Raw genomic sequence first — 43,730 nt, 5'->3', positions numbered from 1 at the left:
AGATTGAAAACGTGAGCCACAAAGCCTGTCTTCAATCTTTTCTTATTTTTATTCAATCTTATTTAATCACTTCAAAAACGGAAGCGGTCAGATTTTCAACATAGAAAGGTCTCTTATGGCGGCTATTTCCGACCAATAAACGTAGATGATCCGCATTCTCAAGGTAATAGGGCAGGCCACTCGCATTAAAAATGATTTCATAATGTTTTTCATCTTTAATCTCAAAAATGACGATACCACTGCCGGCAAAGGCTTCTCTTACAAAGACATGTTTGTAAATCTCTTCATAGGTCAGATAAGAAAATTCCTTCTGACTTGTCTTTAAGTGAATAATCTGCTTGATATAGTCAATACTCTCCTGATGTTTGCTGATCAATTCCCAATTCACTTGGTTGACAGCATCGGGAGCATTGTAGCTATTCATTGCTCTGTCACGGTCGCTAGGAAGGACTTGGCCCTCTTCGCCTGTTCCTACTAATTTTGTGCGGGAAAATTCTTGGCCCAATTCCATAAATGCCATACCCTGCATAAGCAAGTTCATAGCTGTTGCCAGCTCAATTCTTTTGGTCCGAGTGACCTCATTATCATCTGGGTGCAAGTCAACCAGCAAGTCATGCAGGTTGAAATTATCATGAGCCTCCACATAATTAAGAACTTGGCTCGGTGTCAAATAGGAACCCAACTCACTACTACCCAAAATGGCTTTGGCTATGATATCCTCAGTCGCTTGTCCGCTCACATAACCAGCTTTCAGACCACCGTAGACTTCAGCACCCTTTATCGCATCGCGCTGGGTATCATTGAAAAAGCCAATTCGCGGCAGTTGATAAGCATTGTCTTTCTTAGCCTTGTCCTCTGGCATCAGGCCTGTTCCCATATCCCAACCTTCACCATAAAGCAAAATCCGTGGATCAATTTTGTCCATTTCTTCTCGGATGATATTCATGGTGGTGACATCATGGATTCCCATCAGATCAAAACGGAAGCCATCCACATTGAATTCTTCTACCCAGTAGCGAAGGGAATCAATCATGAATTTGCGGAACATTTCATGCTCACTGGCCGTCTCACTGCCAACACCTGTACCATTCTGGAAAGAACCGTTGGGATTCATCCGGTAGTAATAATCGGGAACTGTTGACTGAAAGGCTGAGTCAAAGGTCGAATAAATATGATTGTAAACCACATCCAAGGTCACAGAAATCCCTGCATCGTGGTAAGCCTGAATCATGGTTTTCAAATCTCGGATAGCCTGACCTGGATCATCCGGATTAGAAGAAAAACTGGTTTCTGGTGCATTGTAGTTCTGTGGATCATAGCCCCAGTTATAAGTAACTTGGCCATTTTCATCATAGTCCTTATGTCGGTCAGAAACCGGCTGGAGCTGCACGACATTGATACCTAGATTGCGAATGTAATCAAAAGTAGTCTGATCTCCCTGACTATTTCTAGTGCCACGTTGACAAGCACCTAAAAAAGTCCCTCGCAAATGCTCTGCGACACCTGAACTAGGCGATTTGCTAATATCTCGGATATGCATCTCATAGATGACCGCCTGATTCGGATTATCTAAACGCCAAGTTGCCTCCTTGCCTTGACATACCTTAAAACCAGCAACAGTCTTGTCCTGTTCAGCAACAATAGCTGAGCGCTTGCCATCAGGACTGGTGGCGATTGTATAAGGATCGCGCGTCAAAAAATGCTGATTTTCAAAATGAACATGATACTGGTAGGTCTTGCCAGCTAAATCTTCTGGCACTTCCACCGACCAAACTCCGATTGTATTTTTTGCATGATCGTGCGAGTAAATCTCTCCCTTTTCCATAGGGAATTCTTTATAAACAGCTGCTTGATTATCCGAAGTTTCATAGACTAGCAATTCAACTTTTTTGGCTGTCGGAGCCCAAACTTTAAACTCATTTACCTGCCCCTGCAGACGATGCCCAAGCCAGCCTTGGTAGCCCCAGCATTCATCAAAATAATCCGACCGCATAGCCACATCGAAATTATGAGGACGTCGCCGCGAATATTGGTGACTCGTCGTCGCCGCTTGCAAGGAATAGTAGACCTGATGATCTCCTTCAATCAACCAAACCTCTGTGGGCAAATGTACTGGCAATAAATCAATGTGGTAGTCGCAAGATTGGCTGGACCAGTCTGAACGCTTGACAATCACATGAGCCTGACTAAGAGGCTCCCAACTTTCAAAAGATAGTTCTCCCTGAATACCAAAATAATCTAGTTTAGAAAAAGGTGCTTCTTTTCCCCACTGATCCGTCTGCCACTGCCACAAATCATAAGAAAAGTAATCTCCCTTAGGATTGTGGTAATGGACAATGACCTTATAGTCTAGCATTTTCATTTATCTCTTCATTCTAATTTTTCTAAGGAAAGAGCGCTCTCATCGATTTCATCTATATTGGCGAAAAACTCCAGATGATTGTGCAAAACTTCCAATTCTACTGGTGTATCTCCTCCGTACTCACCGTCTAGATTCAACATAAAGGGAGCTTTTTTATCTAATACTTCTAGCTTCAATTTGCTGGTTTTCAGATATTCAACATTAGCATCCGTCACATGTTGGCCACCATTAATTGCCTGTATGATGAGACTAAGCATATCAAACAACTTAGCCGTTTTTACAAGAATCAAGGTGAAATTTCCATCGTCCAGTTTTGTATCTGGCGCTAGTTTTTCAAAGCCTCCGATAGAATTGGTCAAGGCTGCAAAGACAAGCGAAATCTTGCCCTCAAAAACACCATGGTCATGCTCAATCCGTACCTTACGGGATTTGGAGCGTGGCAGCATTTTGGCTCCTTCGGCTACATAAGCCAGATAGCCTAGACGGGTCTTGACTTCACTAGGGACACTATAAGTCAGCTCAGTCAGCGTACCCGCCGCCGCAATGTTGATAAAGTATTTGCTGCCATAAGCCCGACCGATATCCATCTGAATCGTCTGGTTTTTCTCGATAATCCGAGCTGCAGCCACCGGATCTCCCATCGGAATTTTCAAGGCACGCGCATAATCATTAGTCGTACCAGTTGGGATGAAAGCCAGCTTGGGGCGCACATCTAGACCCGCAACTCCATTCACTACTTCATTGATAGTACCGTCTCCACCGGCTGCTATGACCAAATCAAAACCTGCTCTTGCTGCTCTTTCAGCTTCTCGCTGAGCAGAGAAAGGCTCTGGAGTCGTCTGGTAGGCACTGGTCTCATAGCCAACATCTTCCAAGACATCCAAGACTTCGGCAATATTTTTTTTGATAATTTCCTGCCCAGAAGTTGGGTTATAAATCAATCTTGCTTTTTTTATTTTATTTTCCATACTCAGCCTCACAAGCTATCTAGCCAGTCCTCATCTCGAATCTCGATTCCAAGTTCTTGAGCTTTGGTCAATTTGCTGCCTGCATCGCTACCTGCCACCACCAAATCTGTCTTTTTAGACACACTTCCAGCGACATTTGCACCCAAGCTCAGCAATTTTTCTTTAGCTTGATTCCGTGTTAATTTTTGTAATTTTCCGGTCAATACGACTGTTTTGCCAGCGAGAGCAGCATCCGCTGCCACTTTCTCCCCCAGATAGTCTAGGTTGACGCCAGCTTCTTGTAATTCTTGCAGCAGAAGCTGACTGCCTTCCTGCTCAAAGTAAGAATGCAGACTCTGAGCGATAACTGTCCCTAGGCTGTCAATGGAAGATATTTCCTCTTGACTGGCCTGTGACAACTTGATCATATCGTGGAATTTCTCCATCAAAATCCGACTAGCCTTGCTTCCCACGTGGCGGATTCCCAGACCAAAGAGCAATTTCTCTGCTGAGTTTTCCTTGGAAGCTTGAATGGCAGTATACAATTTATTCGCTGATTTTTCCTTAAAGCCGTCCAAGGTCAGCAAATCTTCTACAGAAAGTCGATAAATTCCAGCCACATCCTTGACCAAGTTCTTATCAAAGACCTTCTCGACCACTGCTGGACCAAGGCCAGTAATATTCATGGCATCTCGGCTGGCAAAGTGGATCAAGCCTTCCTTGATCTGAGCTGGACAGAGCGGGTTGATACAGCGCAAAGCCACTTCGTCCTCGAAATGCACCAGCTCACTCTCACAGCTCGGACAGTGACTTGGTATTTCCAAAGCCTCCTCTGAGACCCGCTTGTTCTCAACCACTCGCAAGACAGCAGGAATAATATCCCCCGCTTTATAGACGATAACGGTGTCTTTCTGACGAATATCCTTCTCTGCAATATAGTCCACATTGTGCAAGGTTGCTCGGCTAACAGTCGTTCCCGCTAGCTGAACTGGCGTCAAGTTCGCCGTTGGAGTCACAACTCCCGTCCGACCGACTGTCCAGTCAACAGACAGAAGCTGGGCTTCCTTTTCCTCAGCTGGAAACTTATAGGCGATGGCCCACTTGGGAGCCTTGACAGTAAATCCAAGCTCCTCTTGCACAGCCAAGTCATTGACCTTGATAACAATACCGTCGATCTCATAAGGCAGACTGTCCCGCTCCTGGGCAATCTTTTCGATAAACTCCCAAACTGCTTCGATAGAATCCGCCAGAATATGAGTAGGATTGACAGAGAAGTCCAAATCTGCCAGCTTGTTCAAAACTGCTTCTTGGCTGCTGGCCTGAGTCGGACTGGCTTCTTGGTAGAGGAAGGTTGCTAGATTGCGCTTGGCCACAACTGCTGTGTCCAACTGGCGCAAGGTTCCTGCTGCCGCATTGCGGGGATTGGCAAACTCAGGCTCACCGTTCTCCTGCCGCAGCTGATTGACCGCATCAAAGGAAACCTTGGGCATGTAGCACTCTCCGCGAACCGTAATGTCCAGCGGCTCTTTCAAAGTCAGCGGAATATCCTTGACCCGCTTGAGATTTTCAGTGATGTTTTCTCCAACAGAGCCATCCCCCCGAGTCGCTCCTGCTACCAAGATTCCTTTTTCATAGGTCAGAGAAATAGAGAGCCCATCAATCTTGAGCTCACAAATATAGGAAACCTGGGGAAATTCCTTGCGAATCCGCTGGTCAAAGGATATTAATTCTTCACGTGAAAAAGCATCCTGCAAACTAAAGAGAGGATACTGGTGTGGATATTTTTCAAATCCTTCTAAAATCTTCCCACCCACCCGATGCGTCGGGCTATCAGGTAGGATATCAGTTGGGTACTTTTCTTCTAACTCCACTAACTCGCGATAGAGTCTGTCATACTCGCTGTCCGATACACTTGGCCTGTCTGCCGTATAGTATTCATAGGCGTATCGGTTAAGCAATTTGACTAATTCTGACATTCTTTCTTTCATACTTCTATTTTATCACAAATACACAAAATCTTCCTCTATTTGTTCCGAATTCTCACTAAAAAAGAGGACATAAAAAGAGCGGAAATCCGCTCTCTACTGTCTTATTTTGTTAAATCAATCCTTTTAGCAATCTGGTTAAGAATGATAGCTCCAGCAATCAAGGAAGCAAACTCACCAATGGCCGTTGTGAACCAAGTCAGGAAGAATGGCAAGCCCTGTAAGAAATACAACTCTGCTGCAATGGTCACCATCGAAATTGAGAAGAAAATCGCAAAATAGAAGTGATCCAAGCGCAGCAAATCTTTGATCAGGTATTGATTCTTATGGCGACTGAAGAGGTAAACACCTAATGATAGGAAGACTAAAGTTGACCAACCGCCGACAAAGACGTCAATAATCCCAAAGCTATAGAGATTGGCAATCATACAGCCGATGGTCACTCCCATAATGTATTTACGATTATAAAAGGCCATAAAGTTCATCATTTCGGAAATTCTGAACTGGTAAGCACCATAGCTGATAGCATTTAAAGGGGGCGTAATCGTAAGGGCCACATAAATGGCAGCAATAATGGCAATCTGAACCAGATCACGGACTGATAAGTTTTCTTGTTTCATGTTTTCTCCTTTAGCGCATGAGCGCGTGTAATATGCTTGGCGAAAGAAGTTAAGCGCCAAGGGTTGCGTCAGACGGGAAAATTCTCTCCCAAAAATCGACAACTCCACTAGTATAGCATAAATCCTAGAAATGTGATAGACTATCTTTATGAAAACTTTAATCAAAAAATTCTTTGACAATGAGGTTCTGTCCTATCTTTTCTTTGGTGTGGCAACCACTCTTGTCTCTGTCGTCAGTCGGATGCTCTGCTATGAACTAACAAGAAACGAATTACTGGCTACGATAATCGGTGATATTCTGGGGATTCTCTTTGCCTTTGTGACCAACGATACCATCGTTTTCAAGCAGAAAAGAAAAGGCTGGCCAGTACGATTGGTCAAATTTTTCACAGCCCGACTGGCAACTATGGCCTTGAACTTGCTGCTAACCTTTATCTTTGTCACTAGCTTCCCGCAGATTATTGGTCAATTCGTCCACAACGATATTAAGATGGTCAACACCATTGAAACCTTGATAGCTCAAGTGCTGATTATCGTCCTCAACTACGTCTTCAGCAAGATTTTTGTCTTTAAAAATAAGGCAAAATAAGATGACTCGGCTTATTTCTCCTATAAAAACAAATCTGGACCAGATAATTCTGATCCAGATGTTTTTATTTTTAGACTTCCAAGACGGGATTTTCAGCTGTCAGGTGGGTAATATCACCCTTAACCCCAAAATAGTCCTCAATCAGAGTCTGAAGTTCCGTCATAGCTGCTTGAGCACGCACCGCCTGCTCTCCATTGATGGCTTCGATAACCAAGATGGCATCCTTGGTCTCTTCTGTCAACATGGTTCGCTGCGCTTCTCTCCAGTTAAGGCAACGGCAGACCGCTCCCTCATCATCATAGTAGATGATTTCTTCCGGTAAAGCTGGTGCATCAGTCTCAGTTCCTAATGGAAAGAACGCTTCACCACCCTTGGCCTTTCCCAGATAAAGGCCGCCGACAATCTTGTCCAAATCCTCACCGCCACAAGGAACAGCATAAGAAAGGGAAACACTATTATAAATATCTACTAAAGGATTGATGGGGTTGAATTCCCGTCCTTGACTGACCCGCTTGAGTAGGGCTTCGATAGAGGAACGCGCTCCTTTTTTGGTCTTGAATTGGCTGAAAGCCTGCCGCCACTCCTGAATGACATCATTCTGAGTGAAATTCTCATCTGGAATAAAGTCTGCTGCTCGCTTTGCGCCCTTGTCCAGCAGGGATTTGAAATACGGGTCCTTACTTTCATCCACTTTATTATCAAGCCCCTTGACCACTAAGACACTAATCTGAGCTTCTGGAAACAAAGCCCAAAATTCATTTTCAACTGCAATTTTCATATTCTACCTCAATAATTTCTTTTCTGGCCTTTTTTGACTAGCTCCCAGTCCTTGGTAATATTCTCTCGGACGCGAACTAGCAACTTTTCTAACTCTTTTCGCTCAGTTTCTGAAAATTTTTCCAACGCCACCTGCTCCGAATATTCGTTTTCCGCTAAGATAAGAGGATAGAGGGCCGCCCCCTTTTCGGTAACAAACCATTCCTTGTTCTTGCGGTTATTGGCAGCTGGCCGCTGTTCCAGTAAACCCTTGCTTTCAAGCTTCTTGACTGAACGAGCCACCGTCGAGCGATCTACCTTGAGCAAGTCTGACAGCTCCTCCTGGATAATCCCAGGATTCTCCGCAATCCGCACTAGATAGAGATACTGCCCCCGCGCCAAATCTATGTCACGAAACTCAATATTAGCAATGGAATCCAAAGCCCGAGCAATGATTCCAATCTCACGTAAAATCGACATACCTCCTCCTTCTAAAGATAGTATAGCAGATTTTTATTGTAAATGCAATAAAATATTTATCTTTGAAAATTTCCATGAAGAACTAAACTTCCTGATCCAACGACTCTTTGTATCTTTTCGATTCTTTCCCATACCAGTCTTCTATGGAGTAGTCAGATAACTGGCGGTAATCTTCCAAATATTTTTTGAAGTAATAGTAGGATAGTATTGACTGATTTTTTATTTTGGTTAGATCAATTAAATAACCAACAAACCCTACAAATCCCAATCCAAAAAAAGCACCATTTATGAGGCTTACTTTCATAAATAAAAACTGCAAATTTTGAGAATCAATCCAAATACTAAAAAGAAAGATTAGAAATAGGATAAACTGCATTGTAATAAATCCTAAAAGCTTTCCCTCATAACCTTTTTCATTGAAATCCTCAAATGAAGTTTCGATATACTGATCTGTCACTAAATTCATACTTTCCTCTAACGAGGCATTAAAAATTGTTTGTTTCATATTTTACCTATTAGACATCTGTATCCTTATCTGCTTGTCCTTCGTCATCAAATCTCAGAATAAGCTCACCACTACGGCTTTCAAAGTGCGATACGAAACGACTTTGGATGCTTGCATTGAGAACGGCCCCGATGATCAGCACCTTGGCAATCAGGATAAACCAAAACATGATAATCACAACCACCACTGAGCCGACAAAACGCACATCTAAAAAGCGATCCAAGTAAGCTTCGATATAAACAGTAAAAAGGTTCATGAGACTATAAATGATAACAAGAACCAAGGTTGCACCCGGTAGGACATAGCGGATTTTAGGAATTTTCACATTGGGTAACGAAAAATAAAGCAGAATCAGCGAAAGAAAGAGCATCAGATAAATCGTAGGCTCTGTCATGGTCAGCAACTGCTGGTAGAGGCCGCAGTCAAAGTGCCAGAAATTATAAAGAATCTCGACCAGCATTCGACCAAATAGGGTCAAAACGAGCGACAAGCCTAGTAGGACTTGCAAGCCTAGACTCATGATAAAAGCAAAGATCCGCTCCCAGATAAGCCCCCGCCCTTGCTTCGTACCATAGCATTTATTAAAAGCCTTTTGCAAAAAAGTCATACTCTGGGAAAAAGTCCACAGGGCAGATAGGATAGAAATGCTCAGCAAACCTGTCGAAGGCTTGGTCAACACATCTCGGACAACCTTGGCGATCGTCATATACAATGACTCTGGAAGTATGTCTCTAAGCGCAACCAAAAGCTCATCTGGCTGGATTTGAAAATAGGGCAGAATATTTGCCGCAATCAATAACAAGGGAAAAATCGAAATCAGAAAATAATAGGCCACAGCAATACTAGTAATATCTGCCTCCGACGCCTGATAAAAATGGAAAAAAGCTCTGAGAAATTCATTTTCTCTTATCTTTTTGATGAATCCTGTCACATCTCTCTCCTATTCAAAAAGACTGGGACAAGCCCAGCCCTCTATACTTAATAAGTCCCTTCTTCGCCCTGGCTGGTTAGAATCACAGGACCATCTTTGGTAATGACAAATTGGTGCTCATATTGGCAAGAAAGACCGCCATCTAGGGTTTTATGCGCCCAACCGGTCTCAAAGTCTGTGTCAATTTCCCAAGTACCTGTATTGATCATTGGCTCAACGGTCAGAACCATTCCCTCCCGCAAACGCAAGCCACGTCCCGCACGGCCATAATGCGGCACCATTGGCTCCTCATGCATGGTTGGACCAACGCCGTGACCAACCAAATCACGAACCACTCCGTATCCATGACTTTCAGCGTATTCTTGAATGGCTGCACCAATATCTCCGATACGATTGCCAACTTGTGCAGCTGCAATTCCTCGGTAAAGACATTCCTTAGTCACATCCATGAGCTGCTGCGCTTCTGGACTAATCTGTCCAACAGCATAAGCCCAGCAAGAGTCTGCGACACCACCGCGGAAGCTTTCTGTATATTGCTTCATCTGCTCTACGTTGTTAAAGTCCAGCTTAGATACATCCAGCTCAGCCTTGTCGACTAAGCCAACAACCATGTCCACACAGATGATATCGCCTTCTACCAATTTTTGATGGCGAGGAAAGGCGTGAGCCACCTCATCATTGAGAGAACAACAAGTCGCATAAGGATAATCCATGATACTGCCCTCTACGCCAATCTGAAGGGGCAAGGCATTAGCTTCTTTACAGCGCTTGCGGACATATTCTTCGATGTCCCACATGTCAATACCTGGCTTGATCAAATCTCTCAAGCCGATATGAACAGAAGCTAAGAAATCTCCACTCTTGTCCATTAAATCAATTTCACGTTGTGATTTTATAGTAATCATTATTAACCTCTTTACTAAGTAATTTTTACAGTAATCGTTGCTTTGGCAACGATGAGCGAATCTAAGTAGATATCATAGTCAATCACTGCTGTCCGCCGCGTCTGATGAATAATACGTGGCCGAATCTGCAGGACATCATCTATCTGAACAGCCTGAAAGAAATGAATCATCATCTGATCAACGATTAAGCTCTGACTATTCGTCGTCATCAACTGCTGCGTAATCCGAGTGATAATTTCCGTCAAGACGCCATTAGCCAAGACTCTATTTTGCTCCAGCATGAAAGGCTCGACAGTGAATGAAAAAATATCCTCTTGGCGATGAAGCTTCTGGCCCACCTGCTCACTGAAGGTCGGTAGACTGGAAATCTGTGAACGGCTCATTTTTTCCATAATATCCCGACGTGTAATCACTCCAAGGAGAGTCTGATTGCCACGCACTACCGGAATCATCTCAAAATCTTCTGCAATCATGCGCTGACTGATGTTAGCAATATTTGCTGAAAGACCAGTCATGAAGATTTTTCGGGTCATAACCTTATCCAAGGTAGTCAAAGGAGACTTATCTCCCGCATCCCGCATCGTCACGACACCAACCAACATTTGATGCTGATTAACGACTGGAAAACGACTGGTGCGATTACGACGAACCAAGTCCAGATAGTCACGAACGGTATCTGTGTCATGCAAGAAACCATATTCGTGGCTGGCTCTGTAAACCTGCTCTACTGTCAAAATATCTGTTTTAATCTGGATATTGGACAAGGCGCGGTTAATCATAGTCGCCACGGTATAGGTATCGTGCTTGGTTCTTAGGACGGGAATTTCAATACGATTGGCCAATTTTAAAACCTCTGGATCGACTTCAAAACCTCCCGTTACCAGCACGGCATTCTCATTCTCAAGAGCCAAAATCTGAATCTGCGTCCGATCCCCGACAATAAGAAGGCCGCCTTCGTTTAAGTAACGTAGGATATTTTGCTCGGTCATAGCTCCGATGGAAAACTTGTTAAATTCTTTTTCTAGTCCTCTTTCACCAGCAAGCACCTCTGAGCCAGTAATATCCGCAATTTCTTTGTAGGTCAGATGCTCTAAAACAACTTTTTTCGACTTCACTCGGACAGTCCCACTTCTGGGTCTGGTCTCGACAATTCCTCTATTTTCAGCTTCCTTGATCGCTCGGTAGGCCGTTCCGTCGCTGACACCCAAGTAATTTGAAATACTCCGAACACTGACTCGCTTGCCAATTGGAAGATTTTCAAGATAAGCCAAAATTTCCTGGTGTTTACTCATTGAAATCTCCTTTTTCGTAGCGATATTCGGTGTAATCTCTCATCTTTCTCGTATAGCGGTCACTCCCCTTAAACTGACGGAAGAGCTTAAAACCAGCTTTTAGTGCAACTTTCTGACTAGCAATATTCTCTTCATGCGTGATAATGGTCAGACGCTTAAAATCGAATTTCGTAAATGAAAGAAAAACCAATTCACGGACAACTTCAGTCATCAAGCCCTGTCCCCAGTAGTCTTTTCTCAAAAAATATCCTAGTTCAGCCTCTTTTTTTATTTCGTCCATTTTTTCAAATTTAATGGAACCAATCATTTCATTCGTTTCCTTATCACAAATTGCCCAGATTCCCAAGGGATTTTTCATAAAATAATTGGCGATAACATATTCACTTTCCTGCAAACTACTTTCAGTCGGAAAGATAAATTCGGTATTATCCGGATTGGAAGCAATTTTATAAAGGGATTCTGCATCTCCAAAAAGAATCGGGCGTAAAAATGAATGCTCCGTTTCAATAAAAGAAAAAGCTGCTAACTGTGTCCACAAATTCATAGGCTTCCCCTATAAAAAATAAGCGATGAACGCTTATTCTTCGATGAGCTGGATGTCAGCACCCAGACTTCTTAATTTGTCAATAATATTGGAATAACCGCGTAAAATAAATTCAATATTGGTAATTTCTGTTCGGCCTTGGGCCATCAGACCAGCAATCACCAAGGCTGCACCTGCACGCAAATCCGTCGCCTTCACAGAAGCACCTTGCAGCTGATTTGGTCCTTCATAGACGATTTGATTGCTAGCGGTTGAGATTTTACCAGCCATTTTTGCTAATTCAGCGACATGGTTAACCCGTTTCTCATAGATGGTATCAACGATTTTTCCGTGGCCATGAGCTGTCAGCAAGAGCGGAGTGATCGGCTGCTGCAAATCCGTAGCAAAGCCAGGATAAGGCGAAGTCTTGATGTTAATAGCTTTTAATTCCTTCTGCCCTTCTACAAAGATGCTATCCTCTGAAATGGTCATCCGCACACCCATTTCCTCTAGCTTAGCAATGAAACTTTCCAAATGTTCATAAAGGACATTATTGATCTGGACACCTTGTCCAATTGCTGCCGCCAAAGAAATATAGGTCCCAGCCTCAATCCGATCCGGAATCACTTGATGGCGCGTTCCATGAAGGCTGTCTACACCTTCAATCGTGATAATATCAGTCCCAGCCCCACGAATATGAGCTCCCATATTGTTAAGCAGCGTAGCCACATCGATGATTTCTGGCTCACGCGCCGCATTTTCAATCACCGTACGCCCCTCAGCCTTGACTGCTGCCAACATCGTATTGATCGTAGCACCGACACTAACGGTATCCATGTAGATACTAGCTCCAGCCAAACGCTTACCACCTGTTGACAATTTCATGTAATTGCCTTCCATGGTCATGTGAGCGCCCATTGCTTCAAAAGCTTTGAGATGGAGATCAATCGGACGAGGACCAAGGTCACAGCCTCCAGGAAGCCCAACTGTCGCTTCTCCAAAGCGGCCTAGCAAACTTCCATAAAAATAATAAGAAGCTCGTAGACTATTGATTTTACCAGATGGCATCGGCATATTCTTGATATTTCTAGGATCAACCTCTAGGCAATCTCCAGACCGCTTGACAGACGCTCCCATGATTTCCATGATTTCGATAAGGCTATCAACATCCGAAATCGCCGGCACACCATCTAAAGTAACAACATTATCAGCTAAAATAATAGCTGGGATAAGGGCCACAACACTATTTTTAGCACCATTAATGGTCACCTCTCCTTTTAAAGGGCGACCACCATTAATTACAATTTTTTTCATGTTTTAAAATTTAGCTCTTTCACGGTATTACTCTTTATTATATCATAGTTTTATCCATTTTCCTAGACAAAAAAGCCCTCAGTTTAAACTGAGAGCTACTATTTTATTGTAAAGCCGCTTGGAGCGCAGCCACTTTGTCTGTACGTTCCCAAGGAAGATCGATGTCTGTTCGACCCATATGGCCGTAAGCAGCAGTTTGACGATAGATTGGTCGTTTCAAATCCAACATTTGGATAATACCTGCCGGGCGCAAATCAAAGATTTGGCGGACAGCATTCTGAAGTCTGCTTTCAGAAACTACGCCGGTTCCAAAAGTATCAATGCGGACTGAAACGGGCTGTGCTACCCCAATAGCATAGGCCAACTGGACTTCTACTTTTTTAGCCAAACCAGCAGCTACGATATTTTTAGCGATATAACGAGCCGCATAAGATGCAGAGCGATCGACCTTGGTTGCATCCTTACCAGAGAAGGCACCACCACCATGACGAGAATAGCCACCATAGGTATCCACAATAATCTTACGTCCTGTCAAGCCAGAGTCCCCTTGCGGGCCACCGATAACAAAGCGGCCAGTAGGATTGATAAAGACCTTGGTCTGACCATCTAAGTATTCGCTTGGAATCACCTGAGCAATCACCTTTTGGATGACGTCCTGATGAATCTGTTCATTACTGACTTCAGGATCATGCTGAGTAGAAATAACTACCGTATCTACACGAATTGGGCGATCATTTTCATCGTATTCGACCGTAACCTGAGACTTGGCATCTGGTCGCAGATAAGACAATTCACCTGATTTGCGCAGTTCTGCCAAACGACGCACCAGTTTATGACTGAGAGAAATAGGCAATGGCATGAGCTCTGGCGTTTCATCCACTGCAAAGCCAAACATAAGTCCTTGGTCACCAGCCCCAATCAAATCCAGCGGATCTTTTTGAGTATTTCCTCGCACCTCAAATGCTTCATTGACCCCTTGAGCAATATCTGGCGACTGTTCCACCAAAGATGGATGGACGCCAACTGTCTCTGCAGAAAAGCCATACTCTGTATTGGTGTAGCCAATCTCTGCAATGGTATCACGAACCACCCGATTGATATCTACATAGGCTGTAGTGGAAATTTCTCCAAAAACATGGACAGAGCCTGTATAAACAGCAGTTTCAGCTGCAACATGAGCCTCTGGATCCTGAGCTAAAATAGCATCCAAAATGGCATCGGAAATTTGGTCTGCAATCTTATCGGGATGTCCCTCCGATACAGACTCAGACGTGAAAAGTTTACGTTCTGACATAGAAATGTCCCCCCTTAAAAAATATTAAACAAGTAAATAAACTCCAAAATGATTTAAAATCATCTAGCCCATGAGTTACGACGCGAAACAAATAAAAACGATATTTTTTTATTCCTGTAGCTAGTAAGGCGCATAGGATGACCGCAATATAGCGGCAACCGTTGAATGACGAGTGACTTTGGAGCCGTCATTGTTTGCGAGTTACAAAGTACTGATAGAAGTTTCCTACCATCTTATCGGGACTATATAACCTCTCTATTATATCATGATTTTTAGAATTATGCTGAATCATTTTCAAAGGAAAAGCTATAGTTCAAAACTATAACTTTATCATTTAGATTTATTCGATCCAAGTAGGTTATTAGTGCTAAATATTCAAGCAAACTATACCAACTCTGTCTGAGCAATGGCCTCTTTCACATCTTCTAGTGGCAAATGCACCAGTTCCACTTCCTTTTCCTTGTAAAGGTACTGAGCATAATCATCTATCCGATATTGGTTGATATAGACCACGCGCTTGCAGCCAACCTGAAGCAGTTGCTTGGTACAGTTTAAACAAGGAAAATGAGTCACATAAGCCGTAAATCCCTTAGGAACGCCTCTCTCAGCTCCCTGCAAGATAGCATTGACCTCTGCATGCAAGGTTCGCACGCAATGACCATCGATGACCAAACACTCATGATCAATACAGTGCTCAGTTCCTGAAACAGAGCCATTGTAGCCGGTCGATATAACCTTATTGTCCTTGACTAAGACCGCTCCGACCTTGGCGCGCTTACAGGTCGAACGATTGGCAATCAAAAGTGCCTGTGCTGCAAAGTATTCATCCCAAGCTAGCCGATTTGACATCATCATTCAGTCCTCCATCCATTCTCACTATATTATACTAAAACACTTGGCGATTGTCATCCTGACAAGAAAAAAGAGAGTGGGACAGAAATCGGTAATTCGTTAGAATTCGATTTCGTCGTCCCACCTCCGCACAGTTGAGTAGGGCTGTAAAAGCTGATGAAATCAGCGTAGTAGAGCCCACTCAACCACTGCGTCTTGCTCGACAATCCAAAGACAATTGAGAGGCTAGGACTTTTGTCCCAGCCTCTTTTTGTATTCTTATTTAGCAAGTTTAGCCTTAGCTGCATCTGCAAGAGCTGCGAAAGCTGCTGCATCGTTAACAGCCAAGTCAGCCAACATTTTACGGTTAACTTCAATCTCAGCCAATTTCAAACCATGCATCAATTGTGAGTATGAAAGTCCGTTCAAACGAGCTGCCGCGTTGATACGAGTGATCCACAATTTACGGAAGTCACGTTTTTTCTGACGACGGTCACGGTATGCATAGTAGTAAGAGTTCATTACTTGCTCTTTTGCAGTACGGAACAAGATGTGTTTTGCTCCATAGTAACCTTTAGCTAATTTTAAAATACGTTTACGACGTTTGCGTGATACAACGCCACCTTTAACACGTGCCATGTTTTATTTCCTCCAAATATTTCCTAGATAATTGTTACAAAATCTCTTATTTAAGACCTGTAAGCATTGCTTTGATACGTTTGAAATCTCCTGCATGCACCATAGATGCTTTGCGAAGATGACGACGTTGTTTCTTAGTTTTTCCGTGGAAACGGTGAGAAGTGTAAGCACGGAAACGCTTCAAGCCACCAGAACCTGTACGTTTGAAACGTTTAGCTGATGCGCGGTGTGTTTTTTGTTTTGGCATGATAAAATCTCCTTTTTCTAACTTTTTGACAGTTTATTTTTTGTCACTAATCGGTGCTATTTGCATGAACATTTGACGTCCATCCATCTTAGGCTTTTGCTCAATAATTGCAACATCTTGAGTTGCTTCAGCAAAGTCTGCCAAGACCTTAGCCCCGATTTCTTTGTGGGTAATCATCCGGCCTTTAAAGCGAATGGATACCTTAACTTTGTTTCCTTTTTCAAGGAACTTGCGTGCGTTACGAAGTTTTGTATCAAAGTCCCCTTTATCAATGGTAGGACTGAGACGTACTTCTTTCACAGTGACAACGCTTTGTTTTTTACGTTGTTCTTTCTGCTTTTTCTGATACTCAAACTTGAACTTACCATAGTCCATAATTTTCGCAACAGGTGGTTTAGCTTGTGGCTGAATCAGGACTAAATCGACATTTGCTTCATCCGCAAGAGATTGCGCTTCGCTAAGCGGTTTAATACCTAATTGTTCGCCGTCAAGACCGATCAACCGAACTTCACGCACACGAATTTCATCATTGATGAATAAGTCTTGTTTTGCTATGGTTTTCACCTCTTTTTTTATTTTTCGAGAAAAACAAGTGCGGACCTGCTAACGCAAACCCGCACTACATGATAGTATTTCATCACTGAAACTGAATCCTGTAGAGCCAGACAACGTTAGTCGCAAGGCGAGAAGTTCTCACTTCTGCTTTTCTCAACTCCACTATCATACCAAGTTTCTTTTTATTTGTCAATAATTTTTTTCGCTTTTTCTTCAATAAATTTGACAACTTCTGCAATTCCAATGCCTGTCGTATCAAAATGAATGGAGTCAGCCGCTGGTTTCAAAGGTGATACTTCACGATGACTATCCTTGTAGTCCCGCTCCGCTATTTCTCTTTTGAGAGTTTCCAAATCAGTCGGAATCCCTTTTCCGAGATTCTCTTTGTAGCGGCGCTCTGCTCTTTCCTCAACTGAAGCAACTAGAAAAATCTTCAATTCTGCATCTGGCAAGACGACCGTCCCAATATCACGGCCATCCATGACGATACCACCCTGTGCAGCAATCAACTGCTGCAAATGAACCAATTTTTCACGCACTTCCGGGATAGCTGATACCCACGACACATTATTGGTTACTTCATTTTCTCGAATCGGATGAGTGACATCAACATCTCCTACAAACACTAGCTGCTCACCACTCTCCGAACGACCAAAACTAACCGAATAAGTCTCGAGCAAAGTTACGATCTTATCTGCATCATTTTCAGTCAGATGATTTCGCAGAGCCAGATAAGTGGCTGCGCGATACATGGCACCCGTATCCAAATAGGTATAATTAAAATCTTTAGCAATAATCTTTGCAACAGTGGATTTTCCACTTGAAGCAGGTCCATCAATCGCAATCTGAATCTGTTTCATAACCCGCTCCTACTGAATCTTAACAATATCACCTGGGTTGGCATACCAAGAACCAGTAGACATGTGCGACGGATTTAATTGCTCCAATTTTGCAATAGAGATACCTGCACGCGCTGCAATCGCAGCTTCTCCTTCACCGGGCTGAACAGTCAAGGTACCTTCCGAAGACTGAGTTGGCTTTTCTTCTGATTCACTTGGTTGCTCTGATGGAGCTGGTTGTTCCGCACTGCTACTTGAAGATGCAGCTGCATTAGAAGTGCCATAAAACCCATCCATAACAGTCTTTTTATTACTTCCACCAGTAGATAGGTAGGCGAAAAAGAGTGCCATAGCAATGACCATTACTAGAAAAATAGCTGCTAATATGGTCAGCCAGCGATCAACTTTACTCGCCTGACTTTTCTTTCTGCGATTCAATTTCTCTGCTCCATTATCATATACATCTGCTTCCCATGGTTCTTTTTCCATGACTTCCTCCTTGAGTTTTTCTAAAAATCTTATTACAATATGAGTATGAAAGTTACACTCATTCCCGAACGTTGCATTGCTTGCGGACTCTGCCAGACCTACTCAGATCTCTTTGATTATCACGATAATGGCATTGTCAAATTTTATCAAGACGACCAGCTCTTAGAAAAAGAGGTTGATAGTCAGCCTGAGATTCTCGAGGCTATTAAAAACTGTCCAACCCGAGCTCTGCTAAAAGACTAATTTTTCTTAGATTGGTCGCCATAGTAGACCTCGAAATAATCTAGAAGAGTCAGATTGTCTACTAATTCCACTTCGCCTTTAAAATACTCATTTAAAGCTAGGGCGTTGACAAAATATTTTTTTGGCCACTTCCGCATACAGAAGGTCCTGCTACGACTCTTCCCTGTAAAATGAAGGGTGATAGACGTCTTTGTCACCTCTAGCTTCTCAATCGTTGAAATATCAATCTTGATTGGCGTGAAAGGATTTGCCGTAATAATGCGCAAAATACCGTCATCATAAATCGTGAAATATCTATGTACACCGATAGCCAGTAAGACCATAAACAAAAAGAATGAAAAGAGGACAAGAGTCGGAACACTGGAACTTTCGTACATCAAGGCCAGTCCTATAAAAATCGGAATGACTGACAAAGACCAATAAATCACTAACACTGACATTTCTGGTTGCCAATGATAGCGCACTTTCCCAAAAATCTTTATCATATCTTCACCCCCTTACTACTAGTTTAGCATAAAATAATAAAAAATAGAATTGGTAAACCTATTCTATTTTCTATTTTGCTGGTACAGCAAAGAAATCCTTCGAAAGATATCCTTTTCCACCAACCATATCATACTCGATCAATTTCAAATCATCTGCAATTTCCTGAGCTGATGAATCCAGTGCCTTCTTGTCCACACTAGCCTTATGGAGAACCTCCGTCAATAAAGCGTAGTAAGGAGATACTTTCGAATTGGTCTGCTCAAGCAGCAGGGCTGAAAAGTCACTAGAATTAACCAAAGGATAGTTCAACTTAGGTGTCTCATAATTACTCCAGATAAAGTAATCGGTCAAATATTGATTTTCGGGATGATCCTTAAAAGCTGACTGAGGGTACAGACCTGGCAAGTGATCACCATAAAAAACTACTGTTATCTTTTTATCAATTTTAGAAAGCTTATCTAGAAACTCCTTGGTCGCATTGTCTGTGTGGTAAAGCATCCTTACATAGCTGGATAAGGATTTATTTCCTGCCTCCGTGAAACCTGGGTAACTAGCAGACATGTAAATCGGATTAACTTCCGTCCAAGGCATGTGGTTTTGCATCGTCATAACTGAGAAAAATTGACTTTGGTCTGTTTTTAGACGGTCTAGAACTTGATTATAGGTCGTTTTATCACTATAGTTTCCACCAATATGATCTCCCTGTAATCCTTGAGTTCCATAATGAATAAAGGTATCATATCCCAGATCTTTGTATATGATATTTCTGGAATAATTACTTGGTGAAGCTAAATGAATCACTGTACGATTTTGAGAAGAATAGGAATCACTGATTGCTGGAAGCTTGTTCATCTTTGGTACAACTTCTGTATAAATGACAGAGACAGAGGGTGATAGATTATAAAACGGTAAACCGGTCAGCGTTTGGAATTCCATATTCGCAGTTCCACCACCATAGCCATCTGATTGCATCAACCCACTGGTAGTATTAGACATGATTTCCTGAATATTTGGAATCGGATTTTGTGACATAGATACACCAGAAATCCGTGCTGGATCAGAAAAGCTCTCACTAAGAACATAAATGACCGTCTGTTCTTCTATTTTCTGCTTACGTTCCTGATTGATAGAATCAGCTAGTGCCCCATATTTCTTTTCTAATTCTTGAATTCTTTCTTTAGAATATCCCGCCGGCTGAATCATAGCCTTATCAGATAATTGAGTAAACCAAACAAAAGAGACAGACCGCATTTGCGAATTAACTGTATTACCAAACCAAGTCAAATCATGGTAATTATTCAAAATAGATAAAACTGGAATATTATCGGCAACTTTGCCATTCTCTTTCGAATAGAATATCTGTAAAACACCTAAGAAAAAAACAATAGGAATAACTAGTGAAATAAGTTGAATTTTTACCATAGCGATTATTTTTCCAGGTAAAATTTTCCTACGGAAAAACCAATAGAAAAGACCAATAGCTACCACACTAGCAATCGCGTAGATTCCATAGTTACCACCAAGAAAATCAAATAAAAGCTTAGGATCTTTTAGCCAGCTGATATCACTTGGCAAAATTGGTTCTTGTCGATATTGAAATTTCAAGCTGCTGGCAATTGTTGAACTAACACCTATCGCCAATATGATAATTGTGGGTAGAAAAATTTGATTAAAAGCAAGATAGATAAAAATAAATAGTGAAAAAAAGACTGCTATCTGAAAGAGACTTGCCCCAGTAAATAAATGAAGTTCTAAAACAGAAACATCCGCTCGAATACTATTTTGGATAGTGTAGTTAAAGATAACAGAAAAAGCTGCGCTACTTAAGACTGCGACTGAAAGGCTTCCTTTATTTCTCGAAATATCTATCAAACCCTTTACCGCTAAAAAGCTAGGAATCGAAAATAAGAAAAAGAGTAAAATAATAAAACCAATTAACTTAAAAATCGAATCCTGAGAAATTTCAAAGCCGCTATCTGAAAGATAATTCATCAACAAACTCTGTTGCTGAAAAATAGCGGTCATCTTACTATCTGTTAGCGATAAGAGAAGAAAAGATTGGGACAAGAAAAGTATCTCTAGAAAACCAACATTAAATTCATCAACAGTTAGAAAGCTCCGGGAATGATATTTTTGTAGAGAAGAAAAGCGGTTAATGAGATAAGCAAATAAAAATATTAGCAGCAAGTAAGGTAAACCGTTAACTTCTACAAAGTGATTACTGAAAATATTCTCTGCTTTAAAATCAAAATCATTCACATGCTGCGTCACCGTCAGCAAATAAGAAAACAGGGCGTAGATTCCATAAACGAGAAAAGACCAAACTAATAATTTTCGATTTAGCAGTTGGGAAACAATCTGACCTACACCAAATAAAACCGCTATTAAAACGAGAAAAACCAAACCGAGGCTGGCATAATTATATAAACCCTTATTTACTTGAAATAAGAATAAAGTCGCAACAGCTATGGTATCCAAAACTAAAAAACTGATAAGCAAATAGGAAATCTGCTTATAATAATTGACTAAAAATTTCATTATTCTTTCTACAGAAACTATTATCTAACTTTTAAAAAGATTCGATAAATACCTTCTAACTTTTTTTGCTAGGCTCTCATGAGCCAGTTTCCCTTTCTGCTGGATTAATTGTTCTGCTTCTCTTTGTAAGTCTAATAGAGCAGGCAATGGGGTTCCAGACATGATTTTAAAATCATAGTCCTGATCCCAAGCTAAATAAACCAATAAACTTTCTAAAACTTGAGGTTCAGTTTGAGCTGATAACTGGTAGTCGTTTTGAAAAAGTCTAATCAGAGCAGAAGGCTTAAACCAAAGAAAGCCGCCATACACCCTAGTAAAAACAGGATATTGTTCAAAATCAAAAGTTTTCTGGCAATGGAGCTCCTGCCAAATTGTAGCCATTTCTTTCCGATATGTTTTTTGCTCAAACAAGCCATATCTGACTAAACTTGGAAGATCTGGGATAACGAGACCAAGCTTACCATCTTGTTCCAATGCTTTAATACTAGCATTGGCATTTTCAAACATCATCTCCATCAGTTCTCTACGCATCGCATTATCAAGCTGAGGTATTCTATCTACTAAATTTACAGTAGAAATATGCCCAACGAAAGCAAATTTCTGTAATAAGTCGCTCTGTTCAAGCATCGCCTGCATAGAATTTTCTTCTTTTCCTAGAAGAACCTGATAGCGGTTTGATATGATTCCCAAAAGCTGAGCAAAGATTTCTTCGTCAGCTGTCGTCACCACAAATTGGTATTGTAGGGAAAGATCTTCCCATTTTTCTTTAAATTGCTCGAAGACTTGAAGGTCTGTCACATGAATATGAAGCGCTACCGGCTTTTCTGGCGAGTCATTCTTATCATCTTTCGAAAGCTGCTTATCCTGCAACAGGCAGGGTACATCTGGACCAACATAATCAAATATATGCTCAGAAATTAAAGAAACCGGATAAGAAGTTCTCCCTTTGATTTCTTCCAGCAGATACCTCGCAGAAAAAGGATTGCCACTGATAGCTTTCACTTTCAAAAAGGGAACCTCTTTCTCAAGAATAGTAAAAGGCTTATAATAAGTAAAGTCTGGATGAATTAAATCTGCTACTTCTTCTAGACGAGTATCAAATAAAGCTTGATAGGTAAAGCCTGCCCCTGTAAAATATTGGGTAAATTTCGTCTCGTAGTGGTCAATCACATCTTGAACATCAGTAAAATCTTTTACTTTTGTCCAAAATTCTTGAAAAGAAATTGCCCTCAATATCTGCTGCTTAAAGGTAACAAAATAGCTCTGCAAATGTTCTTCAAAATACTTTGTTTTTCGAAAGTTGGTCATACCCCAAAAATCAACCTGAGTATCCGCCTCAAAACGCTTATAAATAGGCTCCAAATCCCAGAGCGGGCCAAAACAAGTATCATTCATCAGAGTCAGAGAGTCGTAGTTTTTGAGCTCTTCAAAACCTACGGCGCTCATTCCATCCCGCCAAGCCGCGAAATCATAGCCTTGATTGTCCCGTTCCAGCAAATTGCTTATTCCAAATTCGTCTTGTAACTTTTTCTTAGTTGCTTCTTCGATATGACTATTTGAAATAAAAAGGATTTTGGAAAACAGGGGCCTGAGCTGTTCTAATTGGTAGAAGACATGATTACTCACGCGCTTGTATTTATTAAAATGAACATAGAGTAATATTCGTTCCATGAAAACACCTTATCATTTTATTGAGAGATTTCCCAGACCCCATTACGCTGAATTAAGCCCGTTGCTGAGTCTTTTGCAGAGGTATCGTCATCTTTAAGATCCCGTCGGCTGATGATAAGGACTGGAGTATTCTTAGAATCTGCAAAGGCTAAAATCTGATTCTCTTCATCACGTACAGAAACCTGCAATTTCAATTTTGCATGATTAATTTGGGAAAGATGGCATTTGTATTTAAATGTCTTCTTGCCTGTTCCTTCTGTCAAATTATCCATTGAATTATCATTATATAACCAAATCGTGCGGTCAATATCAGTCAGTGAAAAGGCTATGTAGGTTGGCATATCTTGATTGGCTTGATAGCTAATCTCAAATTCAATTTCTTCAGTCGGTGCTGTCTGAGGAGAGCTTAGTAGACGAACCTCTAAATCAGAAACTGCGACAGATTCCGTTTCAGCGACAAAATCTTCGTTCATGGCTTTTGTGTCAGTTGCATTGTCTAAACTGTATTGGTTAGCTACATCATCTGGATTTCCGACAACTTTGACTAAACCGTTTTCAATCAAAACAGCTTTATTACAATACTTTTTGACGGCATTCATATCGTGAGTTACTAAAATCGTTGTCTTTCCCGAATGCTTCCGTTCCATAAAATAATCATTACACTTGCGCTGAAAGGCTTCATCCCCAACAGCCAGAACCTCATCCAAAATCAGAATGTCCCCTTGAGCCTTAATAGCAACTGAAAAGGCTAAACGAACCTGCATCCCGCTAGAATAATTTTTGAGTTTTTGATTCATAAACTCACCCAGCTCAGCAAATTCAACGATGTCGTCATACATGGCATCTACTTCTTCAGTTGAGAAGCCCAGCATGGCACCATTCATGTAGACATTTTCGCGGCCGGTCAGCTCTGGATTGAAGCCGACACCTAGCTCGATAAAGGAAACTAGCTTGCCATCAATGGTCACTGTTCCCTTTTCGGGAATATAAATCTCTGAAATGATTTTCAAAAGGGTTGATTTTCCTGAACCATTACGGCCGACAATTCCATAAAAATCTCCCTTTTCCACTTCAAAGGAAATATCCTTAAGAACGTTCTGCTCTTTGTAACCCTTGATGCCTCGAAAACGGTTGACTAGGCTTGTTCTTAAACTTTGTGTTGACTCTGTTGGCAGCTTAAAAAACTTACTGACATGGTCAACTTTTACTGCAATATTATTTGACATTATAGAATCTCCGCAAATCTCTTAGCATTTTTATTAAAGATATAATATCCAAGCCCAAATATCACTACTGGCAATAAATAAGGAATCAGAGCAATCCAGTAATGGTCCATCAAATCCCAGCCTCGAGTACTGCCTGAAAAAACGATAAAATGGCGAAGATCTTGAATAATCTGAGCCATTGGATTAAGCATCATCAGCTTAGCGACTAAAACATGCCCACCCTTCAGAATAAAAGTCAGTGAATAAATAATCGGTGTCGCATACAAGCCTGCCTGAAGCACTACTTCCCAAATGGGCCCAATATCACGATATTTGACAAAAAGTGTTGCCAACATAAAGGCAAAGCCAGCCGAAATCAAAACTAATTCTAGAAAAAGCGGGATAATAACCAGCCATCCTAGGGTGATTGAGACGCCATTAATCAGTGCAAAAGCAAAAACAACCATTAAATTGATAGCATAGTTGATTGCTGCACCAGTGATAGCTGAAAAAACGATAATTGATTTAGAAAAATTCAGTTTTCGTAGTAAGTCCCCTCGCGCAACAATGGACATCATGCCCATATTAGTTGCTTCTGAGAAAAAGTTCCACGTCACCATCCCTAAGAGAAGCGATACTGCATAATGAGGTGTTCCGTCATCAAAACGCAGGAAACGAACGAAAACAAGATACATAATGGTAAAAAGCATTAAGGGTTTTAAAATCGACCACAAGTGCCCAATGAAACTGCCTTGATAACGCAATTTGAAATCTGTTTTAACCAATTCTCTCAAGAGAATCCAGTTTTTTTGGCTAAAATAATCTAGCATGCATATTACTCCTTATAAGCAAATTTTGTAAGAATGAGCGTCGTGAAAACCAAAGTATGAAAGGCACGATTTTTTCTGTAGCAATACTTTCGAATCCGTCGCAGTCGCTCTGCAAAAGGGGCTTCCATGATTGTCACAAAATGTTCAATAATTTCTCTATTTTCAGTGGTCAAAGGCTGGCTGAGAAGGTTGCGAGCCTGAGTCTGACTGTCTTTTATCAATTTCCAATATTTAGCAAATAGACGGCTAGGATGAATCCAGTTCCTCATCCGCTTGCGTAAGGTTCGAGCTCCCAATACATTATTCGAATGCTGGCGATAGAGCTCACCTGGCTGATCCAGATAAACGAGTTGCCCAAAAGCCGAAGCCAACAAACCCAGATACCAATCGTGCATGAGCAATTCATGCTCCTCCTGCCCTGTCCACAAATCAGCCAGAGCACGGTTGATCATCGAAACACCACCTGTCACCGTATTTTCCGTCAGTTCCTGAATCAATTTTGTATTGGCATGATCAGACTGCGTTCGAATCATACTTTCGTGAACAACATTTAGCTCCTGATCCACCACTTTTAAATCCATATAAACCAACAAAGGTACGGAAACATCATAGTTTTCTGCTGCCGCCAACTGAATCGCCAACTTATCCGGCAACCAGACATCATCCTGATCACTAAAAAAGTAAACATCCGAATCCTGATATTTAAGCAGGCTATAAAAACTCTTAATGACACCCAAATTTTGAACTTCTTCCGGATTGATAAAGAAAATTCGGTCATCCTGACGGCAAAAGTCCTCAATAATCGCTCGTGTTCCATCACTAGAACCATCATCTCGAATCAAGAGCTGCCAGTCCTTATAAGTTTGGGCTTGAATACTTTCAATCTGTTCTGCCAGAAACTGCTCCCCATTATAGGTAGACAGAAGAATAGTCACTTTCATGATAAAAATAGCTCCTCGTATTCACCTACAATTTTTTCCCAGGTGTAGTTTTCTTTCATATTTTCTTTGGCCGCCTGACCTAGCTCAGAAAAGGCTGTTTGAGCATCTACTCGGTCAATCAGCTGGGCCAACTGCCCCTCTTCTTTTTGCCAATACAAAGCTGTTTCTTGGGCTACTTGATGATTGAAGTCCACATCCAAAACTAAATTGGCATCAGTCTGAGCCAGAGCTTCCAGAAGCCCGGGATTAGTTCCACCGACTTCGTGTCCATGCAAGTAGGCAAAAGCTTGATTGCGGATATATTTGAGCAGTTCCTGATCATAAACAGTCCCGACAAACTTAATCCGAGAATCCTTATCAAAACCCGTTTTTTGCTTAAGCTCTTCATAATAAGGATTTCCCTCATGATTGCAAATAATTAGCAAGTCACGTTGGGTCTTGGATTTCATAAATTCCCGAATGATGGTCTCGTAGTTGTTTTCTGGCACAAAACGTCCAACAATCAAATAATATTCCTTTTCTCTGCTCTGCCATTTCTCAAAAAAATCACGCACGCGAGCATCCTGAGAGTCAAGAGACGATAGCTGGAGATCTGTCCCATAAGCAATGAAAGCCGTCTTAGACCAAGGATAGGATTGTTTTATATAACTTTCAATGCCTTGGTTGTCCGCAATGACCAGATCAGCATGCTTAGTCATAAGCTTCTCAGAATATTTAAGATAGGCTTGAACCGGCTTAGGCCACTTAGCCCGCTTCCATTCAAGACCATCTGGATTAATAAAGAAAGTCCCGCCTGCTTTATGAATTTTATGCGCAAAAGGTGCCACAAAGGCTCCAATCGTATTACCTAAAATATAAAAAATTGGACGCTTAATCTGCTGCTCTTGCACTAGCTTTAAGGAATAATTGATGGCCATCATATCATAGGCAATCACCCGAGCCGGCCCCAACTTAGGAGCCTTAATGGTGAAGCAATCCACTCCCTTGTAATCAAAATGATGAAAATCTTCATCATCCGACAAACAAGCTACATGATACTGGATTTGGGAAGAAACCTTATTTTCTACTAATTTTTCAACAAAGGTTTCAAATCCGCCATATTTAGCAGGAAGTCCGCGACTCCCGATGATGAAGACATGTCTCATGCTTTTCCTCTATTCAAAGATTTACAATCTAGTCTATTATATCATTTTCTTGGTGATTTGTGGGCTACAGAGAAAAAAGTCGAACAAAGCATAATATCGCCTAAGCAAAATTATCGTTTGATTCGACTTTTATAGCATCCGTAGTAACTACTGTCACTTAAAAGCATTCTTTAATTTTTTAAAAAACTTATTTTTCTCTTTACTTTGTTCAAGAGAGTACTTATTGGTGAAGCGGAAGGACGCGGTTCAAATAAAAATTTTATATGTCGCAAAGAATGTCCACTATTTATATCCGAATGAGCGATTGCCTCTAATATGTCACGATAAACACTGGAAACCTTGTAAAGATTCTTTACTCTTTCTATGCTATCTAAAGAGCGTTGCTTCAAGTATTCGAAATTCTCTAAACATTGCTGGATTTGATTTGTTAATTCATCTACATTTCCCGTAGGATAGAGTTGACCCTCCTCGAACATTTCATAAGCTGATAGATGGCCAGGATTATCTGATAGGATAGTTGGCAGGCCATTCATAATGGATTCTATATAGACTAGGCCAAAGGTCTCCATAGCGGATGGAAAAACTGCCACATCGGTCGTTGTTGCCTCAGCCCAAGGATTATCACGATATCCTAAAAACTGGACATCTTCTAACTGATGTTCAGCTATATAGGAGTCACACTTATTCTTATATTCATTGTCCCAAGCCCCAATAAAGACTAGTTCTGGTCTTGGCTGAGGGAGTTGTGCATAAGCTTGAAGGAGTTCTAGTTGATTTTTTCTCTCTGTTAGACGACCAACCGACAGAATACGACACTCAGTTCCAGCAAGTTTGTGCTCCTTTTTAACTTCAATCTCAGTAAACGGGGCAAAGGACTGAATTTCTCTATGAGGGAGAAGCTGGGCTAGTCTTTTTTGCAGAGAACCTGTTACCGCAAAAATCTCCTTAGAATATTCATCCACAAAATCAATTTTCTCTTTATAATAACTAAATTCTCCCTCAGGAAATTCATGAATCAGCCAGAAATGCGGAATATCCTCACAAGCTGCTGCTACTGCTCCTTGAAACATATTAACTGTATTTGTAATGACCAAGTCAATATGGCTATCTACCATTAACTTTCTCAGCGCAGCAATATTTTCTTGGTAAGAATTCACCCTCTCTTCATGAGTTCCGGGAAGACCACCTGGTGCATCCTCCCACCACCATTTTACGGATGGCAGAGTAATGGTTTTAATTCCTTCTTTTGCAAGAGTAGAAATATAGTCTTGCTGGACTTGGACATGATAATCTGGTATCGCATTGATAACGTCGTAGCCATCTTGAACCAAATACTTCATCAGATGGAAAATAGAAATCTCTGCCCCATTATCCAAAGTTCCAGTCGGCGAAATGAATAAAATATTTTTCTTCATAGCTTATCCTTACCAATTCCAATAGAATGGAATCATTAAATAGATTGAAATTAAAAAGTTAGCTGACAAAGTGCCTATAAGCAAGTTTTTAACTGTCCGCTCCTGAATCTCTAGCTTGCCCATATTCGCAAGAAGGGGTAAGAAGAGAATTAGGAAAGGCGTAAAATAACGGCCCTGAGTTCCAACGGATATCTGAGCACCTTTTCCTAAAACAATCGGAGTCCACTCTAGATACATGATGGTGACAACAGCAATGACCTGCAAAAGGAAAAGATAAGCGGAGACAGTTGCATAGGACTTCATCATAAAATCTTTCTTGGACTGCAAGAAAATGATAGTCAGTACTGCTACATCAAGAAAGATTAGCCACAGGGGCAACTGAATGGTGAAATTACCCAAAAATCCAAAGAGACCAATGGTCAATATGGTATTGAGGTCACCGTTCATGCGCTGTTTAAACAAGGTGTTAAGCAGAACCCTACTGTAGTGGAAGATCCCTCCTTGATGACGGAAAAGCAAATGCAAGGCTAAGAAAACAGCAACAAAAGCCAAACTGTAAAAAACATAGCGATGACGACCGATAAATGCCTTGGTCGCAAGAAAAGGCTTGTTCAAAACAGCTAAGAATCCTTCCATTTCAAAATCAATGAATGGAAGTAAGCCTAGCAATAAGACATTGTTCAGTTTGGTTGCAAAGAGTCCAACAGATATAATCAAAAGCTGGATGAAATTCTTATTGGTAAATTTCTTGCTGGAAGCAATATTAGTGAAAAAACCAATAACTAGCATAAGCTCCAAATAGTTCATTACATCATAGGAGAGAGAAGCTGCCTGCTGAACCATAATTGGCAGAAGTGAAATGAAAAAGAGAGCCTTCTTGCCGTACTTAAAATACTTAATCAGGAAGTAAACACCCAAAATATAGGCTAGGCCATTAAAAAATCGCCCTATCATGATAATAACTCCCACTGATGGATAGATAAATGATCCCAAGGTCATGCCAATTAGCTGCGGTAAAAAGGAAAGAGTCTTAAGATTAATCCCCAAAGTAGACTCTTCCTGAGATAAATCCAATTTTTCCGTAAAAAGCTTCTTGTACTCTTTGGGATAAACATGCGGTTCCGAAGAGATATTTTCCATCCACTTGTAGGTTTTCTCTGTCGGCTTATGGAAAATCTCCCAAGTCATGCGGGCGTGATTCGTTTCATCTGGAACACGATTGATCGGTTGAACCACCATAAATGTCATGACAAAAACCGTCGCTAAGACCAGAAAGATATTTTCTATTTTTATCGTCTTACTTCTTTTCAAAATCATTCACCATTTCATCTTTACTATCTAAACTGCAGTTTTCAAGAACAAAATCATAGGCATTTTCCGCTAATTCCTGACGTAGGTCAGACGAAAGAATCAAACACTCTAACTTTTCTTTCCACTCCCCGTCTTTAGCCAAAATTCCAGTCTCCCCATCTTTTACCATATCAGAGAAGGCTCCAATGTGACTAGCAACTGTAGGAACTTTTACTAAGGCAGCCTCCATCCATTTGATTTCAGACTTAGCCCGGTTAAAGACCGAGTCAACCAGCGGCGCTAAATTGATATCTACCCTACTAATCAGCTGGGGTAAATCCTTCCAGTCCACATAGTCATGTACAACGATCTGCTGTTGATACGGCTTCATATCCTCTGGAATATCCAAATATCCGACGACATGAAGCTCCACATTCTTGTAGACTTCAAGTAAGGATTGGATGGCTGGTTTTATCAATTCAAAATTTTCATTGTGACTGATTGAACCTGAAAAATAGCCAATCTTGACTTTTGAATCCTGCTGAACATAATCTTTGATAAAGTGAGAACTGATTTCAATCAAGTCACTGGAAGCTCGATTTCTGTTCAGCAACACCTTATCTTTATATTTGAGCAGCTCTTCTTTCAGTTGGACAGTCGAAGTAATCGCTCCGTCACAGGCAGCTAACATCTTGCCATAATTTTTGACACCAGCATCATAGTTGCCCTTGTCCTTATCTGACAACCCTTGAGTATAGCTCAGCTGATCTGTATAAACTGTATCAAAAACCAAATCATCAATGCCAAAATAAACTGGTTTTTTATCTCTTTTAGCTGTATCGCACAAGAATTGAAGTTGATAAGACCATGGAGCCCGATAGATGATAATATGACTTGCATATCGAGCCTGAGAAATCTCAAATTCTGATACATTTACTACTTTGACAGTGAAACCGTTTTTTCGCAACTGTTCTGCTTTGTTCAGTACTCGGTAACGTGTACATTGCGGAATGATATTTTCAACCCCATCTATAATCAAGATATATTGTTCTCTGGAGATTGATTTGAATTTTTGTACAATGTTTTCCAATATTTCAATTGGATAATCTGTTTCCATTTGTACATAATTGAGCAAATCAGGTATTTCTGTTCGTCTTTCCAATCCCTGCCAACGGAATTGTTGCGCATTATAATTTTGTAATGACGTGTATTTAACCAACGGACTACCAGCCCTGAGCATTCTCAAAGGATGAATATACATAGCACTGTCTTTGTTTTCAGACACCAAAGCATCATATCGATAACCTAAATCTGCAAAATACTTAGTAAAAGTTGTTTCGTGTTTCCCAATAGCCTTATCGCGTGAATCCGTATCGGTTAGGTTGTTCCAATAGTCGAAAAATTCCTCTGACCGAAGTAATAAAGGCTCAATGACTAGAAAATAAGATTGCAGATGCTCTGGGATATAGCCATATTGATTGAAATTTGTTGCATCTTCCTGTACTTCACCAAAGGAAATCCCCCAGAAATCAAGATTTCTATCCGCCATTGTTTGGAAGACTTCATTCAAATCTCTCATTGGACCAATATTCGTATCATTGACTAACAGAAGCTGAGTAGAAGTTTGCAACTTTTCCTTACCAATGGTTAAAATACCTTCCCTAAATGCCGCAGCATCGTAACCTGTATTATCCCTTACCAGAACTTGGCCATACTGTTCCAAAGTAGATAAATCCTCTGATTTCAATCCTCCATTTACTACAATCAATGTTTCATCTACTAAAGCTGCTAATTTCTCTAAAAACAGGATCTTGTAGCGCTGAAGATTCTCTTCTGCTTCAAAAATGACGTAGATTAGGTACTTATTGCCAGTCACTTGTTGAAGCTGCTTTCGCTGAGAATTCCGTAAAACTCGATAATAATAGCTTTTGGGCGATTTGATGTTTCTTTTTATGGTAATGCACTGACGCTTCATTTGAGATAGGACAGTTCGGATATTCCGCGGATTTTTGACAATCTGCCCTACCTGCTTAATTGGAGTGACGATAGCATTCCCAACGCGATATGAGAGTGAGTTACGTAATTCTTCAATGTCATCCTGATATTGATAAATCAATTCACTATCACGTTCCCAGTTTTCCTTTAGCTCATGAATATAATCGGATACCTGATTCATATGCTGAATTAAATCATTCAGTCTGCTATCTAGAGTGTAGATATTTGCAGATAAAGCTTGATAAACTTCATCTGGTATCTGTTTCATATACTTACGCAGGATTTTTAGATAGATTTCGTAATGATATCGAGTAGAATCTCGTTTAGAGATTGACTCTTTGTCAAAGACCCGATAATTCAGCTTTGTATTTGCATCATAAACAGGTTTCGCACCTTGATTGATAATTAAGTTTAAAAGAAAATCATAGTCTTCCAATTTTTCACGATTCAGCGCTTCATCATAATAAATACCATCAGCAATTGAGCGACGAATGAGGGAACAGTTGGAAATAAAATTCTCCGTTAAGAAAGCTACCTTGTCATAGGGCCGTGATTTAAGGTAAAATTCCTTTTTATCGGGGTCGTACAAATCACCATAGACAATATCTGCCTCCTCTTGCAGCATGGTTGTATAGAAGCTCTCAATGAAGTCTGAATCCAGAAAATCGTCACTATCCACAAAAATAAAATAAGTGCCCTGAATTTGCTGCAAAGCCTTGTTTCTTGTCTTAACAACCCCCATATTTTCATGGCTTTCAAACCGCGTCGGGAAAGGGGAATCTACCAAAGTTTCTTGGATAATCTGGGCGGACTTGTCTGTGGACCCATCATCCAATACCAACAACTCAATATTTTTATATGTTTGTTCAAAAATACTGCGCAAACACTGTTCAATGTAGTCTTGATGGTTGTAACATGTTACAACAACAGATATTAAATCTTTCATATACTTTCCTTGTAAATAACTCTATTAGTTTGAGTTAGCATCTTGACTTTTCATGTATGCTTTATTTATCAGATTAGCCACCCACTTAGGCCAGAAAAGCTGATACATGAACAAATCTTCTTTAGTCCGAGTATTATCTGAAATGGTCTTGGTTGTTTCAGATTCTCCATGAATCCGGTGGCACATGAGTTTCTCAGAAATATAAGCAAAGCTACCCTTATAGGCGCTAATCTTGTACCAAGCGTACCAATCCAGACTCACGCGCATTTCCTCATCAAATCGAAAATCCCTTAATGCCTCTAAGTTATAAGTCACCGCCGGACAGGAAATGGGATTGCCAAAAGCTAGAACCCGATTTCTCCAAAAACGACTGGATGGCATCATATTCAAGGTTTTAAGCATGAGAGTCTTGATTTTCAGATTGGTATTAGCCGGAATTTTAACTCCATTTTTCTCTTCAAAATAATCTGTATAGGCAATGAGAATATCCTTAGACTGCTCTATCTTCTGCATCACTGCTTCTAAATAAGTTGGCTCATAGTAGTCATCCTGATGAGCAATGGTAGCATAAGAAGTCTCAACAAAGGTAAGGGCATTGTTCCAGTCCTTACCGATACCACCGCCTTCTTTCGTATAAAAAGGAATTTCATACTTCTGGCACAACTGCTTGATTGAATCCAACGGTGTTGAGCTATAGCAGATAATCTTTGATGGCAAGGTTTGAGCTTGCAAAGACAGGATACAAGCTTCTAAAAATTCACTTTCGCCATAGGCGCAAATCACCCAGGTATGGTTATTTTTCATCTTTTTCACTCTCTAACTTGGACATTCTTTGCTTCATAATGGACAGTTCTTGCACCAACTGCTTGATTTGTTCCTTTTGCTTGGAAATGGAAATAGTATGTAAAAAAACAATAACCAGCAGGAAAAAGATGGCCAAGGACATGACAAAGTTTGAGGTCAACTCAAAGCCTAACAATTTGGCAATCGAAACGGGAATCCAATCAAAAATAGAAATAACAATCAGTACAAAGCCAATAATAATCCACATAAAGGCTTGCTCAAACAAAATATTGTTTTGATTGATATTCCGAAAGACAAAATACAGGAATAGGACTGAAGCCACTAGCATAACAATAGACAAAATGGACATTATTCACTCTCTTTCATAAAAGCAGCAATCAAGATCGAAGAGCAAACTTCAATCATATAGCGAATGGACTTAATCGGAGTAATCGAAGAGACTCCTCCTGAACGTTCAAACATATTGGCTGGTGCTTCCACCACTTTATATTTCCGCTTCAAGATATGGACGATTGATTCTGGCTCAGGATATTTTATAGGATAGCGCTCAGCGAATTGTCTAATAATGTCTTGATTGGCCAAACGATAGCCTGATGTGGTATCCAGAATCCTTTTGCCAGTTGTTAATTTAATAAAAGCTGAAATAATGGTAATGCCAAAACGCCGCATAAAAGTCGTCTGAAATTCCGAAGACTTGTCACCGATAAAACGAGAACCAACAACCAAATCAGCCTGCTGACGACGAATAGGCTCCAGCAAAGCATCCAGCGACTCAATATCATGCTGACCATCTCCATCAAACTGTACGGCCACATCATAATTCTTCTCAAGAGCATACTTATAGCCCGTCTGAACAGCTCCACCAATCCCTAAATTCATAACCAAATGAATAGCATTCAGATGATGGCTGTCCAAAATCTCCTTAGTTCTGTCAACTGACCCATCATTGATAACTACGTAGTCTAAGTCAAAATCAACTTTCTTCCGATATTCTACAATGCTCATAACCGTATTTAAAATACTTTCTTCCTCATTATAAGCCGGAATTATCATTAAAACTTTCAATTATCTTTCTTCCCTTTACAATAAATTTTAGCAAATAATGGAACTAACCTTAACTTCTCTAAGCTCAAAAAAACAATAAGTGAAATTTTAGTCTGAAATCTTTCGCCCTGAACCTTCTTAGACAAGGGAGAGATCGTACTGATGAGTTTATTCTCTTTTAACCATTCCTTAATCCTAATATACTGATGAATAAACTCCTGATTGGATGAGGTTCTCCCAGAAAAAAGCAAATACCAAACATAATATCTTTTCAAGTAATATACTTCTAGCTCAGATGGCTTACCCAGCTCAAATATTTTTGAAAAAAGAACTAAAATATCAATTTTAGGAGAGAAACCTCTCTGAGAAGTATTAGAAATACTCTGACTATTGTAATACCAATTATATCCTTTATAATCTAACAAACCTATTTTGTCTGTTGCCTTATAGGCAGCTAGGTTAAAAATGATATCTTCTCCTATACCATAGTCAAAAAATTCTAGATTGTTCGTTTTCAAGAACTCCGTCCGGTAAATTTTGGCCCAGGGAGCCATTATAATATACTTGGACCACTCTGACTGCTGTATATCTTGGCTAAAGATAATTTGGTTATCCTGATTGACACGTTTGTATCCACCAATAACCAAGTCTAGATTTTTCTCATGGATAGCCTGATAAAAAGTTTCAATATAATCACTATCAACAAAATCATCATTATCCATGAACATAGTATATTCTCCCTCAGCTAGAAGAATCCCCTTATTTCTAGTTACTGCAACTCCTTCATTTTGTTTATCAATTACTCTTATAAAACCATACTTTGATTCATATTCTTTTAGAATCTTTAAAGAATTATCTTTCGAACCATCGTTCAGAAGAATAATTTCAAAATTCTTAAATGATTGATTCAAAAGAGAATCTACACAGCGTTTAATCCCGTCTTGTGCATTATAAACTGGAATAATAACTGAAATAGCTGGTTTAGACATATTTTCCCTTTCATAACTAATCCACTCTATTTATAAAACTTCAATAAAACAGGAAATAGTTTTATTGAAAATTTTATCCCCAATAAATTGGCTAATAGACCTGTTAATTTAAATACGCGGTTCTCTATATACTTTGCATACTTTAGCAAATACTTATACTGATAAAGCAACTCTTTAATTTTAAAATTATCAATGTATTGATTTACATAAGGTAATATAGAGATATATGAGATTGCAAAATAGATATTTAAAGCTTTTTGAATTTCAACTGAATAGTTTTTCAAGTCAGAAAGTCCCATCCTGATTCCTTCAAGAGTATCTTGAACATTTTTTTCTTTCACGACATTAGTCAAACTTCCTTTGCGGTTCTGTCGATACATGTATTGAGTACTATTAAGAATTGAAAATTTCTTTGTCATTTTTAAGATCCGAGAACAATATAAACTATCCTCAGATACCATTCCTTCTGGAAATTTCAAGCCGTTTCGAAATAATTTTTTCGATACACACTTATTCCAATTTGGACCATTAAATATTCCAAAGCAAGTAGCTTTTAAAATATTTTCCTCAAACATAGATATAGGGAAATCTAAAATTCTATCATCATAAAAATAACTGTAGCCAAAAACGATAACATCATCAATGCATTCTGTAGTTATTTCATCAAGTTGATTCAAAAAGTGTTGATCACTCCAAAAGTCATCACCATCTAAAAACAATAAGTACTCTCCCCGAGCAGACTCAATACCTGTATTTCTTGCTTTTGAAGCTCCACCATTTTTTTGATTTAACACCCTTACTTTATTGGTATTCTCCGCAGACAATTTATCAGCGACTATTGCAGTAGTGTCAGTTGAACCATCATTTATGATTAAAATTTCATAATCTTTAAATTCTTGAATTAAGACACTTTTAACACATTTTTCTAAATAATCCGCTACATTATAGGCAGGTATAATAATTGAAAATTTCATAAGTTTCTTATTTTTTCCTTCTCAAAAAAGTATATGGATTCGTCATAAAATAAATAATTAGCGAGACACTCAACCAAGCAATCATAGAGATAAGGAAAGACAAAGAGGCTCCAAAAATTCCGTATTGGGATACCAGTGGCTCAGCTGTAAGAATGGATACAAGATATCCCGCTAAGAATGAAATGACTAAATAATGATGTTTTCTAAAAACAGTTAAAATATTATCACATACTGTAGAAAACGTACTAGCAATGCCGCCTAGCAACAATATAAAGAAACTCATTTGATATTGATTCAGCTTGGTTCCATAAACAATATTTAAAACAGGTATGGCAACAAGAGCTCCAACAATAGAAATTAATATACTTGTTCCCCATAAAATCTTAAATAGATTATTTTTATACGTAATAAAATGAGAAATTTTATTCTCTTCCTTGAAAATTGCTAGTTGTGTAATCATTGGACGTAAAAAAACAATCATTAGATTCATTGCAAAAATTGGAGTGAATAAAATACTAAAGTCTCTCTGTACTCCCGCTTCAATCAATCCCCTATTAAAAATATCGTTTAATGCATACTTAGGTTGGTTATAGATCGAAACTAATAGAAAAGCATTTATAAATAAAGGTAAGCAGTCCTTTAAAATACTATAAATATCTTTGAATTTTACTGTAGAGATATTAATACGATGAAACAACTTAGATTTTGGAAAATCAAAAAAAAGAACTACAATGAAAGAGGTGAGTGTTTGAAAAACAATAGATAAAAGAAGATTTTTAGAAAATATTAACAGAACAGCGAATGTTATTGTTGAAATTATATTTCTAAAAAATAATGATTGGCCAGCTAAATCCAATCGTTCTTTCTGCTGGAATAATCCTTGAAATACATCCGAAAGCGCCTCACTAACTCTAAAAAAGGATACCCAAAATATAATCCAAAAATTTTCATAAGTCGAAGGATTTAAAATTAAATAGCCTAACAAAATTAGTATCATTAAAATATTAGTTAGAAATCTAGTAGTCAAATATGCATCAAAAGAATATTTTTCTTTAATATCCGTTGCTTGAAAATCTCGGACTTGAAACCCTGCAACAATAACTAGCAAATTTGCAATTGCGTAAGCAAAGCTATAAAGATCAGCTGATTCACTAGATAAGGTGCGAGTAACTATAAATAATAAAATAACAGATACAGCTGCTGAAGATAAACTCCCGAGCATATTCCAAAAGAAAATTTTTGGCAATGATCGTACTTTCAATTTGATAGAACTCTCTTTCAATGTAAATAAAACTATACCCAATTATACCATAAATTCCCCTTAAAAAAAGCAACCGCAAGGTTGCTCAATGTTTATTTTCTTACTTCCTGCTTGTAAAACTCTTTCAAAGCATCCTGCCAAGTCGGAATGACAAAGCCTGTAGCCTTGGCCTTGGCCAAACTCATAGTTGAGTTGAAAGGTCGCTTAGCCTTAGCTGGGAATTTGCTAGAATCAACTGGCTGGACTTCCACATCCGTATCTTTGAGAATTTCTACTGCAAAGTCATACCACGTCATGTCCTCAGCCGCATCATTAGACAGATGGTAATAACCAAATTCCTTTTGATTTTCAGCCAGATAGGTCATAAATTCAGCCAGCGTACGAGTCCAAGTCGGACGGCCATGCTGGTCATTGACTACGGTCAGAGTTTTGTGCGTCTTAGCAAGATTTTGCATGGTAAAGACAAAGTTTTTACCGTAGTTCCCAAAGACCCAAGCAGTACGGATAATATAGAAACGGCTGGAATATTTCTCAACCAGCTCCTCACCCATGCGCTTGGTACGACCATACTCAGTCTGCGGATCCGGTCGATCGTCTACTTCCCATTCCTCTCCGACAGGCTTTTGTCCGTCAAAGACATAGTCTGTTGAGATGTAGACCATGGTTGCTCCGTGTGCTTCTGTAGCTTTTGCCACATTTTCGGTCCCGGTCACATTGATGGCATAGTCCAGCTCCTTGCCCTCGTCTTCTGCTGCATCCACTGCCGTATAGGCTGCGCAGTGATAAACCAAGCTTGGCTTGACTTCCGCAAAGACCTTGTCCACCATTTGGGCATTGGTAATGTCCATTTCTGCCACGTCAACCGCTACATACTCCTCATTGCGCTCATCTAAAAGATAGCGGAGCTCTGTGCCCAATTGTCCATTCGCACCTGTAATTAAAATCATTTGTTCTTCCTTTCAGATCATAAAAATTCGATGAATTTATTATACCAAAAAAAGCAGAAAAAATCTGCTCGATCGAATCATTATCGGAAAATCTCTTCAGTTGGAACACTAAAGAATAGTTTCTTATTCCCTTTGATACTCCGTATATAAGTTATACAACATTCTGCAAGTAATAATGAATAGACTTATCATCAGAGGCAAAAAGGTTCGAGTGCTTGAAGCATAGAGAGTTGGAGATAATGAAATGACCATGCGCCCAATGAGGCCAATTACAAATAAATAGGTCAGCCATAGTTTTTCTCTAAAATCTGAAACTACAAGCCATAAAGCGTAAAGAATCATTAATAGCAGCAAGCCATAAAAAGCGACCGCGCTCAGATAAGTAATATTAAAAGAAAATGTCCCTGATTCTCTGGCAGCTTTACTGATACCTGTTAAGGTACCAAAAATAGTATTCCAGCCCATTTTTTGCGAAAAAATATTGAACATGACAAAACCGCTCAGTGCTACGGCCGTTATATTTTTCTTGTGAAGAGCATAAACAAAGAGCACAAGCAAGAAGACCATCACAAAGGCAAAGGACGTGGAAAACAGATTATCCCCTGTCTCCAGAAAGCCAAGCCCAAGCTTTTGGAAGATATTCAAGTTCGGAAAGTTGGGGAACCAACTGACAATGTTCTTTTCCAAACGCAGAGCATTCCCCGGAGACAGCTTGGCTGATGTGATTCCTAAAGCGCTCAGTGCCAAATAGTATAGATTAACCAGTAAAGGTTTTTCATCTTTCTTCGCAAGGACAGTTTCAAACAGAAGCCACAAAAAAGCGTAGACGGCTAATTGTTCTTGCATGATAGCAACTAAAAAGCACAAAAGGCTAGCCATATTAATCCAAATATTTTTAGATTCTCTGAAAAAAAGTGCAAAAAGCAACAAGGAGGCAGGGAAAATGTAATTGACATAGGTCGGAATAGAGCCCGCGCTTAAAAATTCAGTTGCCGGAAGGAATATAAAAATAAGTAAAGCTGGCAGCCAAGGCAGGGAAGAGGTTAACTTCCTTAAAGCATAGACCAAAAGCAATGTTGCCAGAAAGGCTGCTGCTATAAACATCTTTTCGTGAACGGAAAATAATAAGGTGGCTGACTCAATGAGCAGTCTACTGCTCCAAGTAAAATATCGATCAATCCCAAAGAATAAATAATTGTAATGAAATTCCCTAGCATATTCTAAAAATGCTGTTTGGTCTCCTACTGGGGTGATTTTATTATTGATGTAAAACTGTATCGCATAAATAAACGAAGATAAGCATAAGACAATATTAACTTTTTTATTTTTCACAATCTCTCCTCAGCTAAATAAGAGTCACTTAAGCTCAAAAACTCTCTCAAAGACTCACTTACTCTTCTCCTTAATCACATAAATCGGGCGTTTCTTGGTTTCCATGAAGATTTTGCCGATGTACTTGCCCAATATACCTATGGTCAACAATTGGAAACCTCCGAGAAGGAGGATGACGGTCATGAGGGACGGCCAGCCAGATGTCGGATCACCAAAAACCAAGGTACGGATAATAATTACCGCCATCAGGATAAAGGCTAAAATCCAAGACAGGATACCTCCTAAAAAGGCGATGTTGAGCGGCGCATCAGAGAAATTGACGATGCCTTCCAAAGAATAGTTGAAAAGAGACCAGAAATTCCAAGAAGTCTTGCCAGCCACTCGTTCGACATTTTTGTATTCCAAGTACTCGGTATTGAAGCCAACCCAGGCAAAAATACCCTTGGAGAAGCGATTGTACTCTGAAACTTCTAGGATAGCGTCTACCATTGGGCGGCGCATCAGTCGGAAGTCACGCGCACCATCTACCATCTCTACCTGACTAATCTTGTTAATCAGCTTATAGAACAAATTGGCAAAAAAACTTCGGATAGGTGGCTCTCCCTCACGAGTAGTGCGACGGGTCCCCACACAGTCCAGCTCAGGATTCGAGTCCAGCATGGCTGTCATCTCAATCAGGAGCTCAGGCGGATCCTGCAAATCTACATCCATGACCGTAACAAAATCCCCGCTCGCCTCTTGCAAACCAGCATAGAGGGCAGCTTCTTTTCCGAAATTACGAGAAAAGGACAGATAGTGCACATCTGCACAGCGGCTACTGAGCTCACGCAAAACAGCCAAGGTTTGGTCCGTCGATCCGTCATTGACAAAAATATATTCGAACTGGTCACGGATTTGATATTTCACCGCTTCCATAGCTTCATGAAACAGAGGGATAGTTTCTTCTTCATTGAAGCACGGAACAATAACTGAAATTGTCATTTTGATTACCTGCTATTTTTATTACCTTTCATTATAACAAAAAACTAGGCGAAAACCTAGTTTTAATCTTATTTGCTCAGTCTAGAGGCCTTGAAAATTAGATAGATTCCAAGGCTATTCTCAAATCCTCTATCAAGTCATCCACATTTTCCAAGCCGATAGAGAGACGAATTTGATTTGGTGTAATGCCTGCTGCTAGCTGAGCCTCTGGCGACATCTGACCATGAGTTGTTGTAGCTGGATGGACGACCAGGGACTTAGCATCAGCTACATTGGCCAAATCGGAGAAAATCTCTAGGCTATCAATAACTTTACGAGCCTCTTTCTCCCCACCTTTGACATTAAAGGTGAAGATAGAGCCCACGCCTTTAGGAAAATATTTTTCTGCCAAAGCATGATAAGGACTGTCGGCAAGCATGGGATAATTGACCTGCTCCACCTTTGGATGCTGGACCAGGAAGTCCACAATTTTCTCCGCATTGGAGACATGGCGCTCCACGCGCAGGGACAGGGTTCCCAAGCCCTGCAGGAAGAGAAAGGCATTGAAAGGGGACAGGGCCGCATCGGTATCGCGTAGGAGTTGGGTCCGGACAGCAGTAACAAAGGCTGCTGCTCCGACATCGCGCGTATAACTGATATCATGATAGCTCGGGTCTTGATCAACAAACTGCGGAAACTTGCCAGATGCTTCCCAGTCGAAACGACCGCTGTCCACAATCACACCACCGATACTGGTTCCATGGCCGCCGATAAACTTGGTCGCAGAATGTATCGCAATGTCCACTCCATGTGAAAAAACATTGATCAGATATGGGGTAGCAAAGGTATTGTCGGAAATCAGCGGAATTTTATGAGCATGAACCAGCTCTGCCAAAGCATCAAAGTCAGGGATATTAATCAAAGGATTTCCTAAACTTTCAATTAGAACCAGCTTGGTATTATCCTGAATGGCAGCTTCTACTTCAGCCAGATTTTCAATATCGACAAAAGTTGTGGTAATGCCATAGCGAGGCAGGGTTTCCTTGAGCAGATTAAAGGTGCCGCCGTAGATGGTGGAGACTGCCACTACATGGTCGCCAGCATGCGCCAAGACTAGAATAGTATAGGTAAGGGCCGCCATACCAGAAGCTGTCGCTAGAGCTCCACCCCACCCTCCAAAGCCGCAATCCGCTCCTCAAAAGCAGACAGGGGCGGATTGGTAATCCAAGTGTAGATATTGTCCGGTTTGCGCAGGGCAAAAAGATCTTCTCCCTCCTGAGTATCGTCAAACACGTAGGAAGTTGTCTGGTAAATAGGCAGAGCCCGCGACTTGGTTGTCGGGTCAACTGTCTGTCCGGCATGAAGCTGCAGGGTTTCAAATTTGAATTCACGTGTCATAAGGTCACCTCACTATAGTTGTGTGATAAGTCTACCACTAAACATCTCGCTTGACTAATAGAATTTCCTTATCAGAAGAAATAAAGAGAAGCTATATCTTATAGCTTCTCAGATATAATCTCAAAAGTCGCTTGATTGCTGGGCCAGTAGAGCTGAGAAGGGACTTGTGCCAGATCAATCCACTGGAAATCGGTGTGCTCATCTGAGATCAGAATATCCTTCTTTTGGGTCCTAGCTAGGAAAAGACTTTTGTGAATGCTTAGATTTTTATCAATTTCTACCGTGTAATGCCCCAGAGGCTGAAGTTCTGACCGGGCCATTTCCAGACCGGTCTCCTCCAGAATCTCCCGCTGGCAGGCTGCAGCTGCCGTTTCGTCTTTTTCTATGCCGCCGGTTATAGGCTGCCAAAAGGACAGCCCATCTTCTTCAACCTGCAAAAGCAGGATTTGTCTTTCTCTGGGGGCAAAAATCCAAGCTTCGATAGAATACTTCATCATGACTTCTTCTCAATGGGGGCAATGCTGGCTAAGACTTTCTTGAGCCCGACTTCTGGGAAGTTGATTTTCAGCTCCTGACTGGATCCGCTGCCGGACACAGACAGGACGGTTCCGTCCCCCCATTTCTTATGGCGGGCAATATCGCCGATGGCCCAATCTTCAGCAGGGCTGTCCGCCTGGCTGGCCTTGCCGAAGGGCAGACTCCCAGTAGAGATAGAGCTGGGAGCGGCCTGGCGTTTGCGCTCCTGCAGAGCCTGGGCCAGACTCATGCCCCGGCCAAACTGACGGGTGTCGCTATTGCTGTAGCTGACCTTATAGGCAGTATTGGCCGGCCGGGCCAGACCTTGGTAGTCCAGCAGGTCTGAGCTGATTTCCTTAATGAAACGCGTTGGATGATTATAATTGGTTTTCCCGTAAAGCAGGCGGGAATTGGCATTGGTCAGAAAGAGAACCTTCTCCGCCCGGGTAATGCCCACATAAGCCAGACGGCGCTCTTCTTCCAGCTCGTCCTCATTTTCTGCTGCCCGGCTGAGCGGAAAGACATTCTCCTCCATGCCGATCAGAAAGACCACGGGAAACTCCAGGCCCTTGGCCGCATGCAGGGTCATGAGGGTCACTTCAGAGCTCTCATAATCTCCGTCATCGGTATCGGCGATGAGGGCCAGGTCATTGAGGAAGCGCCCCAGCTTGTCCAGGCCGGATTCGTCAGCGGGATT

At 40.7% G+C, this 43,730-nt stretch carries 42 protein-coding genes, 1 pseudogene, 1 riboswitch and 1 other annotated feature; of the genes and pseudogenes, 2 read left to right on the top strand and 41 right to left on the bottom strand.

Annotated elements, in window-relative coordinates; translation table 11 throughout:
- Nucleotides 1-58: 58 nt before the first annotated feature.
- The 4 genes from pulA to SCRDD08_RS04935 form a co-directional block, all read right to left on the bottom strand.
- Nucleotides 59-2,356, bottom strand: coding sequence for a type I pullulanase (gene pulA / locus SCRDD08_RS04950; protein ID WP_061423266.1), 2,298 nt, complete (start codon nt 2,354-2,356; stop codon nt 59-61).
- A 14-nt stretch (nt 2,357-2,370) separates the two neighbouring features.
- Entirely contained in the window at nt 2,371-3,330 is a 960-nt protein-coding gene (locus SCRDD08_RS04945) for a diacylglycerol kinase family lipid kinase (RefSeq protein WP_045499540.1), read from the bottom strand.
- An 8-nt stretch (nt 3,331-3,338) separates the two neighbouring features.
- Nucleotides 3,339-5,297: an NAD-dependent DNA ligase LigA gene (ligA, locus tag SCRDD08_RS04940; RefSeq protein WP_061422682.1), complete on the bottom strand. Its 1,959-nt coding sequence runs from the start codon at nt 5,295-5,297 to the stop codon at nt 3,339-3,341.
- A gap of 101 nt (nt 5,298-5,398) precedes the next feature.
- On the bottom strand, nt 5,399-5,914 hold the full coding sequence (locus SCRDD08_RS04935) for a QueT transporter family protein (RefSeq protein ID WP_061422681.1): 516 nt from the start codon (nt 5,912-5,914) through the stop codon (nt 5,399-5,401).
- A riboswitch (PreQ1 riboswitch) is annotated at nt 5,912-6,034 on the bottom strand. (Overlaps the previous gene by 3 nt.)
- 28 nt (nt 6,035-6,062) lie before the next feature.
- On the opposite strand from SCRDD08_RS04935, the gene SCRDD08_RS04930 reads away from it, so the two are divergent.
- Entirely contained in the window at nt 6,063-6,503 is a 441-nt protein-coding gene (locus SCRDD08_RS04930) for a GtrA family protein (RefSeq protein ID WP_061422680.1), read from the top strand.
- Nucleotides 6,504-6,573: 70 nt separating this feature from the next.
- Here SCRDD08_RS04930 and SCRDD08_RS04925 read toward each other — a convergent pair whose 3' ends face one another.
- The 15 genes from SCRDD08_RS04925 to SCRDD08_RS04855 form a co-directional block, all read right to left on the bottom strand.
- Complete coding sequence (locus SCRDD08_RS04925; protein ID WP_061422679.1) at nt 6,574-7,281, bottom strand: B3/B4 domain-containing protein; 708 nt, start codon at nt 7,279-7,281, stop codon at nt 6,574-6,576.
- 8 nt (nt 7,282-7,289) lie between these two features.
- The gene (locus SCRDD08_RS04920) at nt 7,290-7,739 is read right to left on the bottom strand and encodes a MarR family winged helix-turn-helix transcriptional regulator (RefSeq protein WP_045499527.1); all 450 of its coding nucleotides are present in this window, start codon (nt 7,737-7,739) and stop codon (nt 7,290-7,292) included.
- 82 nt (nt 7,740-7,821) lie between these two features.
- A complete protein-coding gene (locus SCRDD08_RS04915; protein ID WP_061422678.1) occupies nt 7,822-8,244 on the bottom strand; it encodes a DUF2207 domain-containing protein in 423 nt (140 codons plus the stop codon).
- 10 nt (nt 8,245-8,254) lie between these two features.
- Nucleotides 8,255-9,175, bottom strand: coding sequence for a YihY/virulence factor BrkB family protein (locus SCRDD08_RS04910; protein WP_061422677.1), 921 nt, complete (start codon nt 9,173-9,175; stop codon nt 8,255-8,257).
- A gap of 47 nt (nt 9,176-9,222) precedes the next feature.
- On the bottom strand, nt 9,223-10,080 hold the full coding sequence (locus SCRDD08_RS04905; RefSeq protein WP_045499515.1) for a methionyl aminopeptidase: 858 nt from the start codon (nt 10,078-10,080) through the stop codon (nt 9,223-9,225).
- Nucleotides 10,081-10,094: 14 nt separating this feature from the next.
- On the bottom strand, nt 10,095-11,372 hold the full coding sequence (spxR, locus tag SCRDD08_RS04900) for a CBS-HotDog domain-containing transcription factor SpxR (protein WP_061422676.1): 1,278 nt from the start codon (nt 11,370-11,372) through the stop codon (nt 10,095-10,097).
- Entirely contained in the window at nt 11,365-11,916 is a 552-nt protein-coding gene (locus SCRDD08_RS04895) for a GNAT family N-acetyltransferase (RefSeq protein ID WP_045499509.1), read from the bottom strand. The genes spxR and SCRDD08_RS04895 overlap by 8 nt, the downstream gene beginning before the upstream one ends.
- A 33-nt stretch (nt 11,917-11,949) precedes the next feature.
- Complete coding sequence (locus tag SCRDD08_RS04890; protein WP_061422675.1) at nt 11,950-13,209, bottom strand: UDP-N-acetylglucosamine 1-carboxyvinyltransferase; 1,260 nt, start codon at nt 13,207-13,209, stop codon at nt 11,950-11,952.
- A gap of 103 nt (nt 13,210-13,312) precedes the next feature.
- The gene (gene metK, locus SCRDD08_RS04885) at nt 13,313-14,503 is read right to left on the bottom strand and encodes a methionine adenosyltransferase (RefSeq protein WP_005590586.1); all 1,191 of its coding nucleotides are present in this window, start codon (nt 14,501-14,503) and stop codon (nt 13,313-13,315) included.
- A gap of 384 nt (nt 14,504-14,887) precedes the next feature.
- Entirely contained in the window at nt 14,888-15,355 is a 468-nt protein-coding gene (locus SCRDD08_RS04880) for a deoxycytidylate deaminase (RefSeq protein WP_048765231.1), read from the bottom strand.
- Nucleotides 15,356-15,613: 258 nt separating this feature from the next.
- Nucleotides 15,614-15,973 (bottom strand): 50S ribosomal protein L20, encoded by a 360-nt coding sequence (gene rplT, locus SCRDD08_RS04875; protein WP_061422674.1) that lies wholly within the window; start codon nt 15,971-15,973, stop codon nt 15,614-15,616.
- Nucleotides 15,974-16,019: 46 nt separating this feature from the next.
- On the bottom strand, nt 16,020-16,220 hold the full coding sequence (gene rpmI, locus SCRDD08_RS04870) for a 50S ribosomal protein L35 (RefSeq protein ID WP_005590589.1): 201 nt from the start codon (nt 16,218-16,220) through the stop codon (nt 16,020-16,022).
- 33 nt (nt 16,221-16,253) lie between these two features.
- Nucleotides 16,254-16,784 (bottom strand): translation initiation factor IF-3, encoded by a 531-nt coding sequence (gene infC / locus SCRDD08_RS04865; RefSeq protein ID WP_061422673.1) that lies wholly within the window; start codon nt 16,782-16,784, stop codon nt 16,254-16,256.
- A 16-nt stretch (nt 16,785-16,800) separates the two neighbouring features.
- Nucleotides 16,801-16,931: a sequence feature (ribosomal protein L20 leader region), on the bottom strand.
- Between the two features lie 26 nt (nt 16,932-16,957).
- The gene (gene cmk, locus SCRDD08_RS04860; protein WP_061422672.1) at nt 16,958-17,635 is read right to left on the bottom strand and encodes a (d)CMP kinase; all 678 of its coding nucleotides are present in this window, start codon (nt 17,633-17,635) and stop codon (nt 16,958-16,960) included.
- 9 nt (nt 17,636-17,644) lie between these two features.
- Complete coding sequence (locus SCRDD08_RS04855; protein ID WP_048765175.1) at nt 17,645-18,103, bottom strand: SAG1386/EF1546 family surface-associated protein; 459 nt, start codon at nt 18,101-18,103, stop codon at nt 17,645-17,647.
- 45 nt (nt 18,104-18,148) lie between these two features.
- On the opposite strand from SCRDD08_RS04855, the gene SCRDD08_RS04850 reads away from it, so the two are divergent.
- Nucleotides 18,149-18,346 carry a ferredoxin gene (locus tag SCRDD08_RS04850; RefSeq protein WP_312023730.1) on the top strand — a complete coding sequence of 66 codons (198 nt, stop codon included), beginning with the start codon at nt 18,149-18,151 and terminating at the stop codon, nt 18,344-18,346.
- Here the strand turns inward: SCRDD08_RS04850 and SCRDD08_RS04845 are convergent.
- The 22 genes and pseudogenes from SCRDD08_RS04845 to SCRDD08_RS11880 all read right to left on the bottom strand — a co-directional run.
- Complete coding sequence (locus SCRDD08_RS04845) at nt 18,343-18,831, bottom strand: EbsA family protein (RefSeq protein WP_061422670.1); 489 nt, start codon at nt 18,829-18,831, stop codon at nt 18,343-18,345. The genes SCRDD08_RS04850 and SCRDD08_RS04845 overlap by 4 nt on opposite strands.
- Nucleotides 18,832-18,901: 70 nt before the next feature.
- The gene (locus tag SCRDD08_RS04840) at nt 18,902-21,370 is read right to left on the bottom strand and encodes an LTA synthase family protein (RefSeq protein ID WP_061422669.1); all 2,469 of its coding nucleotides are present in this window, start codon (nt 21,368-21,370) and stop codon (nt 18,902-18,904) included.
- A 24-nt stretch (nt 21,371-21,394) separates the two neighbouring features.
- Nucleotides 21,395-23,041: a rhamnan synthesis F family protein gene (locus tag SCRDD08_RS04835; RefSeq protein WP_061422668.1), complete on the bottom strand. Its 1,647-nt coding sequence runs from the start codon at nt 23,039-23,041 to the stop codon at nt 21,395-21,397.
- A 17-nt stretch (nt 23,042-23,058) separates the two neighbouring features.
- Nucleotides 23,059-24,267, bottom strand: a complete 1,209-nt coding sequence (locus SCRDD08_RS04830; RefSeq protein WP_061422667.1) for an ABC transporter ATP-binding protein — start codon at nt 24,265-24,267, stop codon at nt 23,059-23,061.
- Entirely contained in the window at nt 24,267-25,076 is an 810-nt protein-coding gene (locus SCRDD08_RS04825; RefSeq protein ID WP_045499479.1) for an ABC transporter permease, read from the bottom strand. Before SCRDD08_RS04825 ends, SCRDD08_RS04830 begins: the two co-directional genes overlap by 1 nt.
- Nucleotides 25,077-25,081: 5 nt before the next feature.
- Nucleotides 25,082-26,017, bottom strand: coding sequence for a glycosyltransferase family 2 protein (locus SCRDD08_RS04820; RefSeq protein ID WP_061422666.1), 936 nt, complete (start codon nt 26,015-26,017; stop codon nt 25,082-25,084).
- Nucleotides 26,014-27,162, bottom strand: a complete 1,149-nt coding sequence (gene cps2T, locus SCRDD08_RS04815) for a beta 1-4 rhamnosyltransferase Cps2T (RefSeq protein ID WP_061422665.1) — start codon at nt 27,160-27,162, stop codon at nt 26,014-26,016. Before cps2T ends, SCRDD08_RS04820 begins: the two co-directional genes overlap by 4 nt.
- 170 nt (nt 27,163-27,332) lie before the next feature.
- Nucleotides 27,333-28,577: a glycosyltransferase family 4 protein gene (locus tag SCRDD08_RS04810; RefSeq protein ID WP_061422664.1), complete on the bottom strand. Its 1,245-nt coding sequence runs from the start codon at nt 28,575-28,577 to the stop codon at nt 27,333-27,335.
- Between the two features lie 9 nt (nt 28,578-28,586).
- A complete protein-coding gene (locus SCRDD08_RS04805; protein WP_061423265.1) occupies nt 28,587-29,888 on the bottom strand; it encodes a DUF2142 domain-containing protein in 1,302 nt (433 codons plus the stop codon).
- Nucleotides 29,875-32,808 carry a rhamnan synthesis F family protein gene (locus SCRDD08_RS04800; RefSeq protein WP_061422663.1) on the bottom strand — a complete coding sequence of 978 codons (2,934 nt, stop codon included), beginning with the start codon at nt 32,806-32,808 and terminating at the stop codon, nt 29,875-29,877. The genes SCRDD08_RS04805 and SCRDD08_RS04800 overlap by 14 nt, the downstream gene beginning before the upstream one ends.
- A 24-nt stretch (nt 32,809-32,832) precedes the next feature.
- Nucleotides 32,833-33,612 carry a glycosyltransferase family 2 protein gene (locus SCRDD08_RS04795; protein ID WP_061422662.1) on the bottom strand — a complete coding sequence of 260 codons (780 nt, stop codon included), beginning with the start codon at nt 33,610-33,612 and terminating at the stop codon, nt 32,833-32,835.
- Nucleotides 33,602-33,961, bottom strand: a complete 360-nt coding sequence (locus SCRDD08_RS04790) for a DUF2304 domain-containing protein (protein WP_002912850.1) — start codon at nt 33,959-33,961, stop codon at nt 33,602-33,604. Before SCRDD08_RS04790 ends, SCRDD08_RS04795 begins: the two co-directional genes overlap by 11 nt.
- A complete protein-coding gene (locus tag SCRDD08_RS04785; RefSeq protein ID WP_061422661.1) occupies nt 33,961-34,677 on the bottom strand; it encodes a glycosyltransferase family 2 protein in 717 nt (238 codons plus the stop codon). Before SCRDD08_RS04785 ends, SCRDD08_RS04790 begins: the two co-directional genes overlap by 1 nt.
- The gene (locus SCRDD08_RS04780; RefSeq protein WP_061422660.1) at nt 34,674-35,645 is read right to left on the bottom strand and encodes a glycosyltransferase family 2 protein; all 972 of its coding nucleotides are present in this window, start codon (nt 35,643-35,645) and stop codon (nt 34,674-34,676) included. The genes SCRDD08_RS04785 and SCRDD08_RS04780 overlap by 4 nt, the downstream gene beginning before the upstream one ends.
- A gap of 26 nt (nt 35,646-35,671) precedes the next feature.
- The gene (locus SCRDD08_RS04775; RefSeq protein ID WP_061422659.1) at nt 35,672-36,619 is read right to left on the bottom strand and encodes a glycosyltransferase family 2 protein; all 948 of its coding nucleotides are present in this window, start codon (nt 36,617-36,619) and stop codon (nt 35,672-35,674) included.
- 7 nt (nt 36,620-36,626) lie between these two features.
- On the bottom strand, nt 36,627-37,901 hold the full coding sequence (locus SCRDD08_RS04770) for an oligosaccharide flippase family protein (protein WP_081104286.1): 1,275 nt from the start codon (nt 37,899-37,901) through the stop codon (nt 36,627-36,629).
- Nucleotides 37,902-37,972: 71 nt separating this feature from the next.
- Nucleotides 37,973-38,827, bottom strand: a complete 855-nt coding sequence (rfbD, locus tag SCRDD08_RS04765; RefSeq protein WP_061422657.1) for a dTDP-4-dehydrorhamnose reductase — start codon at nt 38,825-38,827, stop codon at nt 37,973-37,975.
- Nucleotides 38,828-38,950: 123 nt separating this feature from the next.
- Nucleotides 38,951-40,159, bottom strand: a complete 1,209-nt coding sequence (locus SCRDD08_RS04760) for a hypothetical protein (protein ID WP_061422656.1) — start codon at nt 40,157-40,159, stop codon at nt 38,951-38,953.
- Between the two features lie 54 nt (nt 40,160-40,213).
- The gene (locus SCRDD08_RS04755) at nt 40,214-41,140 is read right to left on the bottom strand and encodes a glycosyltransferase family 2 protein (protein ID WP_061422655.1); all 927 of its coding nucleotides are present in this window, start codon (nt 41,138-41,140) and stop codon (nt 40,214-40,216) included.
- Between the two features lie 97 nt (nt 41,141-41,237).
- Nucleotides 41,238-42,517: pseudogene (locus SCRDD08_RS04750) on the bottom strand (O-acetylhomoserine aminocarboxypropyltransferase/cysteine synthase family protein).
- Between the two features lie 98 nt (nt 42,518-42,615).
- On the bottom strand, nt 42,616-43,014 hold the full coding sequence (locus SCRDD08_RS04745; RefSeq protein WP_061422654.1) for an NUDIX hydrolase: 399 nt from the start codon (nt 43,012-43,014) through the stop codon (nt 42,616-42,618).
- The coding region (locus tag SCRDD08_RS11880; protein ID WP_231089330.1) for a 3'-5' exonuclease at nt 43,011-43,730 on the bottom strand (720 nt) is incomplete at its 5' end. The genes SCRDD08_RS04745 and SCRDD08_RS11880, both read right to left, overlap by 4 nt.

This window comes from Streptococcus cristatus (assembly GCF_001578775.1).
Lineage (GTDB): Bacteria > Bacillota > Bacilli > Lactobacillales > Streptococcaceae > Streptococcus > Streptococcus cristatus_A.
Note: the sequence above shows the minus strand (reverse complement) of the source record. Positions and strands in the feature narration are given on the sequence as shown.

Coding starts and splice junctions, on each gene's coding strand:
- pulA (WP_061423266.1), bottom strand. CDS start 2,356: ATGCTAGACTATAAGGTCATTGTCCATTACCACAATCCTAAGGGAGAT.
- SCRDD08_RS04945 (WP_045499540.1), bottom strand. CDS start 3,330: ATGGAAAATAAAATAAAAAAAGCAAGATTGATTTATAACCCAACTTCT.
- ligA (WP_061422682.1), bottom strand. CDS start 5,297: ATGAAAGAAAGAATGTCAGAATTAGTCAAATTGCTTAACCGATACGCC.
- SCRDD08_RS04935 (WP_061422681.1), bottom strand. CDS start 5,914: ATGAAACAAGAAAACTTATCAGTCCGTGATCTGGTTCAGATTGCCATT.
- SCRDD08_RS04930 (WP_061422680.1), top strand. CDS start 6,063: ATGAAAACTTTAATCAAAAAATTCTTTGACAATGAGGTTCTGTCCTAT.
- SCRDD08_RS04925 (WP_061422679.1), bottom strand. CDS start 7,281: ATGAAAATTGCAGTTGAAAATGAATTTTGGGCTTTGTTTCCAGAAGCT.
- SCRDD08_RS04920 (WP_045499527.1), bottom strand. CDS start 7,739: ATGTCGATTTTACGTGAGATTGGAATCATTGCTCGGGCTTTGGATTCC.
- SCRDD08_RS04915 (WP_061422678.1), bottom strand. CDS start 8,244: ATGAAACAAACAATTTTTAATGCCTCGTTAGAGGAAAGTATGAATTTA.
- SCRDD08_RS04905 (WP_045499515.1), bottom strand. CDS start 10,080: ATGATTACTATAAAATCACAACGTGAAATTGATTTAATGGACAAGAGT.
- spxR (WP_061422676.1), bottom strand. CDS start 11,372: ATGAGTAAACACCAGGAAATTTTGGCTTATCTTGAAAATCTTCCAATT.
- SCRDD08_RS04895 (WP_045499509.1), bottom strand. CDS start 11,916: ATGAATTTGTGGACACAGTTAGCAGCTTTTTCTTTTATTGAAACGGAG.
- SCRDD08_RS04890 (WP_061422675.1), bottom strand. CDS start 13,209: ATGAAAAAAATTGTAATTAATGGTGGTCGCCCTTTAAAAGGAGAGGTG.
- metK (WP_005590586.1), bottom strand. CDS start 14,503: ATGTCAGAACGTAAACTTTTCACGTCTGAGTCTGTATCGGAGGGACAT.
- SCRDD08_RS04880 (WP_048765231.1), bottom strand. CDS start 15,355: ATGATGTCAAATCGGCTAGCTTGGGATGAATACTTTGCAGCACAGGCA.
- rplT (WP_061422674.1), bottom strand. CDS start 15,973: ATGGCACGTGTTAAAGGTGGCGTTGTATCACGCAAACGTCGTAAACGT.
- rpmI (WP_005590589.1), bottom strand. CDS start 16,220: ATGCCAAAACAAAAAACACACCGCGCATCAGCTAAACGTTTCAAACGT.
- cmk (WP_061422672.1), bottom strand. CDS start 17,635: ATGAAACAGATTCAGATTGCGATTGATGGACCTGCTTCAAGTGGAAAA.
- SCRDD08_RS04855 (WP_048765175.1), bottom strand. CDS start 18,103: ATGGAAAAAGAACCATGGGAAGCAGATGTATATGATAATGGAGCAGAG.
- SCRDD08_RS04850 (WP_312023730.1), top strand. CDS start 18,149: ATGAAAGTTACACTCATTCCCGAACGTTGCATTGCTTGCGGACTCTGC.
- SCRDD08_RS04845 (WP_061422670.1), bottom strand. CDS start 18,831: ATGATAAAGATTTTTGGGAAAGTGCGCTATCATTGGCAACCAGAAATG.
- SCRDD08_RS04840 (WP_061422669.1), bottom strand. CDS start 21,370: ATGAAATTTTTAGTCAATTATTATAAGCAGATTTCCTATTTGCTTATC.
- SCRDD08_RS04835 (WP_061422668.1), bottom strand. CDS start 23,041: ATGGAACGAATATTACTCTATGTTCATTTTAATAAATACAAGCGCGTG.
- SCRDD08_RS04830 (WP_061422667.1), bottom strand. CDS start 24,267: ATGTCAAATAATATTGCAGTAAAAGTTGACCATGTCAGTAAGTTTTTT.
- SCRDD08_RS04825 (WP_045499479.1), bottom strand. CDS start 25,076: ATGCTAGATTATTTTAGCCAAAAAAACTGGATTCTCTTGAGAGAATTG.
- SCRDD08_RS04820 (WP_061422666.1), bottom strand. CDS start 26,017: ATGAAAGTGACTATTCTTCTGTCTACCTATAATGGGGAGCAGTTTCTG.
- cps2T (WP_061422665.1), bottom strand. CDS start 27,162: ATGAGACATGTCTTCATCATCGGGAGTCGCGGACTTCCTGCTAAATAT.
- SCRDD08_RS04810 (WP_061422664.1), bottom strand. CDS start 28,577: ATGAAGAAAAATATTTTATTCATTTCGCCGACTGGAACTTTGGATAAT.
- SCRDD08_RS04800 (WP_061422663.1), bottom strand. CDS start 32,808: ATGAAAGATTTAATATCTGTTGTTGTAACATGTTACAACCATCAAGAC.
- SCRDD08_RS04795 (WP_061422662.1), bottom strand. CDS start 33,612: ATGAAAAATAACCATACCTGGGTGATTTGCGCCTATGGCGAAAGTGAA.
- SCRDD08_RS04790 (WP_002912850.1), bottom strand. CDS start 33,961: ATGTCCATTTTGTCTATTGTTATGCTAGTGGCTTCAGTCCTATTCCTG.
- SCRDD08_RS04780 (WP_061422660.1), bottom strand. CDS start 35,645: ATGTCTAAACCAGCTATTTCAGTTATTATTCCAGTTTATAATGCACAA.
- SCRDD08_RS04775 (WP_061422659.1), bottom strand. CDS start 36,619: ATGAAATTTTCAATTATTATACCTGCCTATAATGTAGCGGATTATTTA.
- rfbD (WP_061422657.1), bottom strand. CDS start 38,827: ATGATTTTAATTACAGGTGCGAATGGACAATTGGGCACAGAGCTCCGC.
- SCRDD08_RS04755 (WP_061422655.1), bottom strand. CDS start 41,140: ATGACAATTTCAGTTATTGTTCCGTGCTTCAATGAAGAAGAAACTATC.
- SCRDD08_RS04745 (WP_061422654.1), bottom strand. CDS start 43,014: ATGATGAAGTATTCTATCGAAGCTTGGATTTTTGCCCCCAGAGAAAGA.